At 58.7% G+C, this 42,220-nt stretch carries 43 protein-coding genes (1 of these 43 cut by a window edge); 14 read left to right on the forward strand and 29 right to left on the reverse strand.

The annotated features are described in order from the left end of the window. The 3 genes from ICA15_RS14135 to coxB all read right to left on the reverse strand — a co-directional run. A protein-coding gene (locus tag ICA15_RS14135) for a cytochrome c oxidase assembly protein (protein WP_150605091.1) crosses the window boundary here: on the reverse strand, positions 1-237 show its beginning. The gene continues 315 nt to the left of window position 1, outside the view; the window shows 237 of its 552 coding nt (coding positions 1-237); it begins with the start codon at positions 235-237; its stop codon lies beyond the left edge, outside the window. Between the two features lie 234 nt (positions 238-471). Continuing rightward, complete coding sequence (gene ctaD / locus ICA15_RS14140; RefSeq protein WP_150605092.1) at positions 472-2,058, reverse strand: cytochrome c oxidase subunit I; 1,587 nt, start codon at positions 2,056-2,058, stop codon at positions 472-474. Between the two features lie 82 nt (positions 2,059-2,140). Further along, the gene (gene coxB / locus ICA15_RS14145; protein ID WP_150605093.1) at positions 2,141-3,268 is read right to left on the reverse strand and encodes a cytochrome c oxidase subunit II; all 1,128 of its coding nucleotides are present in this window, start codon (positions 3,266-3,268) and stop codon (positions 2,141-2,143) included. A gap of 369 nt (positions 3,269-3,637) precedes the next feature. Here coxB and ICA15_RS14150 point away from each other — a divergent pair, with 369 nt between their 5' ends. After that, entirely contained in the window at positions 3,638-4,288 is a 651-nt protein-coding gene (locus ICA15_RS14150) for a hypothetical protein (RefSeq protein ID WP_150605094.1), read from the forward strand. Positions 4,289-4,375: 87 nt separating this feature from the next. Here the strand turns inward: ICA15_RS14150 and ICA15_RS14155 are convergent, their stop codons facing one another. The 3 genes from ICA15_RS14155 to ICA15_RS14165 all read right to left on the reverse strand — a co-directional run bounded on the left by ICA15_RS14155 (position 4,376) and on the right by ICA15_RS14165 (position 8,017). Next, on the reverse strand, positions 4,376-5,902 hold the full coding sequence (locus tag ICA15_RS14155; RefSeq protein WP_210553227.1) for a SulP family inorganic anion transporter: 1,527 nt from the start codon (positions 5,900-5,902) through the stop codon (positions 4,376-4,378). 90 nt (positions 5,903-5,992) lie between these two features. Then, positions 5,993-6,721 (reverse strand): carbonic anhydrase, encoded by a 729-nt coding sequence (locus tag ICA15_RS14160; protein WP_150605096.1) that lies wholly within the window; start codon positions 6,719-6,721, stop codon positions 5,993-5,995. A 237-nt stretch (positions 6,722-6,958) separates the two neighbouring features. After that, positions 6,959-8,017 (reverse strand): PA0069 family radical SAM protein, encoded by a 1,059-nt coding sequence (locus tag ICA15_RS14165; protein WP_210553226.1) that lies wholly within the window; start codon positions 8,015-8,017, stop codon positions 6,959-6,961. Between the two features lie 242 nt (positions 8,018-8,259). Between ICA15_RS14165 and ICA15_RS14170 the strand changes: the two genes are divergently transcribed. After that, the gene (locus tag ICA15_RS14170) at positions 8,260-8,562 is read left to right on the forward strand and encodes a hypothetical protein (RefSeq protein ID WP_150617015.1); all 303 of its coding nucleotides are present in this window, start codon (positions 8,260-8,262) and stop codon (positions 8,560-8,562) included. Positions 8,563-8,684: 122 nt separating this feature from the next. Here the strand turns inward: ICA15_RS14170 and ICA15_RS14175 are convergent, their stop codons facing one another. The 4 genes from ICA15_RS14175 to ICA15_RS14190 form a co-directional block, all read right to left on the reverse strand. Continuing rightward, on the reverse strand, positions 8,685-9,248 hold the full coding sequence (locus ICA15_RS14175; protein WP_150617016.1) for a hypothetical protein: 564 nt from the start codon (positions 9,246-9,248) through the stop codon (positions 8,685-8,687). 278 nt (positions 9,249-9,526) lie between these two features. Next, positions 9,527-10,828, reverse strand: a complete 1,302-nt coding sequence (locus ICA15_RS14180; protein ID WP_210553225.1) for a c-type cytochrome — start codon at positions 10,826-10,828, stop codon at positions 9,527-9,529. A 12-nt stretch (positions 10,829-10,840) separates the two neighbouring features. Next, positions 10,841-12,625, reverse strand: coding sequence for a GMC family oxidoreductase (locus ICA15_RS14185; RefSeq protein WP_150605103.1), 1,785 nt, complete (start codon positions 12,623-12,625; stop codon positions 10,841-10,843). A 2-nt stretch (positions 12,626-12,627) separates the two neighbouring features. After that, positions 12,628-13,374 carry a gluconate 2-dehydrogenase subunit 3 family protein gene (locus ICA15_RS14190; protein WP_210553224.1) on the reverse strand — a complete coding sequence of 249 codons (747 nt, stop codon included), beginning with the start codon at positions 13,372-13,374 and terminating at the stop codon, positions 12,628-12,630. A gap of 307 nt (positions 13,375-13,681) precedes the next feature. Here ICA15_RS14190 and ICA15_RS14195 point away from each other — a divergent pair, with 307 nt between their 5' ends. Further along, positions 13,682-14,326, forward strand: coding sequence for a tyrosine-protein phosphatase (locus ICA15_RS14195; RefSeq protein WP_210553223.1), 645 nt, complete (start codon positions 13,682-13,684; stop codon positions 14,324-14,326). Here the strand turns inward: ICA15_RS14195 and ICA15_RS14200 are convergent. The 3 genes from ICA15_RS14200 to prlC all read right to left on the reverse strand — a co-directional run bounded on the left by ICA15_RS14200 (position 14,313) and on the right by prlC (position 18,815). Further along, the gene (locus ICA15_RS14200) at positions 14,313-16,364 is read right to left on the reverse strand and encodes a M3 family metallopeptidase (protein WP_210553222.1); all 2,052 of its coding nucleotides are present in this window, start codon (positions 16,362-16,364) and stop codon (positions 14,313-14,315) included. The two genes, ICA15_RS14195 and ICA15_RS14200, sit on opposite strands and share 14 nt — an antisense overlap. A gap of 112 nt (positions 16,365-16,476) precedes the next feature. Then, on the reverse strand, positions 16,477-16,767 hold the full coding sequence (locus ICA15_RS14205; protein WP_115147877.1) for a YheV family putative zinc ribbon protein: 291 nt from the start codon (positions 16,765-16,767) through the stop codon (positions 16,477-16,479). Continuing rightward, a complete protein-coding gene (prlC, locus tag ICA15_RS14210; protein WP_224450882.1) occupies positions 16,764-18,815 on the reverse strand; it encodes an oligopeptidase A in 2,052 nt (683 codons plus the stop codon). Before prlC ends, ICA15_RS14205 begins: the two co-directional genes overlap by 4 nt. Before the next feature lie 89 nt (positions 18,816-18,904). Between prlC and ICA15_RS14215 the strand changes: the two genes are divergently transcribed. Continuing rightward, complete coding sequence (locus ICA15_RS14215; RefSeq protein ID WP_150605108.1) at positions 18,905-19,450, forward strand: gamma carbonic anhydrase family protein; 546 nt, start codon at positions 18,905-18,907, stop codon at positions 19,448-19,450. A 28-nt stretch (positions 19,451-19,478) separates the two neighbouring features. Beyond that, positions 19,479-20,129 carry an HAD family hydrolase gene (locus ICA15_RS14220; protein ID WP_210553220.1) on the forward strand — a complete coding sequence of 217 codons (651 nt, stop codon included), beginning with the start codon at positions 19,479-19,481 and terminating at the stop codon, positions 20,127-20,129. A gap of 117 nt (positions 20,130-20,246) precedes the next feature. On the opposite strand, the gene ICA15_RS14225 is transcribed toward ICA15_RS14220, so the two are convergent. After that, a complete protein-coding gene (locus ICA15_RS14225; protein ID WP_210553219.1) occupies positions 20,247-21,323 on the reverse strand; it encodes an aminopeptidase in 1,077 nt (358 codons plus the stop codon). Between the two features lie 59 nt (positions 21,324-21,382). On the opposite strand from ICA15_RS14225, the gene ICA15_RS14230 reads away from it, so the two are divergent. Together ICA15_RS14230 and ICA15_RS14235 are read left to right on the forward strand one after the other, a co-directional pair. Next, the gene (locus ICA15_RS14230) at positions 21,383-21,805 is read left to right on the forward strand and encodes a hypothetical protein (protein WP_210553218.1); all 423 of its coding nucleotides are present in this window, start codon (positions 21,383-21,385) and stop codon (positions 21,803-21,805) included. Between the two features lie 40 nt (positions 21,806-21,845). Beyond that, positions 21,846-22,265 (forward strand): hypothetical protein, encoded by a 420-nt coding sequence (locus ICA15_RS14235; RefSeq protein WP_210553217.1) that lies wholly within the window; start codon positions 21,846-21,848, stop codon positions 22,263-22,265. A gap of 6 nt (positions 22,266-22,271) precedes the next feature. Here ICA15_RS14235 and ICA15_RS14240 read toward each other — a convergent pair whose 3' ends face one another. Together ICA15_RS14240 and ICA15_RS14245 are read right to left on the reverse strand one after the other, a co-directional pair. Next, a complete protein-coding gene (locus ICA15_RS14240; RefSeq protein WP_150617026.1) occupies positions 22,272-22,511 on the reverse strand; it encodes a DUF1161 domain-containing protein in 240 nt (79 codons plus the stop codon). Positions 22,512-22,770: 259 nt separating this feature from the next. After that, entirely contained in the window at positions 22,771-23,202 is a 432-nt protein-coding gene (locus ICA15_RS14245) for an OsmC family protein (RefSeq protein WP_042556994.1), read from the reverse strand. A gap of 240 nt (positions 23,203-23,442) precedes the next feature. Here ICA15_RS14245 and ICA15_RS14250 point away from each other — a divergent pair, with 240 nt between their 5' ends. Next, positions 23,443-24,444, forward strand: coding sequence for an LLM class flavin-dependent oxidoreductase (locus ICA15_RS14250; protein ID WP_150617027.1), 1,002 nt, complete (start codon positions 23,443-23,445; stop codon positions 24,442-24,444). Between the two features lie 172 nt (positions 24,445-24,616). Here the strand turns inward: ICA15_RS14250 and ICA15_RS14255 are convergent, their stop codons facing one another. Together ICA15_RS14255 and ICA15_RS14260 are read right to left on the reverse strand one after the other, a co-directional pair. After that, positions 24,617-24,841: a DUF1161 domain-containing protein gene (locus ICA15_RS14255; protein ID WP_150605115.1), complete on the reverse strand. Its 225-nt coding sequence runs from the start codon at positions 24,839-24,841 to the stop codon at positions 24,617-24,619. Positions 24,842-24,969: 128 nt separating this feature from the next. Next, the gene (locus ICA15_RS14260) at positions 24,970-25,185 is read right to left on the reverse strand and encodes a dodecin (RefSeq protein WP_042556997.1); all 216 of its coding nucleotides are present in this window, start codon (positions 25,183-25,185) and stop codon (positions 24,970-24,972) included. A gap of 157 nt (positions 25,186-25,342) precedes the next feature. On the opposite strand from ICA15_RS14260, the gene ICA15_RS14265 reads away from it, so the two are divergent. Continuing rightward, positions 25,343-25,669 carry a YqjD family protein gene (locus tag ICA15_RS14265; protein ID WP_042556998.1) on the forward strand — a complete coding sequence of 109 codons (327 nt, stop codon included), beginning with the start codon at positions 25,343-25,345 and terminating at the stop codon, positions 25,667-25,669. Here the strand turns inward: ICA15_RS14265 and ICA15_RS14270 are convergent. Then, the gene (locus tag ICA15_RS14270) at positions 25,642-26,559 is read right to left on the reverse strand and encodes a LysR family transcriptional regulator (RefSeq protein WP_210553216.1); all 918 of its coding nucleotides are present in this window, start codon (positions 26,557-26,559) and stop codon (positions 25,642-25,644) included. The two genes, ICA15_RS14265 and ICA15_RS14270, sit on opposite strands and share 28 nt — an antisense overlap. Positions 26,560-26,679: 120 nt before the next feature. Here ICA15_RS14270 and trpB point away from each other — a divergent pair, with 120 nt between their 5' ends. The 3 genes from trpB to ICA15_RS14285 all read left to right on the forward strand — a co-directional run bounded on the left by trpB (position 26,680) and on the right by ICA15_RS14285 (position 29,290). Beyond that, a complete protein-coding gene (trpB, locus tag ICA15_RS14275; RefSeq protein WP_150617029.1) occupies positions 26,680-27,912 on the forward strand; it encodes a tryptophan synthase subunit beta in 1,233 nt (410 codons plus the stop codon). Continuing rightward, positions 27,912-28,724: a tryptophan synthase subunit alpha gene (gene trpA, locus ICA15_RS14280; protein ID WP_150605119.1), complete on the forward strand. Its 813-nt coding sequence runs from the start codon at positions 27,912-27,914 to the stop codon at positions 28,722-28,724. Before trpB ends, trpA begins: the two co-directional genes overlap by 1 nt. Positions 28,725-28,846: 122 nt before the next feature. After that, positions 28,847-29,290, forward strand: coding sequence for an anti-virulence regulator CigR family protein (locus ICA15_RS14285; RefSeq protein WP_150605120.1), 444 nt, complete (start codon positions 28,847-28,849; stop codon positions 29,288-29,290). Positions 29,291-29,495: 205 nt separating this feature from the next. Here ICA15_RS14285 and ICA15_RS14290 read toward each other — a convergent pair whose 3' ends face one another. From ICA15_RS14290 to ICA15_RS14335, 10 genes are all read right to left on the reverse strand, one after another. Beyond that, positions 29,496-31,457 (reverse strand): DUF4105 domain-containing protein, encoded by a 1,962-nt coding sequence (locus ICA15_RS14290; RefSeq protein WP_210553215.1) that lies wholly within the window; start codon positions 31,455-31,457, stop codon positions 29,496-29,498. Beyond that, positions 31,454-31,774 carry a DUF2388 domain-containing protein gene (locus ICA15_RS14295; RefSeq protein WP_042557003.1) on the reverse strand — a complete coding sequence of 107 codons (321 nt, stop codon included), beginning with the start codon at positions 31,772-31,774 and terminating at the stop codon, positions 31,454-31,456. Before ICA15_RS14295 ends, ICA15_RS14290 begins: the two co-directional genes overlap by 4 nt. A gap of 42 nt (positions 31,775-31,816) precedes the next feature. Beyond that, positions 31,817-32,125 carry a DUF2388 domain-containing protein gene (locus ICA15_RS14300; protein ID WP_150605122.1) on the reverse strand — a complete coding sequence of 103 codons (309 nt, stop codon included), beginning with the start codon at positions 32,123-32,125 and terminating at the stop codon, positions 31,817-31,819. A gap of 106 nt (positions 32,126-32,231) precedes the next feature. Beyond that, positions 32,232-32,549, reverse strand: a complete 318-nt coding sequence (locus ICA15_RS14305) for a DUF2388 domain-containing protein (RefSeq protein WP_210553214.1) — start codon at positions 32,547-32,549, stop codon at positions 32,232-32,234. A gap of 377 nt (positions 32,550-32,926) precedes the next feature. After that, positions 32,927-33,142 (reverse strand): DUF1127 domain-containing protein, encoded by a 216-nt coding sequence (locus ICA15_RS14310; protein ID WP_009041553.1) that lies wholly within the window; start codon positions 33,140-33,142, stop codon positions 32,927-32,929. A gap of 322 nt (positions 33,143-33,464) precedes the next feature. Further along, positions 33,465-34,958, reverse strand: a complete 1,494-nt coding sequence (locus ICA15_RS14315) for an acetyl-CoA hydrolase/transferase family protein (RefSeq protein WP_210553213.1) — start codon at positions 34,956-34,958, stop codon at positions 33,465-33,467. A gap of 214 nt (positions 34,959-35,172) precedes the next feature. Then, a complete protein-coding gene (locus ICA15_RS14320; protein ID WP_210553212.1) occupies positions 35,173-36,606 on the reverse strand; it encodes an NAD(P)(+) transhydrogenase (Re/Si-specific) subunit beta in 1,434 nt (477 codons plus the stop codon). After that, positions 36,606-36,926 carry an NAD(P) transhydrogenase subunit alpha gene (locus ICA15_RS14325; protein ID WP_003187417.1) on the reverse strand — a complete coding sequence of 107 codons (321 nt, stop codon included), beginning with the start codon at positions 36,924-36,926 and terminating at the stop codon, positions 36,606-36,608. The genes ICA15_RS14320 and ICA15_RS14325 overlap by 1 nt, the downstream gene beginning before the upstream one ends. Before the next feature lie 15 nt (positions 36,927-36,941). After that, positions 36,942-38,063, reverse strand: a complete 1,122-nt coding sequence (locus tag ICA15_RS14330; protein WP_210553211.1) for a Re/Si-specific NAD(P)(+) transhydrogenase subunit alpha — start codon at positions 38,061-38,063, stop codon at positions 36,942-36,944. A 434-nt stretch (positions 38,064-38,497) separates the two neighbouring features. Then, a complete protein-coding gene (locus tag ICA15_RS14335; protein ID WP_210553210.1) occupies positions 38,498-39,397 on the reverse strand; it encodes a LysR family transcriptional regulator in 900 nt (299 codons plus the stop codon). Positions 39,398-39,554: 157 nt separating this feature from the next. Between ICA15_RS14335 and ICA15_RS14340 the strand changes: the two genes are divergently transcribed. Continuing rightward, positions 39,555-40,736, forward strand: coding sequence for an acyl-CoA dehydrogenase (locus tag ICA15_RS14340; RefSeq protein ID WP_150617035.1), 1,182 nt, complete (start codon positions 39,555-39,557; stop codon positions 40,734-40,736). 13 nt (positions 40,737-40,749) lie between these two features. Next, positions 40,750-41,970 (forward strand): CaiB/BaiF CoA transferase family protein, encoded by a 1,221-nt coding sequence (locus ICA15_RS14345; RefSeq protein WP_150617036.1) that lies wholly within the window; start codon positions 40,750-40,752, stop codon positions 41,968-41,970. The last annotated feature ends 250 nt before the right edge of the window (positions 41,971-42,220 follow it).

Below are 42,220 nucleotides of genomic sequence, written 5' to 3' on the forward strand. Positions count from 1 at the left end.
GGGATAGAACTCCCACGGCATGTCGGCGGTGTTGGTCGACAGAAACTGCACGCGCACCTGGCGCGAGGTATCGACCACCTGCTCACCCTCGTACTGGCCGCCGGTCTTGCCGTTGATGCCGAAGGCTTTGCACATCACGTCGTAAATCGGCACCAGGGCAAACCCGAAAATGAACATCGCGACCACCACACCGAGCAGGCGGGTGACGAGTTTTTTCAGCGAGATCGAGTCAGCCATGGTTCATGCCCTCACCACCCAACTTTATGGGCATCGGTGATGCTTTTGTGGCGAGGGGATTTATCCCCGATCGGCTGCGCAGCAGTCGTAAACCCGGCGCATGCGGTATGCCTGATCCATCGTGGTCGCAGGTTTTGGGGCTGCTTCGCAGCCCATCGGGGATAAATCCCCTCGCCACAGGAGATCTGTGTACATCCACAGGTTTCTCACTGGTCTTCACAGCGGGTTGGCGTTTCATTTCACTTCCGGCGGTGTGCTGAAGGTGTGATACGGCGCCGGCGACGGCACGCTCCACTCCAGACCTTCGGCGCCATCCCACGGTTTGGCCGGTGCCGGTACGCCGCCACGGATGGTCTTGATCACGATGAACAGGAAGAAGATCTGCGTGGCGCCGAACATGAACGCACCGATTGAGGAGACCATGTTGAAATCGGCGAATTGCAGGTTGTAGTCCGGAATCCGTCGCGGCATGCCCGCCAGCCCCACGAAGTGCATCGGGAAGAAGGTCAGGTTCATGCCCACGAACGACAGCCAGAAATGCAGCTTGCCGAGGGTTTCGTCGTACATGTGCCCGGTCCATTTCGGCAGCCAGTAATACGCCGAGGCGAAGATCCCGAAGATCGCCCCCGGCACTAGCACATAGTGGAAGTGCGCGACCACGAAATAGGTGTCCTGATACTGGAAGTCCGCCGGGGCAATGGCCAGCATCAGTCCGGAGAATCCGCCAATGGAGAACAGGATCACGAACGCCACGGCAAACAGCATCGGCGTCTCGAAGGTCATCGAGCCTTGCCACATGGTGCTGGCCCAGTTGAACACTTTCACCCCGGTCGGCACCGCGATCAGCATCGTTGCGTACATGAAGAACAGCTCGCCCACCAACGGAATGCCGACCACGAACATGTGGTGCGCCCAGACGATAAACGACAGAAACGCAATGCTCGCCGTGGCGTAGACCATCGAGGTGTAGCCGAACAGCGGTTTGCGGGCGAAGGCCGGGATGATCTGGCTGACGGCGCCGAAGGCCGGCAGGATCATGATGTACACCTCGGGATGGCCGAAGAACCAGAACACATGCTGGAACAACACCGGGTCACCGCCACCGGCAGCACTGAAGAAACTGGTGCCGAAGTGGATGTCCATCAGCATCATCGTCACGCACCCGGCCAGCACCGGCATCACCGCGATCAGCAGGAACGCGGTGATCAGCCAGGTCCAGACGAACAGCGGCATTTTCATCAACGTCATGCCGGGGGCGCGCAGGTTGAGGATGGTCGCGACCACGTTGATCGCGCCCATGATCGAGCTGATGCCCATCAGGTGAATGGCGAAGATGAAGAACGTCACGCTCTCAGGTGCGTAAGTCGTCGAGAGCGGTGCGTAAAACGTCCAGCCGAAATTCGGCCCGCCACCGGGGCTGAACAGGGTCGAGACCAGCAGCAGGAACGCCGCCGGCAGCAGCCAGAAGCTGAAGTTGTTCATCCTTGGCAGGGCCATGTCCGGCGCGCCGATCATCAACGGGATCATCCAGTTGGCGAGGCCGACGAACGCCGGCATCACCGCACCGAACACCATCACCAAACCATGCATGGTGGTCATCTGGTTGAAGAACGCCGGTTCGACGATCTGCAAACCGGGCTGGAACAGCTCGGCGCGGATCACCATGGCGAACGAGCCGCCGAGCAGGAACATGCAGAACGCAAACCACAGGTACAGCGTGCCGATGTCCTTGTGGTTGGTGGTCAGTACCCAGCGCATCAGGCCTTTGGCCGGGCCGTGGGCGTGGTCGGCGTGACCGTGGTCATCGATGACAGCGCTCATGGCCGGTCTCCTTCAAGCGAGTGGACGGGGCAGGCCGGGGCGCGGAGCCCTGACCGATTCACGAAGTACGCAATAGACCGGCTCATTTGCTTTCCGCCTGTTTCAGCTCCAGCACTTCTTTTGGCGTCACCATGTCGCCCTTGTTGTTGCCCCACGCGTTACGTTCGTAGGTCACGACGGCGGCGATATCGACTTCCGACAACTGCTTGCCGAACGCCGCCATGGCGGTGCCGGGTTTGCCGTGGAAGACGATGCTCAGGTGATCCTTGATCGGGCCAGTGGCGATTTTCGAGCCCTTGAGCGCCGGGAACATCGGCGGCAGGCCTTGGCCTTCAGCCTGGTGACAGGCGACGCAAGCGGTGTGATAGACCTTGTCGCCGCGCTCCTTGAGCTCGTCGAGGGTCCATTCCTTGCTGGTCAGCTCTTTAAGCTGCGCGGCTTCGGCCTTGCGCTCGGCGAGCCAGGTTTCGTAGTCGGCCTTATCCTTGACCTCGACCACGATCGGCATGAAGCCGTGATCCTTGCCGCACAGTTCGGCGCACTGGCCACGGTAGAGGCCGGGCTTGTCGACACGGGTCCAGGCTTCGTTGACGAACCCCGGAATCGCATCGCGCTTGACCGCAAAGGCCGGCACCCACCAGGAATGGATCACGTCAGCGGAGGTGACGAGGAAGCGCACCTTGGCGCCGGTCGGCAGCACCAATGGCTTGTCGACCTCAAGCAGGTAATGCTCGCCCTTGGCTTCCTTGTTGTGGATCTGTTCGGCGGGGGTGGCCAGGTTGCTGAAGAACTCGACGTCCTGGCCCAGGTATTTGTAATGCCACTTCCACTGATACCCGGTGACCTGGATATCGATATCCGGCTCACTGCTGTCGTACATCTTGATCAGGGTGGCGGTCGCCGGCACGGCCATCGCTACCAGAATCAGCAGCGGCACGATGGTCCACATGATTTCGACGCCGGTGCTTTCGTGGAATTTTGCGGCGACCTGCCCGGTAGAACGGCGGTGCACCATCATCGACCAGAACATGGCGCCGAAGACGATGACCCCGATCACCACACAGATCCAGAAAATGGTCATGTGCAGGTCGAATACTGCGTGACTGATTTCAGTCGCTCCAGGCGCCATATTTACAGTCCAGGCCGCGTTGGCCGGGCTGAAAATCGACCACAACAGGAGGCCCATCCAGACGTGTGGATGTCGCATCATTGCGGGTTCCCCTTATCGTTCTTGTTATCCCGCCGGCTTTCGCCTGCGGCAAGGGAGCGGCTGCATCAGACTACGAACTTGAATCGCCGAGCCTTGCTGCGGGTGCAGTCGGGCGTCATCAGCTAACTCCATTCACTGGCGAGTATAGACAGCGACTGGAAATTGCAATGTGAGGACGTAAATGATCTGAAACAGCGAAGACTTGCGCTCAAGGGCAGGAATGGAGAAGGATGCAGACGAGTGGTGGCAAATCGATATAACGCAGATGCATCAAGGATGAAATAATTATGACAAATGCGTCTTAGCATTTTTCGTAAGCCAGCTAACTTATGTCTTCCCTATTTCATTGCCTTGTTCCCTGGAGTTTTCATGAACACCGCCGCATTGCGCGAGCAGATCCAAAAAGCCCAACAACACGAGAAAGAAACCGGCCTGCTGACCCGTCAGCTGGAAAGCAAGCTGCCTCATTTACACCCGGCGATCCAATTGCCGGAAGCCGACGCCAATGGTGTGCTGACGCGTTTTGTCGCCGCCTACATTGATGAAGTACCGGACTTGCTGGATGCAGCCAATGAAGTCGCCAGGGAAGCGGGCATCGAATCGCAGATCAAACCGGTGCTGAAAATCGCCGAGCAGTACTTCCTCCAGCCGCCAGCCATCATGGCCGGGCACGTTGGTCTGGACAGCCTGCTGGACGAAGCCTACCTGGCGCACCGTTTTGTCGAAGAGGTCAACGACCTGTACATCAAGCATTTCGGCCAGCCACTGATCCCCTTGGACATGACGGTCGCCAACTTGATTGCTCACCAGTTGATCGGTGAGGAATTTGCCAACCAACTGGACGAAGCGGTGCATCACGCAATCGACGAGATGCTCAACGACGAAAGCTTTGCGCTGGAATCGGTAGAGATCTACCGCGAAAAACTCAGCAGCCCGGAGACGGGTGCGGCGTGGAAACGCTGGCCGTGCATGGGTCGCCGCCTGGGTGTGGGCCTGGAGCTGGATCAGCCCGCTGCCTGAACCTTAAAAGATCGCAGCCTCCGGCAGCTCCTACATGAGAGGGTATTTCACCCTGTAGGAGCTGCCGAAGGCTGCGATCTTTTGATCCTAAGCGGCTGAGCCAATCCCGGTGTTTGTGCGAACCCTGCCTTCAAGCCTGCGCTTCAACCCTCGCGACTCGATCACCAGCTTCGAGCCCTTCGCCGCATTCGCCCGGCCCCATTCTTCCAGCAACTCCAGACACGAATGGTCGATGTAGCTCAGGTTATTGAGCGGCACATGCACCGTCGAGCCCGCTGGAATCGTACCCAGCACCTGGGTCAGCGCCGGTACTTTGAGGAAGGTCGCTGCGCCGATCAGGCGTAACTCCATTTCCCCTTCCGGCGGCAGGTCGATCAAGCTGATCTTCAGTCGTGATGCCTTGAAGGCCAGTTTCACCAGCGTCAGACCAAAACCGATCAGCACACCGGTCAGCAGGTCAGTGAAGATGATCGCCAGCGCCGTCGCAGCGTAAGTGAACATCGGCATCCGGCCATAACGTCCCAGCCCACGAAACGCTTTGAGATCCACCAGTTTGAAGCCGGTATACACCAACACACCCGCCAGACTTGCCACCGGAATGCTTTGCAGCACACTCGACAGCAACAGCACGAACGCCAGCAGCCACAGACCATGGAAGATCGTCGAGTAACGCGTGGTCGCACCGGCCTGGACGTTGGCCGAACTGCGCACGATCACCCCGGTCATCGGCAGTGCGCCGAGCAGACCGCAGAGCATGTTGCCGACACCTTGCGCCGACAGTTCGCGGTCGAAGTCCGAACGCACGCCATTGTGCATGCGGTCTACCGCTGCCGCTGACAACAGGGTTTCCGCGCTGGCGATAAACGCCACGGCGAACGCGGCGATCAGCAGCGTCGGGTCGGCCAGGCTGAGCAGGTCTGCCGGTTTCAACCAGTCGATGGCTTCCGCCAGATTCGCCGGCACCTCCACCCGTTTGACCTGCAATGCCAACAGCAGACTGGCGCCAGTGGCCAGGCCAACACCGAGCAATGCGCCGGGGACGAATCGCAGCGAGTGCGGGCGGAATTTTTCCCACAGCCACATCACTGCAATCGTCGACAGCCCGAGCAATCCAGCCTGCCAGCCGAACGACGGCAAGGCCTGCGCCACCGCCGCTGGGAATGCCGTGAGGTTATCCAGCCCGGAAGGTTTCGGCGAAGCATCGAGCATCACATGCACCTGTGACAGCACGATCAATACGCCAATCCCGGCCAACATGCCGTAGACCACCGCTGGCGCCGTGACCCGAAACCAGCAGCCGAGCTTCAGTCGCCCGGCCACCAGTTGCAGGAAACCAGCGAGCAGCAAAATCGGCCCAAGCATCTCGATACCGTGCTGGCGCACCAGTTCGAACACCAAAACCGCCAGACCCGCCGCCGGCCCGCTGACCTGTAGCGGCGAACCTGCCAGCCAACCCACCACCAGACCACCGATGATGCCGGTGATCAGACCTTTTGCTGGCGGCAACCCTGAAGCGATTGCAATGCCCATGCACAACGGCAGGGCGACCAAAAACACAACCACGGATGCGAGCAGCTCCCATGGCAACACAGCTTTCAATTGAGCAGCACGCATGGTGATTCTCCCGAAGTTTTCTTCAGGCGTGGCGAGGCCGGGCCGCTGAAACAGCGGCCGGCGTCAAACCACACAGATTGTCAGGAAGATTTAGAAGCGCGCTTTGGGCGTCGCCACCGGAATCGGATGGCTGCCATCGAGCGGCAGGAAACGTCCCTGATCCGCGTCGTAAGCTTTGATTTCGCTGGTTTCGATGTTGTAGACCCAGCCATGGATGAACAGCTGACCGTTCGCCATGCGTGAGGCTACCGAAGGATGGGTACGCAAGTGCTGCAATTGGGCGATGACGTTTTCCTCGGTGAGGATCGGCATGCTTTCTTTTTCGTCGGCGCAGTTACAGTTTTCATGCACCATGGTTTTCGCGACTTCGGCGTGGCGCAACCAGGCTTTGACCGTCGGCATTTTTTCCAGGCTGTCGGGGTTGAGCACCGCACGCATGGCGCCGCAATCGGAGTGGCCGCAAATGATGATGTGCTGCACGCCCAGCGCCAGTACCGCGTATTCGATGGCGGTGGAAACGCCGCCGTTCATCTGGCCGTACGGTGGCACGACGTTGCCGACGTTACGTGTCACGAACAGATCGCCCGGTGAGCTGTGGGTGATCAGCTCGGGAACGATGCGCGAGTCGGCGCAAGTGATGAACATCGCCTTGGGCGCTTGGGCCGTGGCGAGTTTCTTGAAGAGTTCTTCCTGCTGCGGGAAGACCTCATGATGAAAATGCAAAAAGCCGTCTACGATCTGTCGCAGCGCTGCATCGGCGGAATCCGCTTCTGGGGTTTGCGCCGACGCAGCCAGCGGCTGTTTATCCTTGTCACTCATGATTCATCCTCTTAGGCGGATTCAGGGAGTCTTGCCCCGGTATTCCGGTATGAAGCCAGTGGCTGTTTAAAACATCCGGGTCATCCCGACCCGTCAGTCACTCGATGAACAAGGTAGCCGCCGAAACTTAACTCAAACTGAATCAAACGCTCTAGAACGTGTGTTCCAGGTCACAAAAAACGTGACTGAGGATTTCGACGGAAGGATTCCAACCCCTCAACCATAAGCCAATTGTCGCTAAATCAGCGACATCTGGCGACCCGGCGGACAGAAGGCAGTGCAATCGAGGTTATAGCCCTCGCGATGGTTGAGACCCAGACGCTTGATCGCCTTGGCAAAACGCTGGGCGAGCAGATCGGCGAACGGGCCTTCACCGCGCATGCGAGCGCCGAAACGGCTGTCGTAGAGCTCGCCGCCACGGCTTTGGCGGATCAGGCTCAGCACATGCGCCGCCCTTTGTGGATAGTGCGCTTGCAGCCATTCCTCGAACAACGGCGCCACCTCCAGCGGCAGGCGCAACATCATGTACGCAGCGCTTTGCGCACCGGCGGCGTGGGCCTCGGTGAGCAGGCTTTCGATCTCGCTGTCGTTGATCATCGGAATCATCGGTGAACACAGCACCCCGACCGGAATGCCCGCTTCGCGCATCACCCGGATCGCCCGCAACCGCGCCTTGGGCGCTGCGGCGCGCGGTTCGAGGATGCGTTTGAGTTCGTCGTCCAGCGTGGTCAGGCTGATCATCACGGCCACCAGCCGTTGCTGCGCCAGCTCGGTGAGCAGGTCGAGATCGCGCAGGATCAGCGAACCCTTGGTGACGATGGTTACCGGATGCCGATAACGCAAAAGCACTTCGAGGATCTGACGGGTGATCTTGTGTTCGCGTTCGATGGGCTGATACGGATCAGTGTTGGAGCCCAGATTGATTGGCGCGCATTCATAGCCGCGTTTGTTCAGTTGCTCTTCCAGCACTTGCGCAGCGTTGGTCTTGGCGATCAGCTTCGTTTCAAAGTCCAGCCCGGGCGACATGTCCCAATAGGCGTGGCTGGGCCGTGCGTAGCAATAGATGCAGCCATGCTCGCAGCCGCGATAGGGATTGATCGAGCGATCAAACGGCAGGTCAGGCGAGGTGTTGCGGGTGATGATGGTTTTTGCGGTTTCGATCATCACCTCGGTGTTCTGCGTTTCGGGCACTTCCTGATACCAGCCGTCGTCCTCGGCCACCGAGCGGTTCGGTGCGAAGCGGTTGTGCGGGTTGGTCGCGGTACCGCGACCGCGTGGGGGGAGAGGGCTGGTCATCGCGCGAATCTCATGTCTGTATATGCATACAGTATATGAGCCGGGCCTGGACGATCCAGTACCGTTCGGCTCTGGAGCTCATTTGCAGCTTGCTTCTGCTATTCGGTTTGTAATTTATATAAATAGCTGTAACTAGAGACAATCCGAGAAACATATGTGTCGTTGTGAAGAAAAGTTATCAAATATAGTCTTAAAAACTTGCAGGCATTGAGGCCTGTTTATTTATTTAAAGGATTTGATTTATGTCGTTTCTCAATCAGCGTGGCGTTTTTCTACAGATGATGCCGCCGAGCCAGTCTGAGCCCAACACTATTGTTTCGTTGCAACTCGCCCGCAAGGAACTGGGCTGGAATGCCGAGGAAGAATTATCGACCGAGGCATTGGTCGATTCGATTTACGTCATCGCCGTGTCCAGTGATGGCGGCAAGTCGTTCACCATCCGCACGGACAAGAAAGATGTCGACGGCGACGGTGATGTTGATAGTGATGACAAGGCCAAGCTGGAGGCTTTGGCCAAGGCTTATGTGAGTATCGTCAATCCGTAACAGAAAGTTTTACTGCGTTTTTATCGGCGCAGAAAAAGCCCTGCATAGATGATTTATGCAGGGCTATATCATTGCCAGTCATTCCTTTCGGTTACCCGGCTAACGCGAGTCGCGCAACGGGTTTATCCAGCGAAGCCTCTCATTGAAACAAACGAATTCGCGATATTGACGAAAATCAATTTGTCATTGGCATCAGAATCTTCATCACCGTCAGCATCGATGTTGAATTTGCCGTCGCCCTCCAATGTATCCTCCACTTTATAAAAACCTGTGGCATTGATCTTTAACTTCACGTTAGCGTCAGGCTGGGACAGATTGCTATTCGAAACTTTAAACAGATCAATACTCACGTATGTCGGTTTAGCCGTTTTCGATTCGCTGTCGGACGATATAAGGATACAGCTGTACAGGCGACCGTTGCCCACAGTGCTCAAGCCTGCCAACTTCGAGGCAAGACTCGCCGCGACAGTGTAGGTGTCCGTGTCAAATTCATCGACCCCGTCATTTCCCTCGACATCATCCACCCCTTCAGCGCGGTCGTACTCTCCGCGGTCGTTGACGAAGGTGGTTACAACTACATCAGGCTCGAGATTACTTGCATAGCCATTGTTATAACGGGAAATTACAGCTTCTTGTCTGCCATCTGTATTAGTGTCCTTGAACTCAACCACGACTGAATAGCTCATGTGATTTGCTCCATGCCTGCGCAATATCGAAATTTGAATCGCGTCAATCGGACAGTAAGTCAGACGGCAAATAACGGCTACTGTCAGAGTTGACAGGTGTATGTATTCACAGTTGTGTCTATCGGAACGTGGAAAGCTTATATCGGCTGTTCGGATATACACCCTGTCAGGTCTGACAGTAGACGAGGTTTTTTCCCGGGTTTTAATGTTCAGAGATGGATGCCCGCTGATCCAGCACAGAAATTCATGCTGTATCAGCGGGCCAGGCACTGCAGCAGTCAGTTATGCGTGGTGACCTGTCCCAGATCATCCCCGGACGTTGTCTGCATATCATTCTTACGCAGGTTGGCGACATCGGTAGCCTGCACCGGTGCGCCTTTATTACCCCAACTACCCCGAATAAAGCTCACCACATCCGCGACTTCCTGATCCGATAACCGCCAGGCAAAACCAGGCATGGTAAAAGTTGAAGGCGCGGTGTGCGTCGCCGGCAATGTACCGCCCTTGAGCACGATGTGGATCAGCGAGGTCGGGTCTTCCGATTGCAGCACCGGGTTGCCCGCCAGCGCCGGGAACACACGGGTGTAGCCGTGGCCGTCGGTGCGATGGCACGCTGCGCAGTTGTCGATGTACACCGACGCACCGCGTTGGCTGTCGTCGCCGTTCCACAGGGCTTTGGCGACTGTCGCGTCGTATTGGTGTGGCTGATCGTTCGGATCATTGGCCGGCAACGACTTGAGGTAGCGCGCAATCGCGGTCAGGTCGGCGTCGGTCATGTATTGCATGCTGTGGGTGACCACGTCGCTCATGCCGCCGAACACGGCGCTGCGATCACTGCGGCCGGTCTTGAGGAATTGCACCAGTTGCTCCTCGCTCCAGCCGCCGAGACCATCCTTGTGATCGCCACGCAAACTCTTGGCGATCCAGCCTTCCAGCGGCGCACTGCCAGCCAGAAATTGGCTGCCATCGGCCGCACTCAGGGATTTTTCCTGCATGGTCAGGGCACGTGGCGTATGGCAGGCGCCGCAATGTCCTAGGCCTTCGACCAGATACGCCCCACGGTCAATCACCGGATCGTCCGACGTCGCCTTGTAGTCCTCGACCTTCGGCGCAAACATCCAGCGCCAGCCCATCAGCGGCCAACGCATGCTCAACGGCCATGGAATGTCGCTGGCCTTGTTCTCTTGCGCGACGGGTTCCACGCCGTGCATGAAGTACGCGTACAACGCTTTCATGTCGGTTTCGCTGACACGGGCGTAGGACGGATACGGCATCGCCGGGTACAACGTACTACCGTTTTTGGCGACGCCATGACGCACAGCCTGATCAAAGTCCTCGAAGCTGTAATCACCCACGCCGGTTTTATCCGGGGTGATATTGGTCGAGTAGATCGTGCCGATCGGCGTTTCCATTGGCAGGCCCCCGGCGAACGGCTTGCCGTTTTTCGCGGTGTGGCATGCCACGCAGTCACCGGCGCGGGACAGATATTCACCCTGTTTGATCAAGGATTGATCGACTTCAGCCGCTTGCAAAGCAGCACTGCCGAGCAGGGCCAGGGACGCGATAACAAAATTCTTCATGGTCATCGCTCCTTAAGCCTGAACCAGCGGGCCGGGGTTTTTCAGGTATTGCTCGCGGATCGCCTTCGCCGACCAATAGGTCAACGCAGCGACCAGGCCGGTCGGGTTGTAGCCCAGTCCTTGCGGGAATGCCGAGGCGCCCGGCACGAAGACGTTGTGCACATCCCAGCTCTGCAGGTAACGGTTCAACGCGCTCTTCTTCGGATCGGTGCCCATGATCGCGCCACCGTTGAGGTGGGTGGTCTGGTACGACGCGGTGTTGAAGTGGTCGCCGACTTTCTTGCCGATCACCGCAATGGCTTTCGGGCCCATCGCTTCGGCGACCTTGCCCATTTTCTCGACCATGAAGCGGTTCATCTTGATGTCGTTTTCCTGCCAGTCGAAGGTCATGCGCAGCAGCGGCAAGCCGTAGGCATCGCGGTACACCGGATCGAGATCGAGGTAGTTACCTCTGTAGGATTGATGCGCGCCGTGGGCGTCCATCGACACCTGGTGGGTGTAGTAATCGGCGGTCGCGCGTTTCCAGGCGCTGCCCCAGGCTGGCGTGCCCGGCGGGTTCGAGGTGCCCGCAATCGGTCGGCTACCGGCCTGGTTGACCCACATCGGCGAGCCGCCGACGAAGCCGTGCGGGCCGTGGTCGAAGTTGTCGGCGTTGAAATCATCCAGCGCCACACCGTTGCCGCCGGCCCCGATGAAGTTGTTGGTGTGCGTGTCCTTGTCGAAGAACGCCTTGATCGTCGCCATGTTCTGGTAAGCGAAGTTGCGCCCGACCACGCCTTCGCCGCTGATCGGGTCGTACGGCTTGCCTATACCGGAGAGCAGCATCAGTCGCACGTTGTGCAACTGGAACGCGCCGAGTATCACCAGATCCGCCGGTTGCTCGATCTCCCGGCCTTGCGCGTCGATGTAGGTGACGCCAGTGGCTTTGGTTTTGCTGCTGTCGAGATTGACCCGCAGCACATGGGCGTTGGCCCGCAGCTCGAAATTCGGCAACGGTTTGAGCGCCGGCAGAATGTTCACGTTCGGCGAGGCTTTGGAATACATGTAGCAAACGTAACCGCTGCAAAATCCGCAGAAGTTGCACGGACCCATCTGCGCGCCGTAGGGATTGGTGTAAGGCCCTGAAGTATTTGCCGAAGGCAGGTTGTAGGGTTTGTAACCGACTTCTGTAGCCGCTTTGCCGAACAGCTGTGCGGAAACCGTGTTCTTCTGCGCTTCCAGCGGGAAGTGGTTCGAACGATCCGGTGCGTAGGGGTTGCCACCCTTGCCCTGTCCGACCAGTTGACCTTTCACCGTCCAGGCCTGGCCCGAGGTACCGAAGACTTTTTCGGCGTAATCGAAAAACGGCTCCAGCTCTTCATAGCTGACGCCGAAGTCCTGGATGGTCATGTCTTTGGGGATGAAGCTTTTGCCGTAGCGTTCTTCGTAGTGGCTGCGCATACGCAGCTCGATCGGATCGACGCGAAAGTGCACGCCCGACCAGTGCAGCCCGGCGCCACCAACGCCATTGCCCGGCAGGAACGCACCCAACTGGCGGTTCGGCAGGGCGATGTCGTTGACGCTGTGGCGAATGGTGACGGTCTCTTTGGAGATGTCCTGAAAGAGTTTTTTCCGAACGCTGTAGGTGAGTTCGTCGATCACCTGCGGATAGTTGCCGTCGGGGTAAGTGTCCTGCATCGGCCCGCGCTCCAGCGCCAGCACATTCAGACCCGCTTCGGTCAGTTCCTTGGCCATGATTGCACCGGTCCAGCCAAAACCGACGATCACTGCGTCGACCTTCTTCATTACGGTTGCCATGCTTACGCCCTCTCGCCGCGAATCGAAACTGCCGGGAAGGGGTATTGCTCGTTGCGTTCCACCCAATCCATGAAATCGGCGCGGGCGCCGGGGAAGCCGATCATGGTCCAGCCGACCATGCCTTTGTTGCCGCCGTGGATCGGGTCGCAGAAGAACCCTTCCTTGGTGTTTTGCAGCAGCAGATTGAAGAAAATCTTCGCCGGAACGCTATCGAACTGCGGTTTGCCGGCTTCCAGTTGCTTGAGCAAATCGTCTCGGGTAGCGCTGTCTTGCTCGGCAAATGTTTTACCGTTGAGGGCTTTTGTCCACTGATCCGTGGCGGTGATGCCAAGGCGATAGATCTCTTTGGGCACCAGTTTGCTCTGCCAGCCCATCTCCGGCGCCGCTTCAGCGTTGAACGGGCCCTGCATGTACCAAAGGGCTCCGGCAGCGTAGGGCGTGTTCATCTGACGATCGATGTATTCCGGCACACCGGCTTCGATCGCGCCTGGGCCTTGAGCATCGGCGGGAATCAATTGCGCCACGGCGGCATTGATGAACGCCCATTCTTCAGCGGTGAAATAGCTCGGCTGATAAACGCCAGCGTCAGCGCGAGCCGGTTGCGCCACGGGCGTTGCCGGGGCGGCTTCAGGCGCGGCTTGCAGGACACTGCTGCCCAGACCGGTGCCGGCCAGGGTGACCACCGGAATCAGGGTCAGGGATTTGCGTAAAAACTCACGCCGCGGGTTGTCTCGATTCTCATCAGACATTGGGGTGCACCTCATCAGGCATCAAGATTGGGCAGCCGTTTCTGCGAACGGCTTGAGGATTTGTTGTCGCGACGTGGCCGGTTTGACCCGTAAAAGGGGGACGCGTCTGCAACAAGATGTGACAAATGGTAGCAGGCTAAGCATCTGGATGAATCGATAAAGCGCAAAAAAGACTGGAATTGCGCGGTGGGATTTAAAGAAAAAACCCGATTCACGTTTCTTTGACAACCGGCTCACGGGGCTTTGACCGGCAAATCGTGAAGCTGTGGCTCCCGTTACTGAACAATCCCGATACGGTTAATCCAGCATGTCCCGAGTGCGCTTTTTTCCTGCTTTGTGTGTATCCCTGGTAGCTCTGTTGCACTGGGTCCCGGCCAAGGCGGGTGACACCGCAACTGCCCGCCACACCGAGTGGGCGCAACCGGTTGAAGTGCAATACAACCTGTTCCAGATGTCGCCAACGCTGTATCGCAGCGCATTGCCCGACGACGGCGCGGTGCCATTGCTGAAGAATCTCAAGGTGGCCACGATGATCAACTTCTTGCCCGAGGCCGATGGCAACTGGCTGAACGACCCCGGCATCACTCAAGTGCAACTGCCGTATCGCACCAACCACGTCGACGACAGCGATGTGCTCAAGACCCTGCGTGCCATACAGACCGCCGAGGCCAGCGGCCCGGTGCTGATGCATTGCAAACACGGCTCTGATCGCACCGGGTTGATGGCGGCGATGTACCGCGTAGTGGTGCAGGGCTGGAGCAAAGAGGACGCCCTGAGCGAGATGACCCAAGGCGGATTTGGTGAAAGCGGGCACTATCGCGACAGCGTTCGCTATGTGATGCAGGCCGATGTCGACAAGTTGCGTACCGCGCTGGCCAACGGCGATTGCAGCACCAGCGCGTTCGCCACCTGCTCGATGAAGAGCTGGTTTCAGACGGTCAATCTGAAGTGAGTGGCGCCCTGACTGGTTGCGGGTGCAGGAATTGCTCATCGACCGGCTGGCCGAGGAAGCTCTCAAGCGCGATCAGTAACGAGCGTGAGTCTCCGGGGGCAAAGAATGTTTCGCGAAAATCCCGGCCGGTCTGCGGGTCGAACACCCCCGCGCGTTCAAACCGCTTGAACACTTCGGTGGCCATTGCGCCGGACCATTTGTAGGCATAGACCGATGCCTCGTAACCGGTTACCAGATAATCAAAACCGTAGGCAAAACGGTGCAGACCCGACATGCGCAATTGAGGCATCTCACGCTGCACGTCCTCAAACACCTGCTCAATGCCGCGGCCATCGCCGTAACAACGATGTAATTGCAGATCGAGCATCGCCGACATCAGCAGCATGGCCGTTGTCCGGCTGGTGTAGGCAGTCAGGGCTGTGAGTGCGCGGTTCACTTGAGCGTGCGTCAAGCGTTCGCCCGTTTCGTAATGCGCTGCCAGCCACACCAGAAACTCCGGCGACATGCACCAATGTTCGAATAACTCCCCGGCGAATTCGGCGCTATCACGTCCCAGTTGGGAAATCCCCGACAAGTTATGGTTGGGCGAGCGCGTCAGAACATGGTGCAAACAATGGCCGAACTCATGAACCAGTACTCGCAGATTTATATGAGAAAGCAGGCACGGATGTTCGGGGGTGGCAGTCGGGAAGTTGCTGTACAGGATGATTATTGGCAGCGCAGGCCTTCCCTCGGCATTGATCCGGCGCACGCGCAGGACCGAAGTCCAGGCGAAATCGTCGGTGCCTTGGCGGCGGTAAGGATCCACGTAGATATGGCCGATGACCTGCCCATGCTCGCTGATTTCCAGGAGTTGTACGTCCTCATGCCAATGGCTGATCGTGGTCTGTTCGACGATGGTGATCCCGAACAGGTGTTCGCAGAATCGACACAGCCGCCGCAACGTTTCATCCAGCGCAAAGTACCGACGCAAGCCCCTGGTCGCCCCGTCCGATTGCTCGACGCGTAGTTGTTCGGCGAGAAACTCTTCATCCCACGCCTGAATGTCCGTGATCCCCAGTGTGCGGGCGAATGCTTTCAGAGCGTGTGCATCACGTTCCAGGGCTGGCGTATTCGACGCGATCTGTTGCCGCAAGAAAGCATCGACTTGCTCCGCGGAAGTGGCAATGCGGGTTTCGAGGCAAAGCTGGACGAAGTTCTCGAAGCCTGACAATTCGGCTTTTTTGTGGCGCAAGGCGAGCAACTCTTTCAGTACCGGACCGTTGTCGAGTTTGTCAGCTTGTGGGTCCAGATCGGACGCGCGGTTGTTCCAGGCAGTGAAATATTCTTCGCGCAGCGCCCGGTCTTGCGCATGGCGCATGATTTGCCCGCAGGTATTGAGATCCAGCGTGAGTAGCCAACCGTGATGTCCCGCCTGCCTGGCATTGCGGGCCAGGCGTGCCTGCATCTCCTCAGGCAGCCCCCGGAGTTGCGTGACGTCGTCGATGCGCTTGCTCCAGGCAGCATTGGCGCGTTCCAGATTGCTCAGAAACCGTTGTTCCAGAGCTTTTATCTCGCGATTAATACGGGCAAGTTCTTGCTGTTGTACGGGCGGCAGGTCGAGGCCGGACAAGCGAAATGCGCGCAAAATCTTCGCCAGCGAGGCTTTGCGCTGATCATCGAAACTGGCGGCAACCGAACTCTGCGCCAGGCGTTGATAGGTACGGTACAACTCGAGATTGGCGGTCTTGTCGGCAATGTACTGGCCTGCAGCGAGACTGCACAACGCGCTTTCCTTGAGCCAGTCGGCGTCGGCGGATTTGACCTTCGAGAGCGTTTCGATAACGCCTAGCGCTTCACCCAGCCGCGCATCTGCCTCGTCGATGGCCACCACCAGATCGTCCCAATTCGGCTGTTCGGTCTGGCTGGCAATCACTTGGGCAATAATCTGGCGATTCTCGGCAACGATCGTATTGATCGCCGGCACCAGATGTTCGGCACGTATTGCCGACCACGGCGGCAGTGTCCAGTGTTGCAAAAGCGGATTGGTGTCGGGCATGACGTCTTCCTTGAGGGTTGGCTTAAAGGGGCCAGCCTAAGCAGGAAGCGCAGGAGAAGGGCGGTACATAGTTACCACCTTCCACCGCTGATCGGTGGAAGGTGGTACTGACTCAATGTTGCTCGTCAGGCTTTTTCGCAAGTTTCGGATTAGGGAAAAACTGCACCGCCTGGACTTTCTTGTCCGCTGGTGGTTTGAGCGCGCTGGTGTTGACCCGCGTACCCAGCTCTTTTGGAACCGACAGCCCTTGCTCGTTCAGCGTGTCGGAGTAACCGCAGGCCACGCATTCGCGGTGGGGCACGGTGTCCTCGTTCCACATCATCAGTTTGTCCGGCTCGCTGCACGCCGGGCAGACGGCCCCGGCGATGAAGCGTTTTTTGGTGATCACAGGACCCTCACTCATGCTGCCGCGTCCTCACTCAGGCCGCTGTGGCGCAACAGTGCGTCAATCGATGGCTCACGACCACGGAAGTCGACGAACAGCACCATCGGCGCTTGCGAGCCGCCGCGCGCCAGAATCGCTTCGCGGAAGGCGCGACCGGTTTCAGCGTTGAGCACACCGTCTTCTTCGAACTTCGAGAATGCATCGGCCGACAGCACCTCAGCCCACTTGTAGCTGTAGTAACCCGCCGCGTAACCGCCGGCGAAGATGTGCGCGAAGCTGTTGGGGAAGCGGTTGTAGGCCGGAGGACGCATCACCGACACCTCGTCACGTACGCCTTCAAGCACTTGCAGCGGGCTGCGGCCGTCGCCGTGAGTGGCATGCAGTTCGAAGTCGAACAGCGAGAATTCCAGCTGACGGACCATCATCAGACCGGACTGGAAGTTTTTCGCCGCGAGCATTTTTTCCAGCAGGTCCTGTGGCAGCGCCTCGCCGGTTTCGTAGTGCCCGGAAATCAGCGCGAGACCTTCCGGCTCCCAGCACCAGTTTTCCATGAACTGGCTCGGCAGCTCGACTGCGTCCCACGCCACACCGTTGATGCCCGACACGCCGGCATGCTCGACGCGGGTCAGCAGGTGATGCAGGCCGTGGCCGAATTCGTGGAACAGCGTGGTCACTTCATCGTGGGTCAGCAGAGCAGGCTTGCCGCTGTCGGCCGGGGTGAAGTTGCACACCAGATTGGCGACTGGGCTTTGCAGCACGCCGTCGACAGTGCGGCGACGATCGCGGGCGCCGTCCATCCAGGCACCGCCACGCTTGTTGGCGCGGGCATACAGATCGAAGAAGAAGCGGCCGACGTGTTGGCCGTTTTCCTTGATTTCGAACAGGCGAACGTCCGGGTGCCAGGTGTCGAAGCCTTTCTGCTCGGCGATCTCGATGCCGTACAGACGCTGGACGATGGCGAACAGACCGCCGAGCACCTTGTCGATCGGGAAGTAGGCGCGCAGGGTTTCCTGGGCGACGCTGTAGCGTTGTTCGCGAAGTTTTTCGCCGTAGAAACCCACGTCCCAGCTTTGCAGATCAGCGCAACCTTGCTCGGCGGCGTAGGCGCGCAGTTGTTGCAGATCCTGGGCGGCGAACGGCTTGCTGCGTTTGGCCAGATCGCGCAGGAAGCTCAGCACCTGATCGCTGGAGTCGGCCATTTTGGTCGCCAGGCTCAGTTCGGAGAAACTGGCGAAGCCCAAGAGTTTTGCCAGCTCCTGACGCAGGTCGAGAATTTCTTCCATCACCGGGCCGTTGTCGTTCTGACCGGCGTTCGGGCCTTGATCCGAGGCGCGGGTGCAGTAGGCGGCGTAGACTTCTTCGCGCAGCGCACGGTCCTGGGCGTAAGTCATCACCGCGTAGTAGCTCGGGAATTCCAGGGTGATCAGCCAGCCATCAAGGTCTTTGGCCTGAGCGGCGGCAGCCATTTGCGCCTTGGCCGAATCGGTCAGTCCGGCGAGGGTGGCTTCGTCGCTGACGTGTTTGGTCCACGCTTGGGTGGCGTCGAGCAATTGGTTGGAGAAGCGGCTGCCCAGCTCGGACAGCTTGCTCTGCACTTCGGCGTAGCGCTTCTGTTCAGCTTCCGGCAGGTCGATACCCGACAGACGGAAGTCACGCAGGGCATGTTCCAGGATGGTTTTCTGCGCGACGTCGAAACCGGCGGCTTCCGGGCAGTTGGCCAGCGCTTCAAAAGCCTGGAACAGTTCGCGGTTCTGACCCATCTCGGTGGAGTAGGCGCTCAATGCTGGCAGGCACGACTCGTACGCTTCACGCAGTTCGGCGCTGTTGCACACGGCGTTGAGGTGGCTGACCGGGCTCCAGGCAGCGCCAAGACGATCATTGAGTTCGTCCATCGCCAACACCAGGCCGGCCCAGGTAGGGTTCTGGCCTTGGGTTTTGAGGATCTCGGCGATGGCTGCGCGGTTGTCGGCCAGAATGGTTTCGATGGCTGGCAGGACGTGTTCGGCACGGATCGTGGAGAACGGCGGCAGGTCGTAGGACTGCAGAAGAGGGTTGTTCACGCTCACGGTTGGCACCTTGGCTGGAAGAAACATGCGCCCATCTTAATTACAATCGACACTCACCGCAGCTATCGGCGACAGAGAGAGAACTAATCGTGTCCCTTCGCAAGTATCAGAATCACACCCCGCGCTTGAGCAAAGGCGCATTTGTCGACAGCTCTGCGGTGGTGATCGGCGACGTCGAAATCGGCGAAGACAGCTCCGTCTGGCCACTGACCGTGATCCGCGGCGACATGCACCGCATCCGTATAGGTGCGCGCACCAGCGTGCAGGATGGCTGCGTGCTGCACATTACTCACGCCGGCCCGTTCAACCCCGATGGCTTCCCGTTGTTGATCGGCGACGACGTGACCATCGCCCACAAAGTCATGCTGCATGGCTGCACCGTCGGCAGCCGCGTGTTGATCGGCATGGGCAGCATCGTCATGGACGGCGCGGTGGTCGAAGACGACGTGATCATCGGCGCCGGCAGCCTGGTACCGCCAGGCAAGCGTCTGCAGAGCGGCTTTCTCTATGTGGGTAGCCCGGTGAAACAGGTCCGGGCGCTCACCGACAAGGAAAACGCCTTCTTCACCTACAGCGCAGCGAACTACGTGAAGCTCAAGGATCTGCATCTGGCCGAAGGCTACGACCAGATCTGATTCGTCTTACACCTGCTCAGGATTTCTCATGCATTACCAGACCGTACTGTTCGACCTCGATGGCACCCTGACCGACCCGCGTGAGGGCATCACCCGTTCCATCCAGTTCGCTCTCGCCAAGCTCGGCATCGACGAGCCGGATCTGAGCAAACTCGAACACTTCATCGGCCCGCCGCTGTTGCAGGCATTCATGCAGTTTTATGACTTTGATGAAGCCAAGGCGTGGGAAGCGGTGAATTTCTATCGTGAGCGCTTCAAGGTTACCGGGCTCTACGAAAACCGCGTGTTCGAGGGCGTTACGCCGCTGCTGGAAACCCTCAGTGGCCAAGGGCGGCAGCTGTATATCGCGACGTCCAAACCTTGGGTGTTTGCCCGGGAAATTGCCCGGCACTTCGACTTCGCGCGGCACTTCAAGGTGATTTACGGCAGTGAACTGGATGGCACGCGGACCAACAAGGTTGAGCTGATTGCGCATTTGGTCGCCGAAGAAGGACTGGACCCGACGAACACCTTGATGATCGGCGATCGCAAGCACGATCTGATTGGCGCGCGCAGCAATGGGATCGACGCGGTGGCGGTGGGTTATGGGTTTGGCAGTTTCGAAGAGTTGAATGCCGAGGCGCCGGCTTATCACTTTGAAACGCTGGCCGAGTTGCATCAGGCATTTTTGCAGCGCTGATGAGTCAGCTATCGCGAGCAGGCTCACTCCTACATGTTGACCGAGCTCCGTCAGATGAATGCGCTGAACTTGTAGGAGTGAGCCTGCTCGCGATGAGGCCTGTCGGCCACCCAAGATCTATGAGTCTGCCAAAGCTTTCAGCGCCGCTTTGCGCTCCCCGACAGGCAAACCCCCTAACTGCTCGACTTCAGCATAAAACCTCAGCCAATCCCCCCCAACCTGCCGGAACAACGCCGCAAACGCCGGCACCCATTGGTCATACAGCCCGAATGGCAGCAGCCGCGCATTGTTCAGCGGCGTATTCACCCAGGCGTCATAACGCTTGTCGCCGGCCCACTGAATGTCGCGCATCACCCGATAATCCCGACGAAACTGCTCGAACTCCGCCGCTTTGCGCTCGCGCATCTGCTCAATCGGCAATGGCTGGGCATAGAGCTTTTCCAACCGCGAACGCGTATCAAGTACCAACGCGATGAACTGATCACGCTGCTTGAGTCTTGAGTGGGTATCCGCCGGCAAACCCCGAAACGCCCGCCACTGCCGGGTGCCTTCTTGCTCGACAAACGTGGCAAACGACTCGTTGAACTCAGTGTCGTCCTTTACATAGAACTGCTGATGCGCCAGTTCATGGAAGATCAGCGTGGCCAGACGTTCGTCGCCCCAGCCCATCATCGAATTGAGGATCGGGTCGTTGAACCAGCCCAGCGTCGAATAAGCCTCAACACCGCCAATCGACACGTCCATGCCCTGCAGCCGCTGAATTGCCGCTTCGCCCCGCGCCGCGCTCTGGCTGTAATAACCGCGATAGGCCACGCACCCGGCAATCGGGAAGCAGTGGTTTTGCGGGGTCAGGGAAAACTCTGTGGTGGCGAACACATTCCACACCACGAAAGGCCGGCCGATGTCGGCGTACAGGCGATAACTCTGGTTGTCCGGCAGGTGCAGCTGTTCGCTGGCGAACGCTCGGGCCTGCTGCGATTGGGCCAGGTGCGTGCGCAGTTTCGCATCGCGGCTCGGGTCGGCGATCACCTGCGCTACCGGTTCACGGGCCCGCAGCAATTGCAGCTGACCGCTGGCCAGTTGGCTGTAATAGCTGACGCTTGCACAACCGTTGAGCAACAAAAGCATCACACCCGGAAACAAAATCCGAAAAACGCGATCAAGTAACCGATGGCTTGGAAGCGGCCTGATCAAAATAAGAAACCCCCTGGAAAGTCTGCCCGCAAGACTATCCCGCCCATTGGAGCTTCGCTATGCGCATGTTGATGCTGACAGGAGGCCTGCTGACGCTGGCCGGTTGTGCCGGATTCGGAATGCCCGATCCTGACCCTTCGCAAGCCTGGATCGATCTCGATGCCCGGCAGCAGGACACGGCGCTACAGGCGCTGCAAGTCGATAGCACGGTTACCGTCGACAAACGTTACTTCGAGGTGCAGCCCGGCAGTCATGAACTGAAGGTGCGTTATCAATTCCCGGTCGAGGCGACCAATATCGGCCCGAACGCCGAGCCGCTCTGGCGTGATTGCCAGTTGAGCGTGAAATTCAAAGACTTCAACGCCGGTCAGCGTTATCAGTTGCAGGCCGGCAGCATCGGTTTCCGCCCGTGGGCGAAACTCTATGACGAGCAGCGCAAAGTCGTCGGGCAGGGTACGCCGGCGGGCTGTCAGAAGACCTGATCGGCGCTATGCTGGCGGTTCTATCCAATGGACATTGATCATGCGCAGGTTGACGCTGTTGCTTGCTGCAAGTGTGGTTGCCGGCTGCCAGACCCCGATGCCGGCGGCCGATCCGACCAAGGCCTGGGTCGACTTTGCCATGCCCACCCCCGGCGGCAAGGTGTTGATGGCCGAACGGCTGGACAAGCAAAGGATGACCGACGGACGATTTTTCCAGGTCACGCCGGGCAGCCACGAGCTGACGGTGCGCTTTGATTTCGAGATATTCGGTGGCGGTCAGGGCATGGACACCGATCCGCAGGAGCGGCTGTGTTACATGACCATTCGTTACGATCATTTCGAAGCCGGGCAACGCTATCGGCTGGAGGCACGGTCGCTGGCCTTCACGCCAAGCGCCCGGTTGATCAATCGCCAGGGGCAGATCGTTGCCGAAGAACGCCAAGTCAATTGCGTGCCTTGAGCGATCTCAGTCGCCGTTCTTTTGATAGACGATTGCTTTCGTGCCGTTTTCACATGAACCCACGACCATGGCGATGTCATGCTTCGCGGCCTCTTCCTTGCTGACGATTTCCAGCGTGTAGGACGGCACGGCCTTAGCCTGAATCTTGACCTCAATCTCTTTCCTGAGCTCTTCGCAGTCTTTGGGTGCGGCAAGAACCGACGTGGCCAGTGCACTGCAGAGAATCGCCAAGCCAATACGTTTCATCAGTGAAGCTCCTTGAGGCAGCGCGCACGGGTGTGCGCTGAAGCTGCTGTCACGTATACGACCACATTTTTGAAACGCGAGTTCTGACTTTGCTCACAACTTGTATTTTCGGTTCAAGATTTTTGGTGAAGCTCAATTGGCTCACGCGAGCAGGCTCACTCCTACAGGGGATCTCCGTTGTTCACAATTGTTGTGTCCGCTGGAGATCAAATGTAGGAGTGAGCCTGCTCGCGATGGCGTCAGCCCGGTAAACGCTTACTCAACTGACCAGCGAAGCCTCAAGTGTGATCTTCGCATTCAACACCTTGGACACCGGGCATCCTTCCTTGGCCTTGTTGCTCAGTTCTTCAAACTGCTCTTGGGTCGCGCCCGGAATTTTCGCCTTGAGAATCAGCTTCACCGCAGAGATCGCGAAACCGCCCTCAACCTGATCGAGCGTGACTTCAGCCTGGGTGTCGATGCTGTCGGCTTTGAGGCCGGCATCGCCGAGAATCATCGAAAATGCCATGGAGAAACAGCCGGCATGCGCTGCGCCGATCAGTTCTTCCGGGTTGGTGCCTTTGCCGCCCTCGAAGCGCGCCTTGAAGCCGTAGGGTGCTTCTCTGAGGACGCCGGTTTCGGTGGAAATCGAGCCGATGCCGGTTTTCAGATCACCTTCCCAATGTGCGGATGCTTTCTTCACGATAGCCATATCTGCCTCCTCAAGATCTGGCGCGGGACGCCGCGCCTTCGTGGTTTTTACTTGCAAGGCTTCTGAGGATAGACGTCGGGACAAAGTTCAGCCTGTCTGAATCGTTGACTTTTTTAGTAGGATTTTTCGTTCTGCTATTGAATCTCGGGTATATGCCCTCATTGCATAAAACACGCTTATGGATTCGGCAGGTTTTCGTTTGCAAGAAGAACCTGCCTCCTCACTCGGAGACGCAGGTTTATGAAGCAACTGTCCGACGTAAAATTTTCCACCCTCGATCTGGTGCCAGTTCGCGAGAACGGCAGCCCGGCGCAGTCGCTGCGCAATTCCCTGGACCTGGCGCAGCACGCCGAGAAATTCGGCTACACGCGGTTCTGGGTGGCTGAACACCACAACATGGACGGCATCGCCAGTTCCGCCACCTCGGTGCTGCTCGGTTATCTGGCCGGCGGTACCTCGACCATCCGCGTCGGATCTGGCGGGGTCATGCTGCCCAACCATGCGCCGCTGGTGATCGCCGAACAGTTCGGCACGCTGGAAAGTCTGTATCCCGGACGTATCGATCTCGGACTGGGCCGGGCGCCGGGTTCCGATCAAATGACCGCCCGCGCACTGCGTCGTGAGCGTTCCGGCAGTGCTGACGACTTCCCGGAAGATGTTGCCGAGCTGGCGCGTTATCTCGGCCCGCGCACCCCGGATCAACGGGTAATCGCCATGCCCGGCACCGGCACCAATGTGCCGATCTGGCTGCTCGGTTCCAGCCTGTTCAGCGCGCAACTGGCCGGTGAGCGCGGTTTGCCCTACGCCTTCGCCTCGCATTTCGCCCCGCGCTTCATGCACGAGGCCATCCGCGTCTACCGCAATCACTTCAAGCCGTCGGCGGTGCTCGACAAGCCGTACGTCATGCTCGGTGTGCCGCTGGTAGCGGCGGACACTGATGAACAAGCCGATTACCTGGCGACTTCGGTGTACCAGCGAATCCTCGCGCTGATGCGTGGACAAAGCCTGGTGCAGCGCCCACCGGTGGATACCATGGACGGCCTGTGGCTGCCCCATGAACGTGAAGCGGTGGGGGATTTCCTCGGTCTGGCGATGGTTGGCGGTCCGGCGAAAATCCGCGCGAAACTGGAGGTGCTGATTGAGCAAACCCAGGCGGATGAGCTGATCTTTACCTCTGACTTGTATGAACATGCCGATCGCGTGCGTTCGTACGAGTTGCTGGCGCAGGTGATGAAGGGCTAACTGAATCTCGCCCCGCTCAAAACGTGTAGGAGCTGGGGCACGCTGCGATCTTTTGATCTGGATCTTAAAAACAGGATCAAAAGATCGCAGCGTGCCGCAGCTACTACATTGAAAAATGGTTGCCCACAAAAAAGCCGACGCATTCGCGTCGGCTTTTGCATTTCAGGCGCGATCAACCGCGTTTGTAGACGATTTCCTTGGTGCCACCTTCACAGCTGCCGACGACATCGCCGCCAGCCGCGGCACCCTTCTCGACGATCTCCAGCGAATACCCGGAAACGCCCTTGGCATCCAGCTTCGCCGCAATTTCGGCCTTCAGATCTTCACAAGGCTTGCCGGCAGCAAACGCACCACCCGCAAGGCTCAACAAACCTACTGCCAACATGAACTTCTTCATCGGTCGCACTCCCTGGTCGGATTAAAAGAGGCGGGCATCGGGTCATCCACCCGATGCGCCTACCCTGTAGCGCTTTGCCATTCCTATGGCACTCGGCCAGCGCGCAAGTTCAGAAGCGTAGACCAAACTCAGCTGCTGGCGATGCGGAACCCGACTTTCAGTGTCACCTGAAAGTGCGCAGCTTTACCGTCCTTGATGTGGCCGCGGGTCTCGGTCACTTCAAACCACTCCAGATGCTTGATGCTCTTGTTGGCTTCGGCCAACGCATTATTGATGGCGTCTTCGATGCTGGTTGGGGACGAGCCGACCAGCTCGACTTTCTTGTACGTGTGATGGTCAGTCATGGTGATCTCCTTGGGATGTGGAATTGAGACTAGCAGTGAATTTGCACTGTTGATTTCGGCGGCTTTGCGCAAGCGAAGTTCAGAATTTCTGCACTTTCTCAATCCGCTGAAGTCCCAACCAACACACGCCACTCATCACCAATGCAGGAGAGCCACCATGGCCAACACCTCTTTACGTAAAGCCTCATTGCAAAGCATGGAAGCGGAGATCGAGAGTCTGCTCAAGTCGTTGGAAGGCCTGAAGGACGACGCTTCCGACGAGTCGCGCAAGACCCTCAAGGCGCTGAAGAGCAATGCCGAAAGTGCGCTGAAACATTCGCGTCACCTGCTCAGCGATGCCTACGAAGAAGTCAAAGTGAAAACCCGCGAGACCGGGATCGCCACCCGTGATTACGCGCAGGAACATCCATGGACCACCGCCGGTGTTGCGGTGGGTGCCTTGGGTCTACTGGCCGCTTACTTGCTGTTCAAGCGCGGCGAGTGATCCGGCTGGCGCAGCTCTTGTTTGAGCCATTGCGCCAGTTGCCGGGCGCGCCCATCCGCGGCGCGCTTGGGTAGCCACAACGCCAGTTGCGCCGGGGTTTCACAGAACCCCCACGGCGCAACCAGGCGCCCGGCCTTCAAGTCTTCAGTAACCAGCGGCTCCGGCGCGATAGCCACCCCAAGGCCCGCCACTGCGGCTTCCAGCAAATAATACAAATGCTCAAAACCTTGCCCGAGCTTCAACGCGTTGGCGTCGAGGTGATTCTGCTGTGCCCAGCTCGGCCAGGCTTGCGGCCGCGATGTCGTGTGCAGCAAGGGCTCGTCGAGCAGCGCTGAGGCGGGCGCTGTTTGCAGGCGTTGATACCCGATGAACAGCGGGCTCATGACGGGGCCAATGCGTTCTGCAGTCAGCTCGTAAACCTGCATGTCTGCGGGCCAGGGTGGTTCTGCGAACAGCAGCAACGCGTCCAGCCCCGGTCGCCTGGGATCGAGATCGCCTTCACCCGCCGACAAATGCAGGCGCAAATCCGGCAGATCGGCATTGAGCCTTCCCAATCGCGGGATGAACCAGCGAGCCAGCAGACTTCCCGAGCAGCCGAGCACGAACGGCGCATCGGCTGTACTTTGCGTCAGCTCGGCACAAACACTGCGCAAGCGATCAAACGCCTCGCCGCTGGCATCGCGTAAACGCACACCGGCATCTGTGAGTTTCAAGCCGCGCCCATCCTTGACGAACAGGCTGACGCCAAGGTGTTCTTCAAGCACCTTGAGCTGGCGGCTGACCGCGCCATGGGTAACGTGCAGTTGTTCGGCGGCCTGGCTGACGCTGTTCAGCCGGGCAGTGGCTTCGAAGGCGCGCAAGGCGTTGAGCGGGGGAAGGTCATGGCTCATGGTATCTGTGAGTTTTCCTGACAGGTTGCAGCGATCTTATCGGTTTTCAGCATAGAAGGTCAGGGGTAGAGTGGGCGTCATTGTCTTCTCACGTAATTCCCGATTCTGCTGGAGCAAACCATGACCCAGACTTCGAACACTTCCGATCTGCGTAACGGCCCTGACGCCAACGGCCTGTTTGGCTCGTTCGGTGGCCGCTACGTGGCTGAAACCCTGATGCCGTTGATCCTCGATCTGGCCCGCGAATACGAAACGGCGAAGGAAGATCCTGCATTTAAAGAAGAATTGGCCTACTTCCAGCGCGACTACGTCGGACGTCCGAGTCCGCTGTATTACGCCGAGCGTCTGACCGAGTTCTGCGGTGGCGCCAAGATCTACCTCAAGCGCGAAGAGCTGAACCACACCGGCGCGCACAAGATCAACAACTGCATCGGCCAGATTCTGCTGGCGCGGCGCATGGGCAAAAAACGCATCATCGCCGAGACCGGCGCTGGCATGCACGGCGTGGCGACTGCCACCGTGGCCGCGCGTTTCGGTCTGGATTGCGTGATCTACATGGGCACCACCGACATCGAACGCCAACAGGCGAACGTGTTTCGCATGAAGTTGCTGGGCGCCGAGGTGATCCCGGTAGTGGCCGGCACTGGCACCCTGAAAGATGCGATGAACGAAGCGCTGCGTGACTGGGTGACCAACGTCGACAGCACCTTCTACCTGATCGGCACCGTGGCTGGCCCGCACCCGTATCCAGCGATGGTTCGCGACTTCCAGGCCGTGATCGGCAAGGAAACCCGAGACCAGTTGCAAGCCCAGGAAGGGCGTCTGCCGGACAGTCTGGTGGCGTGTATCGGCGGCGGTTCCAACGCCATGGGCCTGTTCCACCCGTTCCTTGATGACAAGAGCGTTGAGATTATCGGTGTTGAAGCGGCCGGTTACGGCATCGAAACCGGCAAGCACGCGGCCAGCCTGAATGGCGGCGTACCAGGTGTGTTGCACGGCAATCGTACTTTCCTGTTGCAGGACGACGATGGCCAGATCATCGACGCTCACTCGATTTCCGCCGGCCTCGATTACCCGGGTATCGGCCCGGAACACGCCTGGTTGCATGACATCGGCCGCGTCCAGTACACCTCGGTGACCGACGACGAAGCCCTTGATGCATTCCACAAATGCTGCCGCCTGGAAGGGATCATTCCTGCTCTGGAAAGCGCCCACGCGCTGGCCGAAGTATTCAAACGCGCACCGACCCTGCCGAAGGATCACCTGATGGTGGTCAACCTTTCAGGCCGTGGCGACAAAGACATGCAAACCGTTATGCACCATATGGAACAGTCCAAGCAGGAGAAACACTGATGAGCCGCCTGCAAACCCGTTTTGCCGAACTCAAACAACAGAATCGCGCCGCGCTGGTGACCTTCGTCACCGCCGGTGATCCGGATTACGACACTTCGCTGGCGATTCTCAAAGGTTTGCCGAAAGCTGGCGCCGACGTGATTGAATTGGGCATGCCGTTCACCGATCCGATGGCTGACGGCCCGGCGATTCAACTGGCGAATATCCGTGCGTTGGGCGCCAAGCAGAATCTGCTGAAAACCCTGCAAATGGTCCGCGAGTTCCGCGAAGACAACAGCGATACACCGCTGGTGCTGATGGGCTACTACAACCCGATCCACAAGTTTGGTGTCGAGCGTTTCATTGCTGAGGCCAAAGAGGCTGGCGTTGACGGCCTGATCGTTGTCGACATGCCGCCGGAGCACAACGAAGAACTGTGCGACCCGGCGCAGGCTGCCGGTCTGGACTTCATCCGTCTGACCACGCCGACCACCGACGACGCGCGTCTGCCGAAGGTTCTCAACGGCAGTTCCGGTTTTGTTTACTACGTGTCGGTTGCCGGTGTCACCGGTGCCGGTGCGGCGACGCTGGAGCACGTCGAAGAGGCGGTCACTCGTCTGCGCCGCCACACCGATCTGCCGATCAGCATTGGTTTCGGAATCCGTACGCCGGAGCAGGCCGCTGCGATCGCGCGTCTGGCTGACGGTGTTGTGGTGGGCTCGGCACTGATCGATCACATCGCCAATGCTGCGACACCTGATCAGGCCATCGACGGCGTGTTGAGCTTGTGTTCGGCGCTGGCAGAAGGCGTGCGTAAGGCTCGCGTAAGCTGAGGGTAAAGTTCCTGATACAGAGGAATTAGCGCCTCGCGGCACAGACTAATTCAGCAAGATCGAGGGCTTCAGGACTACGTTCTGAAGCCCTTTTTGCTGTCAGTGCAGTGAGGAAAGACCCGATGAAAATGCCGAAACGTCTGATAGCCGGATTGGGCGTGCTGATGATCAGCGCGACGCCGCTGCTGGCCAGCGCCGATCAACGTAATGATCACGACCGTGGCGGTCCGCAGCAGGGCCAACACGACAATCGCGGTGACGATCACCGTGGCCCGCAGAACGACCACCGTGGCGGTCCGCCGCCGCGTGACTTCGGCCCGGTGCGCCAGACCATCCGCGACAATCATGGCTACTTCGTGCGCGGTGCGCCGCCACCGCCGGGTATTCATCTGGAACGCGGCCGGCCGTTGCCGCATGGCTACTACGGCGAGAGACTGGATAATCGCGCGTTGGGACATCTGCCGTATTACCAAGGCTACGAATGGCGCCGGGCCGGTGGCGATATTGTGCTGATCGCGGTGGGTACCGGGATCATTTATGAAATTCTAGATGGAGTTTTGTATTGAGCTGATATGAAATTCTGGATGGGGTTTTGTATTGAGCTGACACGACCCCTGTGGCGAGGGGATTTATCCCCGATGGGCTGCGCAGCAGCCCCAAACCCGGAAAACGCGATTATGCAGACATAACGTGCTTGCTGGAGTTGCGGCTGCTGCGCAGCCGATCGGGGATAAATCCCCTCGCCACAATGGTTTGGGGGCAGCCTTTACATCAGGGCAGCTCCAGCCCGCCCGAAGCCTTGTGCAATTTGCGCAAATGCTCGCCGATCTGTTTCACGTTGGCTTCGCTGGCGGCAATTTCGGCGGCGCGTTTGGGTTCCAGCAACTTACGCACTTCCTTGTCCAGATCACCGCTGAGTAACAGCAGCTTCTTCTGCCGCTGGCTGCTTTCCGCTTCGAGTCGGCTGAACTCGCTGGGTTGCGGCAAACCGTAGCCTTTCGAATCCAGCAGTTCCGCCGGACGACTGAGGAACCCACTGTTGGCGAGGATTGCCTGCAAGGTCGCATTGGCCTTGTCCATTCCGCCATTCTCCAGTTCCCGCGCACCCAGATACCGCTGTTTGACCTCGTCCTGCGCGAGCAACAACTGGCGACGGAAACTCGCCTGCTCCAGCAGCAACAGTGCGGCGCTGGTGCGCAGGTCGGCGCGGTCGAACCATTCGCGGCGCTCTTCGGCCGACAACGAAAGCCATTCCTCGACGGTGTTCTGTTTGATCGGCAGCTGCTTCTTCAGCACGTCGAACATCGCCTGATAGCGATCGCGGAACGAGTCGAAGCGATAGCCCAGACGCAGCGCTTCTTTTGGATCATCCAGCACGCTGGTATCGGCCAGACCACGGCCCTTGAGCACTTCCAGCAGACCGTTGGGCATGATGCTGTCGAGGCCGGTGAGTTGCGCGTTGTTGCTACCGCTGCGCAACAGTTTCAAGCCTTCCACTGCGCAGTTGTTGGACAGGAAGAAATAGTTGCCGTCATAGCTCCAGTGCATCTCGGCGGCATGTTCGACCACGCCTTCGATTTCGTTGCGTGACAGATTCAGCGGTACCGAGGCGAGGCTGCGCAGTTCGGTCTTGGTGTACTCGTCGATCACCTGCGCCAACGGCAGGACAAATAGCCGCGAAGGGTATTTGCCGACCAGTCCGTCCCAACTCGACAGCTGCACATCCCCCACGAAGGCGCGGTAGGACAGCACCAGATGTTGATCCAGATCGAGCCGGCAATCCGGGCCGCGCGGGCGCCCCGGTGCACAGATCACCAGCCGCAACATGCTGTGACCCCAGCGGCTGACCCAGTTCTGATTGGCCTCGGCCAGTAAGTAATCGACGGCGTAGACACGCTCCGGATCGACTTGTCCCAATGGTTGCTTGGCGAAGTCGTTGCCGGCGTTCAGAAACGCGAAGGTCTTGGCGCAAATGTTCGGGGCAGGTGGCGCCCAGCCGAAGTGATCCTTGTAATAGCGATACAGCGCCGGGCGGCGGCAGGCGTAGCTCGGGTCGAGGAGAAAGTACTCCATGTTGACCGCGACGAACTCCTTGGGACTGGAGATTTCGTAGAGGTCGGGGCTGCGAGCAATCTGTCGATTGTGTTGCTCACGCTCGCCGCGACGGCCGACGTATTGCTGCCAGCCGGCGAGGTCGAGCAATCGCGGGTCATCACTGAGGGTAAAGCGGCGCCCGTTCTGGCCACGGCATTCATCGGGAATGCCGATCAGCCCGGCACTGTTGAAGCGGCGGGTGCAGCGCTGGATCAGCGTGCGCTCGGCGTTTGGCCAGAGGCGCGCGCGGTCATAAATATGGGTGATTTCGTGCAGCACCGTGGCGAGCAGTTCCTGGCGCACCGTGCCGTGGGGGCGATTGGTCTTCTCTTTGGCCGCGCTGCCGTCGGTGAGGCTGGCGAGCAATTTGCGGTTCAGATCGAGTTCGGCGACCAGGGTTGCCTGGCCATAGGCATTGGCGGGCATGTCATCGGTCCAGCCGACATCAATGCGCCGATCCAGCCGCTCGATGAAGCTGGGCGGCAAGGCCTGCATGGCTTCATCGATCAGCGCCTGGCTGGCCTGTTGTTGGGCAGGGCTCAGACCGTCGGTCTTGAGCCGCAATTGCAGGCCGGCGTGGGCGCTGTTGCCAAGCAGCAACAACGCCCCGGCCAGTAGCCAGGCGCCAAGTGACTTCACAGTGCGAGGATGGCTTCGGCGAGAACCTGATCGCTGGCGTCGCGAGCTTCCGGCACGCGAGTGCGCAAGGTGTTGAGGGCGGCTTCCAGGTGCGCGCCACGGATATCACCGTTGCTGGCGACAAAGCTGGCGGCGTCGTCGTGGGCTTCGCGGATGATTTTCGAGTCGCGAATCGACGTGGTGGTATCGGACGTGAAATCGATGGTGCGCTGGGAGGCACGAACGATGATGTTACTGGTGGCTACCAGGGTGTGCGCCTGGGCCAGGTCGGCCAACAAAAACAGGCCAAGGGCGGCAGCAATCAGCGGGCTACGCATGGAACGACTCCGAAGGGCAATGTTAACAAGGGACTGAGATGACTATTGGACGAGAATTGCCTCTGCCAGTTCAAGGTCGCTGACATGAAGTTTCGGCCGGGTTTTACGCAGGTAGTGCAGTGCGGATTCCAGTCGAGCGCCGCGCAATTCACCGTCGCTGGCAACAAACACCGCCGCATCATCGTGGGCGACGAGCAGCAGTTTACGGTCGAACGGCGCGGAAGACACCATGCCGGTCGCCCAGACGCTTACCACGGTGTTTTGCGTGGAGATGTCGAAGGCGTTGGCCGAGGTCGTCCAGCAAGCAGTTAACAATACGGAAGGGATCAGGAATTTTTGAAGAAAAGGCATGGGACTCGGCAACTGTTGGCGAGCCGTAAGGCTAGCGCAACGCCCGGACTAGAGCCAGCGCCGAAATATCGGGACACGACCGGCGTGCCCCGCCATGCCGGACTGCTTAGATAGTCAGAATGGCCTGAGCCAACTGAGCGTCGGTGGCCTGCAGTTGTGGAGCCTGATGACGGATGTGTTCCAGCGCGCTTTCCAGTTTCACGCCGCGGATGTCGCCTTGGCTGGCGACGAAGCTGGCAGCGTCGTCACGGGCAGCGAGCACGATCTTGTCGTCACGGAAGGAAGAGGTGACGTCGGAAGTAGCGTCCGAGGAGGCTTTAAGGGCGCCGACAATCGAGTCGGTGGTCACGATGAAGCTGGTAGCGCTGGCGTTGGCAGCCACGGCCAACAGGGCAGCGGCGCTGAGAATGCGAAGACGGGTCATGGGATAACTCCTGTGGATAAACCGTATAGAGAGGTGGCTCGGTATCTGAGGAGTCAGACGCCATCGGCACAACATTCGCCACGTACTGAATGGATATTAGGCCGGGATCAACACTTCGGACCAGTGTCTGGATAAAAAACATGTAGGAGCTGCCGAAGGCTGCGATCTTTTGATTGTGATTTCAGGATCAAAAGATCGCAGCCTTCGGCAGCTGCTATTAATTGTACTGGTTAATATTCTTGACTAAGAAACTGTACTTGTATTGGTTTTTAAATGTCCAAAACGACAAAACCCGTCGTGGTTTCCCACGACGGGTTTTGTTTTATTCAATTCGGGTTGCTGGCGGTGGGTCTAACGACCAGAGCCAGCGACGCTACTTAGCGCCAGAACGGCTTGCTCAGCTCTTCGTAGCGTTGTGCTTCGCTGATACCGGCGTCAGCCAGCAGACGCGAATCCAGACGGGCCAATTGGTGGCGGCTGGAGATGCGGCGCTGCCACAACATCAGGTTGGCGAGAACGCGCAGAGGCATGGAAGCCTGGGTTTTTGCAGCTTTGTCTTCGAAGAACAGTTCGGAACTGAGTGTACGTTCCATGGTTGACATCCTTCCGCTTGTGGCGGGATCAGGTAGTGGTTTGACTGGTGCCCATGATCCTCTCGTTTGCCTAGTCTCACTAGATACAGTTCAACTGTATTGTGAGTGACCAGTTAACTGTTTATAGAGGGTGTACGGGTCGAAATTGGGCAAACTGTACCTGTCCGCACTTAAGTGGTGCGTTTGTGCAGATTTCGGAAGGAAGTGTAGGTATTTACTGTAGGAAAAGACCGGTACAGCAGTACAGTTTTTGACGGTATCCAGAATCTCAGGGATGCCGTCGACGCAAACTGTGTTTGCGCCAACGGAACATCTGTGCGAATTACGCCGTCAGCATGCGCCCGGTTTCTTCCAGATTGATGTGCCAGCTCAACGCTTCACGCAGGATGTGCGGGGTGTGACCACCGATTGCACAGGCTGCGGTGAAGTAGTCATCCAGCGCCTGCCGAAAGTCCGGGTGCACACAGTTGTCGATGATCACCCGGGCCCGCTCGCGCGGCGCCAGGCCTCGCAGATCCGCCAGACCCACCTCTGTCACCAGAATGTCGACGTCATGTTCAGTGTGGTCAACGTGGCTGACCATCGGCACAACGCTGGAAATCGCGCCGCCCTTGGCGATCGACTTGGTCACGAACACCGCAAGATGCGCGTTACGCGCGAAATCGCCGGAGCCACCGATGCCGTTCATCATCCGCGTGCCGCAGACGTGGGTGGAGTTGACGTTGCCGTAGATGTCGAACTCCAGCGCCGTGTTGATGCCGATGATACCCAGGCGCCGCACGACTTCCGGATGATTGGAAATCTCCTGCGGACGCAGCACCAATTTGTCCTTGTACTTCTCCAGGTTGCCGAACACGTCGGTGTTGCGCCGCTCCGACAGCGTGATCGAGCTGCCCGAAGCGAAGCTCAGCTTGCCGGCATCAATCAGGTCGAACGTCGAATCCTGCAGCACTTCGGAGTACATGGTCAGGTCTTCGAACGGCGAGTCGATCAGGCCGCACATCACCGCGTTGGCGATGTTGCCGATCCCGGCCTGCAGCGGGCCGAGCTTGTTGGTCATGCGCCCGGCGTCGACTTCCTGCTTGAAGAAAGTGATCAAGTGATCGGCGATGGCATTGGTATCGACATCCGGCGACGACACAGTGGACGGCGAGTCCGGCTGCTGGGTGATGACGATCGCGACGATCTTCTCCGGCGGAATCGGGATCGCCGTGCTGCCGATGCGGTCGTCGACCTTCACCAGTGGAATCGGCGTGCGCGTCGGACGATACGTCGGGATATAGATGTCGTGCAGACCTTCGAGGTTGGCGTTATGCGCCAGATTGATCTCGACGATCACCTGTTTGGCGAAAATCGCGAAGCTTGCCGAGTTGCCCACCGAAGTGGTCGGCACGATATGCCCCTGCTCGGTGATGGCCACGGCTTCGATGACGGCGATGTCCGGCAACTTCAGTTGCTGGTTACGCAGTTGCTCGACCGTTTCCGACAAGTGCTGGTCGATGAACATCACTTGCCCGGCGTTGATCGCCTTGCGCAAGGTGCTGTCGACCTGGAACGGCATGCGCCGCGACAGCACGCCGGCTTCGGTCAGTTGCTTGTCGAGGTCGTTGCCCAGGCTGGCGCCGGTCATCAGGCTGATCTTCAGCGGCGTGACCTTTGCCCGCTCGGCCAGTGCATGAGGGACGGCCTTGGCTTCGCCGGCGCGGGTGAAGCCGCTCATGCCGACGGTCATGCCGTCCTCAATCAGAGCAGCTGCGTCGGCGGCGCTCATCACTTTGTCCAACAACGAAGGCAGGCGAATACGGTCACGGTACATGTATTTTTATCTCGGGCAGCGAGTAGCAGGATGCGCAGTCTAGTGAATTTGGCTGGTGCCTGTCCCGCTACCAAGGTCGCAAAAGAGGCGTCTATTGCGCGGGTTTCAAGTAAAACACCGTTACTTGATCTGCAACAACGCGGCATATTGTCCGACTGTTTGCGCAAATAAAAACGCCCCGACAGGTCGGGGCGTTTGGTTCAGCAGACGAAAATTACTCGACGGCTTTAACCATGTCTTCGATGACTTTCTTCGCGTCACCGAACACCATCATGGTCTTGTCCAGATAGAACAGTTCGTTGTCCAGACCGGCATAACCGCTGGCCATCGAGCGCTTGTTGACGATGATGGTCTTGGCCTTGAACGCTTCGAGAATCGGCATGCCGGCAATCGGCGATTTCGGATCGTTCTTGGCGGCCGGGTTGACCACGTCGTTCGCGCCGAGCACCAGCACCACATCGGCCTGACCGAACTCGGAGTTGATGTCTTCCATCTCGAACACCTGGTCGTACGGCACTTCGGCCTCGGCCAGCAGTACGTTCATGTGCCCGGGCATCCGCCCGGCCACTGGGTGGATCGCGTACTTCACGGTCACGCCACGGTGGGTCAGCTTCTCGGTCAGTTCTTTCAGCGCATGCTGCGCACGGGCCACCGCAAGGCCGTAGCCTGGAACGATGATCACGGTGTCAGCGTTGGTCAGCAGGAACGTCGCGTCGTCAGCCGAACCGGATTTCACCGGACGTGCTTCCTTCGCACCGGCCGGGCCAGCGTCAACCGTATTGCCGAAACCACCAAGCAGTACATTAAAGAAGGAACGGTTCATCGCCTTGCACATGATGTACGAGAGGATCGCACCGCTCGAACCCACCAGCGAACCGGCGATGATCAGCATCGAGTTGTTCAGCGAGAAACCGATACCCGCCGCTGCCCAACCGGAATAGCTGTTAAGCATCGACACCACCACCGGCATGTCGGCGCCGCCGATCGGGATGATGATCAGCACGCCCATCACGAACGCCAGCGCCAGCATCAGCGCGAACGCGGTGAGGTTGCCGGTGAACATAAAGGTCAAACCGAGTGCCAGTGTCGCCAGACCCAGTACCGCGTTCAGCTTGTGCTGACCGGTGAACTGTACCGGTGCACCCTGAAACAGGCGGAACTTGTACTTGCCCGAGAGCTTGCCGAAGGCGATCACCGAACCGGAGAACGTGATGGCACCAATGGCCGCGCCGAGGAACAGTTCCAGACGGTTGCCCGCCGGGATCGCGTCGCCCAGATGCTTGACGATGCCCAGCGACTGCGGCTCAACCACGGCGGCAATGGCAATGAACACCGCTGCCAGGCCGATCATGCTGTGCATGAAAGCGACCAGTTCCGGCATCTTGGTCATTTCAACGCGTTTGGCCATGATCGAACCGGCAGTGCCGCCGACCAGCAGGCCGACGATCACATAACCAATACCAGCAGTGGCCAGCTCAGCGCCGAGCTTATAGATGAGGCCCACAGTAGTGAGGATCGCCAGACCCATGCCGAGCATGCCGAACAGGTTGCCGCGGCGTGACGTGGTCGGGTGTGACAAGCCTTTGAGGGCCTGGATGAAACAGATCGACGCGATCAGATAAAGCGTCGTGACGAGATTCATGCTCATTACTTCGGCGCCTCTTCTTTTACTTTCGGGGCTTTCTTCTTGAACATCTCAAGCATGCGACGGGTGACCAGGAAGCCACCGAACACATTGACCGCGGCCAGCGCCACGGCGAGGGTGCCCATGGTCTTGCCCAGCGGAGTAACCGTCAGGGCAGCGGCCAGCATCGCGCCGACGATCACGATCGCCGAGATGGCGTTGGTCACGGCCATCAGCGGCGTGTGCAGTGCAGGTGTAACGTTCCAGACCACGTGATAACCGACATAAATCGCCAGCACGAAGATGATCAGGTTGTAGATACCGGGGGAGATAAGCTCTTCCATCGTCTGAATCCCTGCTTAGGCGTTTTTGCGGATGACTTGGCCGTCGCGGCACATCAGGCACGCGGCGACGATGTCGTCTTCGAGGTTGACGTCGAACTGGCCTTCTTTAGTGAAGACCAGCTTCAGGAAGTCCAGCAGGTTGCGTGCATACAGCGCCGAAGCGTCTGCAGCGACTTCACCGGCCAGATTGGTCGGACCGGCGATTGTCACGCCGTTCTCGATCACCACCTGATCGGCCACGGTCAACGGGCAGTTACCGCCCTGCGCAGCCGCGAGGTCGATGACCACCGAGCCTGGTTTCATTTGCGCCACGGTGTCCGCACTCAACAACGTCGGTGCCTTGCGGCCCGGGATCAGCGCGGTAGTGATGACGATGTCAGCCTGCTTGGCGCGTTCATGCACGGCCTGGGCCTGACGCTGCATCCAGCTCGCCGGCATCGGCCGCGCGTAACCGCCGACACCGACGGCGCATTCGCGCTCTTCATCGGTCTCGTAAGGCACGTCGACGAACTTGGCGCCGAGGGATTCGATCTGTTCCTTCACCGCCGGACGCACGTCGGACGCTTCGATAACCGCACCCAGACGTTTCGCCGTAGCAATCGCCTGCAACCCGGCCACGCCTGCGCCGAGAATCAGCACGCGCGCCGCTTTCACAGTGCCCGCAGCAGTCATCAGCATCGGCATGAAGCGCGGATAGTAGTGAGCGGCCAGCAACACGGCCTTATAGCCGGCGATGTTCGCCTGGGACGACAACACATCGAGACTCTGCGCCCGCGAGGTGCGCGGCGCTGCTTCCAGGGCGAACGCGGTAATCCCGCACTCGGCCATTTTGGCGATGGTGTCGTTGTTGAACGGGTTGAGCATGCCAACCAGCACCGCACCGCGCTGGATCAGCGTCAGTTCGGCATCGCTTGGGGCGACCACTTTGAGAATCAGCTCGGCGCCAAACGCATCGTTGGCACTGCCAATAGTTGCGCCTGCCGCTTCATAAGCACTGTCGACAACGCTGGCTTTAACGCCGGCGCCGCTTTGCACAGTGACCTTATGACCTTGGCTGATCAGCTTTTTAATGGTTTCCGGGGTTGCAGCAACCCGTGTTTCACCGGTCTGGGTTTCGAGAGGAACACCAATGTGCACGTCAAATCTCCTGCGTGATCTTATTGAGTAAACCCAGGCACTTCGGATGGTGCGACTGGGGCGGCCGATCAGCACGATCCCGCTAAATCAGGGCGGGGCGCGGCATTTTGCAGGCGAACTTTATGCCCTTCAAGGGATTATGACGGGTGACGGAAAATTAACTACAAGTCATGCCGTGACCGAATGTCGCATGTGACCGGCTCAATCCCTTGCAGGCCGCGCCTTACAAGGATTCTGGACGAGTTTGAAGATTTATCTCATCGGTGACGTGAATGGACCGTAATGAGTCGCGAATGAAGGCTCAAAGCCACGTCGGCAGGCGCTTGTGGGACGTCTGTACGACTTTCGGATACAGTCATTGAATATGCGACAAATACTTATATCTGTAGTGCTTCAGTTTTTCTGACTACGAGGTCAGTTATCCCTGTAAGCCGCTAGCCTTCTAGGCTGTAGCTCTGCGCCTGATTTACCAACCAGTCGCGAAATGCCTTAAGGGACGCCGATTCGACCTTTCGCTCGGGAATCATCAGGTAATACGCCTTGATGCTGGAGAGTTCCTGGGGGTTGGCAATCACCAGACGCTTCTCGGCCAATTCGCGCTGAATCAGGAACGGCGGGATCAGCGCAATGCCCATGTCGTGCATGGCCGCCTGGGCCAGCATGGAGAATAGTTCGTAGCGCGGCCCCGTCATGTCGCGAGGAATGCTCAGATGTTGCGAATTGAACCACTGACGCCAAGCGTAGGGGCGGGTGGTCTGCTGCAAGAGGGGCAGCTCGGCAATCTCTTCCGCTGTCAGCTTTACCCTGTTACCGAGTAGGGCGGGGCTGCACACGGGCATCGGATTTTCACCCATCAGCCTGTGGGACTCGGTACCGGACCAATCGGCATCGCCGAAATAGATGGCGGCATCGAAGTCGGTGTCGGCGAAGAGGAAGGGGCGTGTGCGGTTAGTCAGGTTGACGGTGACTTCCGGATGTTTGAGCTGGAAATCTTTTAAGCGTGGCAACAGCCATTGGGTGCCGAAGGTTGGCACCACCGCCAGTTCGATCACATTGGCGCCTTGCTGGCCCATGACCGACAGCGTGTCGCGCTCGACCGCATCGAGTTGAGTCGCCACCCGACGGCTGTAGGAAAGCCCTGCTTCGGTCAGCTTTACCCCGCGTCGCGAGCGTCGGAACAGTTCCACGCTGAGGAACTCCTCAAGGCTGGCGATCTGTCGGCAAATGGCGCCTTGGGTGAGGGAAAGTTCTTCGGCAGCCTTGGTAAAGCTTTCGTGACGAGCGGCAGCCTCAAAGCTGATCAGAGCGGTTGTGCTGGGGATCTTCCTGCGCATGTACGTCAACCTCACTAAAACATCGCTTAAAAGGCATTCGGCGCCGTTTCGGAGTGAGAAATTAGCACAACAGAATGCGAAATCCTCGTTTGCCGCGACCGCGAACCGCGCCTAGGATCAATGCCACGTTAATTCACCGATTTACGAGGGCACACTCATGGGCGGTAAAGCTAGCTTCAACTGGATCGATCCCCTGCTGCTGGATCAACAGCTCACCGAAGAAGAGCGCATGATCCGCGACACTGCCGAGCAGTTCGCTCAGCAGAAGCTTGCGCCGCGTGTGCTCGAAGCTTTCCGCCATGAGAAGACCGATCCGGCAATCTTCCGCGAGATGGGTGAAGTCGGCCTGTTGGGCGCGACCATTCCTGAACAGTACGGTGGCAGTGGCCTCAACTATGTCAGCTACGGCCTGATTGCCCGTGAAGTGGAGCGTGTCGACTCCGGCTATCGCTCGATGATGAGCGTGCAGTCGTCGCTGGTGATGGTGCCGATCAATGAATTCGGTACTGAAGCGCAGAAACAGAAGTACCTGCCGAAACTGGCTTCTGGCGAATGGATCGGCTGCTTCGGTTTGACCGAACCAAACCACGGTTCCGACCCGGGCGCGATGATTTCCCGTGCACGCAAAGTCGACGGTGGCTACAGCCTGACCGGCGCCAAGACGTGGATCACCAACAGCCCGATCGCCGATGTGTTCGTCGTTTGGGCCAAGGACGATGCTGGCGACATCCGTGGCTTCGTTCTGGAGAAAGGCTGGAAAGGCCTGAGCGCTCCGGCGATTCACGGCAAGGTCGGCCTGCGCGCTTCGATCACCGGTGAGATCGTCATGGACAACGTGTTCGTACCAGAAGAAAACATCTTCCCGGACGTACGTGGTCTGAAAGGTCCGTTCACCTGCCTCAACTCCGCACGTTACGGCATCTCTTGGGGTGCGTTGGGCGCTGCCGAGTTCTGCTGGCATACCGCACGCCAATACACTCTGGACCGCATGCAGTTCGGCCGTCCTTTGGCCGCTACTCAGCTGATCCAGAAAAAACTGGCGGACATGCAGACCGAGATCACTATGGCCCTGCAGGGTTGCCTGCGTCTGGGTCGCATGAAGGATGAAGGCACGGCTGCGGTCGAAATCACTTCGATCATGAAGCGCAACTCGTGCGGCAAGTCGCTGGATATCGCCCGCATGGCTCGCGACATGCTGGGCGGCAACGGTATCTCCGACGAGTTCGGCGTGGCCCGTCACCTGGTCAACCTGGAAGTGGTGAATACCTATGAAGGTACGCACGACGTCCACGCGCTGATCCTCGGTCGCGCACAAACAGGTCTGCAGGCGTTCTATTAATAGGAGAACGACCATGGGCGCGCTGTCGCATCTGCGGGTACTGGATTTATCGCGAGTGTTGGCCGGGCCATGGGCTGGGCAGATCCTCGCCGACCTTGGCGCCGAAGTGATCAAGGTCGAGCGCCCCGGCAATGGTGACGACACTCGCGCCTGGGGGCCGCCGTTCCTAAAGGACGCTTATGGTGAGAACACGTCGGAGGCGGCTTACTACCTGTCGGCCAATCGCAACAAGCAATCGGTGACCATCGACTTCACGCGTCCCGAGGGCCAAAAGCTTGTTCGCGAGCTCGCGGCCAAGTCAGACATCCTCATTGAGAACTTCAAGGTGGGTGGTTTGGCGGCTTATGGGTTGGACTATGAGTCGCTGAAGGCGATCAATCCGGATCTGATCTACTGCTCGATCACTGGCTTCGGTCAGACCGGACCCTATGCCAAGCGTGCCGGTTACGACTTCATGATCCAGGGGCTGGGTGGGCTGATGAGTCTGACCGGTCGGCCCGAAGGGGATGAGGGGGCCGGGCCGGTGAAGGTTGGTGTGGCGCTGACGGATATCCTGACCGGGCTGTATTCGACCGTGGCGATACTGGCGGCGCTGGCTCATCGTGATCACGACGGTGGTGGTCAGCACATTGATATGGCGTTGCTTGATGTGCAGGTAGCCTGCCTGGCTAATCAGGCGATGAACTACCTGACCACGGGCAATGCACCCAAGCGCCTGGGCAATGCGCATCCTAACATCGTGCCTTATCAGGACTTTCCTACGGCCGATGGCGATTTCATCCTTACCGTGGGTAATGACGGGCAGTTCCGCAAGTTTGCTGAAGTGGCGGGTCAGCCGCAGTGGGCTGATGATCCGCGCTTTACTACTAATAAGCTGCGGGTGGCGAATCGTGCAGTGCTGATTCCTCTGATTCGTCAGGCGACAGTCTTCAAGACCACGGCGGAGTGGGTAGCCCAGTTGGAGCAGGCGGGTGTGCCATGTGGCCCGATCAATGATCTGTCGCAGGTGTTCGAGGATCCGCAGGTGAAGGCGCGTGGGCTGGCAATAGAGTTGCCCCATGCGTTGGCGGGGATGGTGCCTCAGGTGGCGAGTCCTATTCGAATGTCGCAAACCCCTGTCGAGTATCGACTTGCGCCTCCTTTGCTGGGTGAACATACCTTGGAGGTTTTGCAGCGAGTCTTGGGTTTGGGCGCGGGTGCGGTGGCTGCACTGAAAGAGGATGGAGTGCTCTGAAGCTCCTTCTATATAGAAGGCTTAGCGTTCCCCTCTATATATGGGGGGGATTTGGTCGTTTCTTGATCGATCTGCAAGTAATTGAAAGAAAAGCGAAATTAGCTGTTGACGGCAGATTCCAGACGTCTATAATTCGCCCCACTTCCGGCGCAGTCGAAACGGAAAACTCCTTGAGATTCAATGAGTTAAGTAGGTTTCGAGAGCGGGTCGCTTCAGTTCATCGAAGCCTGGAAGGAGTTGAAAGAGCGGT

The sequence above is a fragment of the Pseudomonas sp. P116 genome, assembly GCF_020149425.1.
GTDB lineage: Bacteria > Pseudomonadota > Gammaproteobacteria > Pseudomonadales > Pseudomonadaceae > Aquipseudomonas > Aquipseudomonas anatoliensis.

Bases quoted from the DNA above. Each gene is read 5' to 3' on its own strand.
- ctaD (WP_150605092.1), bottom strand. From the start codon at position 2,058: ATGAGCGCTGTCATCGATGACCACGGTCACGCCGACCACGCCCACGGC.
- coxB (WP_150605093.1), bottom strand. From the start codon at position 3,268: ATGATGCGACATCCACACGTCTGGATGGGCCTCCTGTTGTGGTCGATT.
- ICA15_RS14150 (WP_150605094.1), top strand. From the start codon at position 3,638: ATGAACACCGCCGCATTGCGCGAGCAGATCCAAAAAGCCCAACAACAC.
- ICA15_RS14155 (WP_210553227.1), bottom strand. From the start codon at position 5,902: ATGCGTGCTGCTCAATTGAAAGCTGTGTTGCCATGGGAGCTGCTCGCA.
- ICA15_RS14160 (WP_150605096.1), bottom strand. From the start codon at position 6,721: ATGAGTGACAAGGATAAACAGCCGCTGGCTGCGTCGGCGCAAACCCCA.
- ICA15_RS14165 (WP_210553226.1), bottom strand. From the start codon at position 8,017: ATGACCAGCCCTCTCCCCCCACGCGGTCGCGGTACCGCGACCAACCCG.
- ICA15_RS14170 (WP_150617015.1), top strand. From the start codon at position 8,260: ATGTCGTTTCTCAATCAGCGTGGCGTTTTTCTACAGATGATGCCGCCG.
- ICA15_RS14175 (WP_150617016.1), bottom strand. From the start codon at position 9,248: ATGAGCTATTCAGTCGTGGTTGAGTTCAAGGACACTAATACAGATGGC.
- ICA15_RS14180 (WP_210553225.1), bottom strand. From the start codon at position 10,828: ATGAAGAATTTTGTTATCGCGTCCCTGGCCCTGCTCGGCAGTGCTGCT.
- ICA15_RS14185 (WP_150605103.1), bottom strand. From the start codon at position 12,625: ATGGCAACCGTAATGAAGAAGGTCGACGCAGTGATCGTCGGTTTTGGC.
- ICA15_RS14190 (WP_210553224.1), bottom strand. From the start codon at position 13,374: ATGTCTGATGAGAATCGAGACAACCCGCGGCGTGAGTTTTTACGCAAA.
- ICA15_RS14195 (WP_210553223.1), top strand. From the start codon at position 13,682: ATGTCCCGAGTGCGCTTTTTTCCTGCTTTGTGTGTATCCCTGGTAGCT.
- ICA15_RS14200 (WP_210553222.1), bottom strand. From the start codon at position 16,364: ATGCCCGACACCAATCCGCTTTTGCAACACTGGACACTGCCGCCGTGG.
- ICA15_RS14205 (WP_115147877.1), bottom strand. From the start codon at position 16,767: ATGAGTGAGGGTCCTGTGATCACCAAAAAACGCTTCATCGCCGGGGCC.
- ICA15_RS14220 (WP_210553220.1), top strand. From the start codon at position 19,479: ATGCATTACCAGACCGTACTGTTCGACCTCGATGGCACCCTGACCGAC.
- ICA15_RS14230 (WP_210553218.1), top strand. From the start codon at position 21,383: ATGCGCATGTTGATGCTGACAGGAGGCCTGCTGACGCTGGCCGGTTGT.
- ICA15_RS14235 (WP_210553217.1), top strand. From the start codon at position 21,846: ATGCGCAGGTTGACGCTGTTGCTTGCTGCAAGTGTGGTTGCCGGCTGC.
- ICA15_RS14240 (WP_150617026.1), bottom strand. From the start codon at position 22,511: ATGAAACGTATTGGCTTGGCGATTCTCTGCAGTGCACTGGCCACGTCG.
- ICA15_RS14245 (WP_042556994.1), bottom strand. From the start codon at position 23,202: ATGGCTATCGTGAAGAAAGCATCCGCACATTGGGAAGGTGATCTGAAA.
- ICA15_RS14250 (WP_150617027.1), top strand. From the start codon at position 23,443: ATGAAGCAACTGTCCGACGTAAAATTTTCCACCCTCGATCTGGTGCCA.
- ICA15_RS14255 (WP_150605115.1), bottom strand. From the start codon at position 24,841: ATGAAGAAGTTCATGTTGGCAGTAGGTTTGTTGAGCCTTGCGGGTGGT.
- ICA15_RS14260 (WP_042556997.1), bottom strand. From the start codon at position 25,185: ATGACTGACCATCACACGTACAAGAAAGTCGAGCTGGTCGGCTCGTCC.
- ICA15_RS14265 (WP_042556998.1), top strand. From the start codon at position 25,343: ATGGCCAACACCTCTTTACGTAAAGCCTCATTGCAAAGCATGGAAGCG.
- ICA15_RS14270 (WP_210553216.1), bottom strand. From the start codon at position 26,559: ATGAGCCATGACCTTCCCCCGCTCAACGCCTTGCGCGCCTTCGAAGCC.
- trpB (WP_150617029.1), top strand. From the start codon at position 26,680: ATGACCCAGACTTCGAACACTTCCGATCTGCGTAACGGCCCTGACGCC.
- trpA (WP_150605119.1), top strand. From the start codon at position 27,912: ATGAGCCGCCTGCAAACCCGTTTTGCCGAACTCAAACAACAGAATCGC.
- ICA15_RS14285 (WP_150605120.1), top strand. From the start codon at position 28,847: ATGAAAATGCCGAAACGTCTGATAGCCGGATTGGGCGTGCTGATGATC.
- ICA15_RS14295 (WP_042557003.1), bottom strand. From the start codon at position 31,774: ATGCGTAGCCCGCTGATTGCTGCCGCCCTTGGCCTGTTTTTGTTGGCC.
- ICA15_RS14300 (WP_150605122.1), bottom strand. From the start codon at position 32,125: ATGCCTTTTCTTCAAAAATTCCTGATCCCTTCCGTATTGTTAACTGCT.
- ICA15_RS14305 (WP_210553214.1), bottom strand. From the start codon at position 32,549: ATGACCCGTCTTCGCATTCTCAGCGCCGCTGCCCTGTTGGCCGTGGCT.
- ICA15_RS14310 (WP_009041553.1), bottom strand. From the start codon at position 33,142: ATGGAACGTACACTCAGTTCCGAACTGTTCTTCGAAGACAAAGCTGCA.
- ICA15_RS14315 (WP_210553213.1), bottom strand. From the start codon at position 34,958: ATGTACCGTGACCGTATTCGCCTGCCTTCGTTGTTGGACAAAGTGATG.
- ICA15_RS14320 (WP_210553212.1), bottom strand. From the start codon at position 36,606: ATGAGCATGAATCTCGTCACGACGCTTTATCTGATCGCGTCGATCTGT.
- ICA15_RS14325 (WP_003187417.1), bottom strand. From the start codon at position 36,926: ATGGAAGAGCTTATCTCCCCCGGTATCTACAACCTGATCATCTTCGTG.
- ICA15_RS14335 (WP_210553210.1), bottom strand. From the start codon at position 39,397: ATGCGCAGGAAGATCCCCAGCACAACCGCTCTGATCAGCTTTGAGGCT.
- ICA15_RS14340 (WP_150617035.1), top strand. From the start codon at position 39,555: ATGGGCGGTAAAGCTAGCTTCAACTGGATCGATCCCCTGCTGCTGGAT.
- ICA15_RS14345 (WP_150617036.1), top strand. From the start codon at position 40,750: ATGGGCGCGCTGTCGCATCTGCGGGTACTGGATTTATCGCGAGTGTTG.